Raw genomic sequence first — 53,642 nt, 5'->3', positions numbered from 1 at the left:
GCCACGCAGCCCAGACCGGCCCGTCGTAGAAGGCGGTCAGAGCGTTTTTCCGCGCTTCCATACCGTCGAAGCCGCGCAGCCAGACGAACATATCCGGCCGGTCGAGATCGCGGAACTGGCCGATGATGGTCATCCCCGCGCTTTCCTGGCCCTCGATCAGGTGATTGTCGAAGATGCCGATCAGCGTCTCGCGCCGGCCGGGTTTCAACGTGTATTGCCTGAGTTCGACGACGGGCGAGGCGAGCAGATCGGATTTAGGCGCGGCGTAAGGCAGGTTCATCGCTCGATCTCCAAAACAGGTCAGTCATCCTGTTTTACAAAACAGACCGGTTGTCCTGTTTTGTCAATCTGCTATCGTGTGAAGATGTCAGCAGAGATATCCGCTCGCCCAAGGTCGCGGGCTCAAAAACGCACCAACGACCCCGAAGGCATGCGCAAAAAGGTGCTCGATGTCGCCGAGGAGGCGTTTCAGGCACGCGGCTATCATGCGTCCAGCATGGGCGACCTGATGGCGACGGCGGGCGTCACCGGCGGCGCGCTGCACCACCATTTCGCGACCAAGAAGGCGCTGGCGCTCGCAGTGATCGAGGAGCGGGTCGCCGCCGCCGTAGAAGAGACATGGATCGCGCCGGTGCGGATGGCTCCCTCAGCGCGCGAGGGCGTGCGCTCCGTGTTCGCGGCCGTCGCGGCGGAGCTGGAGCAGCAGGGTTTCGTGCGCGGCTGCCCGCTCAACAACCTGGCGCATGAACTGTCGCTTGCCGATCCGGATTTCCGCATTGCCCTTGCCAGCATTTTTTCTACCTGGCGTCAGGCGATCGCCGACAAGATCAGGGCCGACCAGCAGGCGGGTCGGGAACAGGGCATCGATCCGCAGCGCTTCGCGTCGCTGGCTGTCGCCAGCTATTCCGGCGCCATGTCGATGGCCAAGACCGCGCAGGACGCAAGCGTGCTGCGCGATTGCCTGATGGCATTGGAACAGGGAGTCACGAGGCGACGTCGCAGGATACTGCACAGAGCGCTTTAACGCTGGCAGGACAGAGGCCGCAGTCGCTGATATCGCGACCGAGGCGGGAGGCCGAGCTCTTAATTCGGCAGCGGCTTGATCAGCTCGTAGCCGACCACGCTTTCGGCGCTAGTGCCCTCGTCATAGCGCCTGGCCACAACTGCCTGCAGGTCGGGTGCGTAAAGCGCGGTGAACTCGTCCCGCGTCTCGCCGGCCTCGCTACTGATCGTCTGCCTGACCGCGAGTACGGAGTATTTGCAGTCACCCAGGCTGAACGTCTCCTTGCCCTTGACGTTGATCTCCAGCGTCTCGGTGCCCTTCGGCGGCTTGTTCGGTGCAAGACGGGCAAACACGATCTTGCTCTTGGCACCCGCCTTCAGCGGGAACACCTTCCTGAGATCGGAAAACGGGATCATCGCCAGCTGCCCCGTGCTGCTGTCGCGAAACACCTCGATCAGCCCGCCGAACAGGTACTGCGACTGCGGCGATTGCGACTGGTATTTGTTGGCAACCGCCACCATTCCGCCCGCCGCCGGGCGAAATTCGCTACGGATGCCGGGCCTTTCGAGAATGAAGCCGGCCTTGGCCGATTTGGCGTCGATGCACCCGGCGCCATGCGCTGCGCTCGTCACCGCCAGAATGGCCATTGTCATGCCGATGGATGCAGTTTTCATGGCGTCCTCTCTGCCCGCGCAAGTTGAATGCCGAAAGCAATGCCAGACCTGGGAGAACGTGTCGACATACTTTACGAGCAACTGGACTGCCGGTCCGCGTCGTGCTGAATTTTAGCGCATGATGCATCGCATTTCCGGCCGGCCGGTTTCCCGGCGCAGCTTCCTGATGAAGGCAGCGGCCGTTGCCGCGGCCGGCGCCGTTTCGCGCCCGGCCTTCGGCCAGACTGGGCAGCGCATCCCGCCCATCGACGCCACTTTCCTGTTCATTGCCGACGTCCATGCCTGCCGCATGGCCAGCGGGTTGAGCCCGCATTGCGAGCAGCAAGGCAAGACCGACGACGCCTTGCTGCGCAACGTCGCCGCACTCAATGGCATCGGCGACAGACAATGGCCGGCCGAAGTCGATGGCGTCGCCACCGGCCTGCGCTCAAAAGGCAGAATCGGCACGCCGCTCGGCCTCGTCGTTGGCGGCGACATCACCGATGACGGCGGCGGCCAGATCACCCAGCCCAGCGAGGGCACGCAGCTGCTTCAGTTCAGCCAGCGCTACCAGCAAGGCGTCGGCCCCGACCGCGTGCACATGCCGGTCTATGTCGGCCTCGGCAACCACGACCTCGACCAGAACGGCCCGCGCTCGCATGTCGACTGGTACCGCCGCGAAATGCGCGACTACGTCGAGGTCAACCACCGCCCCGGTGTGTTCTTCAAGCCGCCGGTGCCGGCCACTGCCTTCGATGTCGCGACCGACTGTTATTCGTGGGATTGGGGCGGCCTGCATCTTGTCCAGACGCACCGCTTCGCCGGCGATACTGCCCATGTCTCCGCCAGCAGCCTGCCATGGCTGAAGCAGGATCTGGCGACCTATGCCGGCGATGGGCGCCCTGTCATCCTTTTCCAGCACTATGGCTGGGACGATTTTTCGATCGAAAGATGGAACGCCGGCAAAAGAACGTTCGACGATGGCGGCACGGGTCCACCGCATTGGTGGAGCGAGGCTGACAGGCAGGCGCTGCTGGCTGCGCTGAAGGGCTATAATGTCGTCGGCATTTTTCACGGCCACCAGCACGCGACGCCGATGATCTATCGCCGTGACGGGCTCGATCTGTTCAAGCCGAAGGCGGCCTTCATGGGCGGTTTCGCGCTGGCGCGGGTGACCAGCAATAGTATGGAAGTGGTTCTGGGCGAGGCCACCGGCAACCACGGCGAGGTCACTTTCACCAACGCCTTCATCAAAAGCCTTACATTCTGAAGTTGAGCGAGCCTGAAAAAGGCGGCACCCGCCGCCTTTCTTCGCTGCCCCAACGAGGCAGGATCAGAGCGCCTTCTTCACCTTGTCCTTCACGTCGCCGTAAGCCTTCTGCATCTTGCCGGTCGCCTTGTCGACGTCGCCTTCGGCCTCGGTGCGCCTGTTGCCGGTGGTCTTGCCGGCGGCCTGCTTGACGGCGCCCTTGGCTTGCTTGGCAACGCCGGCAACCTGATCCTTGTTCACCATCTCGCATCTCCTGAACCGTTCGCCTGGAGAAACGGTCGCGGATCGCTTAGGTTCCGGGTTCTGCCCGTCGATTGGGATAGCTTCCGGCCGCGAAGCCGACAGAATAGGGTGCAGCAGAACGCCCGAACAGACAGGGCCGGAGGGACAATGGCTGAATTCACGCTCTTCATCGGCAACAAGTGTTTTTCGTCGTGGTCACTGCGGCCGTGGCTGGCGATGAAGCATCTGGAGATCCCGTTCGAGGAAGGTCTTGTGCGCCTGCGCACGCCCGAGACCGCGGCCAATCTGGCCAGGATATCGCCGACCGGCCAGGTGCCGGTGCTGAACCATCGGCTGCCGAATGGCGAGGTCCGGATCGTCTGGGAAACCCTTGCCATCCTTGAATATCTCGCCGAGCTGTTTCCCGAGAAAAAGCTGTGGCCGGCCGACATCGGCGCCCGCGCGCTGGCCCGCTCGGCGGCGACAGAGATGCATTCCGGCTTTCGCGAGGTCCGCTATGGCTGGCCGATGAATTTGCGCCGGCCGAAAGGCCACAAGCCGCTCGACGCCGAAGGTGAGGCGCAACGGGCGCGCATCGAAGGGCTATGGCGCGAATGCCGCGAAAAATACGGCAAAGGCGGGCCGTTTCTGTTTGGCCGTTTCACCGCGGCCGATGCCATGTACGCGCCGGTCGTCACCCGCTTCGACACCTATGGTGGCACGCTGGCGCCCGACACCCGCGCCTATGTCGACGCCGTGCTTTCGATCCCGGCGATGCGGCACTGGTATGCCGAGGCGGCGAAAGAGCCTTGGCCGGAGCCCGGCCCAGACGAGTAGAGCCGAGCAAAGCCGGTCTTCCACTTCGCGGCCCGCGGCCTATCTGAAGATCGGGCAGGGGCCTTGGAGACTTCACAATGACTTCTGTTTCTTCCGCACTGGCCGGCAAGGTCGCACTCGTCACCGGCGCCTCCTCGGGCATCGGCGAGGCAACGGCTGTGGCGCTCGCAGCCGCCGGGGCCAAGGTGGCGATTGCCGCACGCCGCGCCGATCGTCTCGAAGCGCTGGCCGCACGTATCGAAAAGGCCGGCGGCACGGCGCTCCGCATCGAGGCCGACGTCACCAGCAACGACGATGTCACCGCCATGGTCGACAAGGTTGTCACCGAATGGGGCCGCCTCGACATACTCGTCAACAATGCCGGGGTGATGCTTCTGTCGCCGGCCGCCGAGGCGTTGCTCGACGACTGGCGCCGCATGATCGAGCTCAACCTGCTGGCGCTGATGGGCGTCACCAAGGCGGCGCTGCCGCATCTCAGGGCCGCCAAGGGTCACATCGTCAATGTCTCGTCGATCGCCGGCCGCGTCGCCAATCCCGGCGCCAGCGGCTATGCCGCAACCAAGTTAGGTGTCGTCGGCTTTTCCGAATCGCTGCGCCGCGAAGTCTACGCCGACAAGGTTCGCGTCACCGTCATCGCGCCTGGCCTGGTGCGCACAGAGCTCGGCGACCACATCACCAATCCGGCGTTCAAGGCTGATCTGGATAAGCGGCTTGCCGCCATGGAGGCGCTGACCGCCGAGGACATCGCCGCGGCCATTTTCTACGCCGTGAGCCAGCCGGCACATGTCAACGTCAACGAGATCGTCATCCGCCCGACCGACCAGGAACGGTGAACGGCGTCAGATATTTCGCTACGCTTCGAATCCCGCTCGCAGGAAATCGCCACACTCCTCGACCAGCCGCGACGGGTCCCTCGCGAGATAGAGGCCGAAATCCGCCATCGCCGCCGGCGGCAGGTTGAAGCGTCCGTTGAGGCTTTGGCAGTCGGGCGGCAGTCCTTCCTGCAGCAGAAGCCCGATGCCGAGCCCGGCCCTCAGCGCCGAGATCAGCGTCGCGAAGGTCGACACGCGGCAGCCGATCTTCCAGCCGATCCCGGCCTCGGCGAGCGAGGCCAGCATTCTGTCCTGCCAGGAGCAGGCGCCTTCGAAGATGATCAGCGGAAGCTCGACCTCGTCATCGATCTCGATCATGCGGCTTGCCGCCCAGACCAGCTGTCGTGACACATGGCCTCGCGGCGCCATTGTGAAGCGCGCCGGATCGGCCATGACGATGTCGCATCTTCCTTCGCCCAGCGACTTGCTGAGATCGCTGCTGCTGGCCGACGTCAGCTCGATCTCCACGGAAGGATGCCGGCGGCGGAATTCGGCGATGATCAACGGCAGCCGCGTTATCGCCAAATCCTCGACGATGCCCAGCCGGACACGGCCGACCAGCCTGCGGCCTTCTATCTCGCGCCTGGCATCGTCACCGATCGCGATGGCCTTGCGGGCGAAGGCGAGCAGGATCTCGCCGGCCTCGGTCAGCGTCACGCCGCGCGGCGAGCGGCGCAGCAGCTCGGCGCCGACTTCACCTTCGAGGCGCTGAAGCTGCATGCTCACCGCCGCCTGCGTGCGGGCAAGCCGATCGGCGGCCCGGCTCACCGTTCCCGTATCGGCCACGGTGACGAAGGCGCGCAGCAGCCGGACGTCGATATCTCCGGTCATAAGAATTCCTGATAGCTGTGTCAGCACTATCAGGCTATCCGAAAGCCCGATCTGAATTCAAGGTCCGCTCGCACGAATGAAAACAGGAGCAGCCACCTTGCCCTACAGAAGAAGATTTGAGGAGTTCGGTGTCGCCTGGCCGTCGCTCGATCGGCCTGCTTTGCCGTTCTCGCCGACGGCTCGGGTCGCCGACATCGTCTATGTCTCCGGTCAGATCCCCGAGATCGGGCAGGAGATCGCTGCGATCGGCCAAGTCGGCGCAGAGATCGATCTGCCCGCGGCCCGGAACGCCGCCCGGCTCTGCGCGGCCAACATCGTCTATTGGCTGGACAAGGAACTGGACGGCAATCTCGACCGCGTCGTGAAATTCGCCAAGCTGACCGTCTATGTGAACGCGGCGGCCGGCTTTGCGGCCTATTCGGAGGTCGGCAACGGAGCATCCGAATTTCTGCTCCATGTTTTCGGCGAGCGTGGCGAGCATGCCCGCTGCTCGCTCGGCATGGCCGGCTTGCCGGCCAATGTTCCGGTCGAAGCCGACGCCATTGTGCATGTCCGCTGATGCACGCCCAAAGCATGCACTCGGGCCTGATCCGAGAGTGCGCAGCGAAACCAGGGGAGGCTTGGCTTGATTAGCGCAAATCTTGAGGGGCGGAAGGTGCTTGTCCTCGGCGGAGGCAAGGGCCTCGGTTTCGGCGTTGCCGAAGCGCTCGCGGCGAAAGGCGCCGAGATCATCCTGGTCGGACGCGGGAAGGAGACCCTGGATGCGGCGCGGTGCGCGATCGAGTCCGCCAGCCCCGTCTGCTCGACCTTCAGCGCCGATCTTTCCGACAACGACAGCGTCTCCCGGCTGATCCGTGCCATCGAGGACGAGCATCAGCGGATCGACATCGTCCTGCTCAATGGCGGCGGCCCGCCGCCCTTCGCGGCCAGCGTCTTCGATGCGAGCGTCTGGGAAAAGCAGTTCACCAGCATGGTGCTGAGCCAGATGCGCATCGCCATTTCTTTCCTGCCAGGCATGCGGGCACGGCGCTGGGGACGCATCATCGCCGTTTCCTCCACGTCCGTCCGCGAGCCGATCCCCGGGCTTACCGCTTCGAACGCGCTGCGTGCGTCGCTCGCCGGCTGGGCCAAGACGCTGGCCGGCGAAGTGGCGGCGGACGGCGTCACGGTCAACCTGTTGCTGCCGGGCCGTTTTGCGACGGACCGGACGAAACAGTTCGACGCCATGGACGCCGCCGACAGGGGTGTCGACGCTGCTGTGATCGCCGCCGAGAGTCAGGCCGAAATCCCGGCAAAGCGCTACGGCACGCCCGCTGAATTCGGCGCCGTTGCCGCATTCCTGGCCAGCGCCGCCGCCGCCTATGTCACCGGCGTGGCGTTGCCGGTGGATGGCGGGCTCAGCCGCGGCATGCTGTGAGGAGCAGGGGCAGCGGCGCGAATGGTCGCATCACACAGGAACGCCCCTCGTGCCTTTTATCTGCGCGGGGGGCGTCCTGTTTGTCGTCCGCCTTTTCTCAAGATCGCTCTTTCGAGAACGGCTTTCGACACCGAAGAAAATGCTCCGGCGCCAAAATGGTTCCCGGCTAAGTGGCTTCGGCTCGCCCGGCTTTCGCTCTCCAATATGCCTGCACGGGCAGTCGCGGCGCCCTCGGCGAGTGTGACAAATCGGTAGTGTCTCAGTTTGAATTTTCAGAATTGGGCGGAAGGCTGCCCGACATGTCAAAGGGCATCACTCGTCTGGCAGCCGCTGCGGCCGCACTGGCGCCTCCTTGGATACCCAAACTTGGCTTGGAATAGAATGACCGATCCATTCGCGCCAATGCGAGGCGAGCCACTTGGGCGATATTGCCACTGCCCCTTCTGCCTTCGCTTCTTTTGGCAGGTAAACGAGCACGTGACCTGCGCCATAGCCGCTGCACCGTACAAGACCCAGACCTGATGCCTCAGACGTTTCAAACAGCATGTACTCTCGGATTTCCTCTACTGGAGTTCGAGCGCGGAAGCGGAACACCGCGCCACGGTAGAGGAGATCGTTTTCCCCTAGTGAACTAAGGGTGGTCCAAGTCAGCATCCTGCCCCTAGACTTCGCCGGTGTTCTTCTTGTATGGGCCCGCGCGACCCGGCTTCGGCGCAACGGCGTCCATCTTCTCGCAAAGATCGGCCATTGACCAGAGCGCCTCGGACTGCCGCCATGGCTGGCGACGTCTTATGCGTCTTATAAATGTGAATGAAGTTGATGCGGACTGCATTGCCGATCACGTCGGCCGGGCGCTTCTGGCCTTTAGGTCCGGTCGGCATTGTTCAAGTCCGCCAACTCGGCTTCTGCCTCAGCTAGCTCCGCTTTATATTCGGCGATCTTCTCAGGCGTTGGTTCCCATATTTCCGGGTCACCCATTGTCAGAGCGCGGATCATAGCAGTTGCCGCAGTTACCCGCGCTTCCGCCGCCTGTCGCAGGAGCGAATTCACAAGGTCGTTCGTTTCGTCTGGTTGCTCACTCATACGGCGAGCGTATAGGACAGAGCGTCGCAACGCGACAAGAGAGGCGTCAAATTTCAAACTGCGACACCACCGACAAATCAAAAAAATTGACACAGCGCGCAAAGAAGTCTATAAGAATTTTGTCGATATTTGTTTGACCGACTTTTGTTATCCGCGTGCTTAGGCGCGCCTTTGGCGAACTTCCCCCATCAAAATCGAGACAAACGTTGTTGTGCATCCGCATGACGGCGAACGAATATTTGCCATGGAAAGGGTTCGTTATGAGCACAGGCACAGTTAAATGGTTCAACGCCACCAAGGGTTTTGGTTTTATTCAGCCTGACGACGGTTCTGCCGACGTTTTCGTCCACATCTCAGCCGTCGAGCGCGCCGGAATGCGCGACATCGTCGAGGGCCAGAAGCTTGGCTACGAGATGGTCCGCGACAACAAGTCGGGCAAGATGTCCGCCGACCAGTTGAAGGCGGCCTAAAACGGAATTAAGCCTCACCGGTGACCACGGATGTACTGGCACCGGTGAATGGCAAATTCCAGCGCATGGTGGCGGGGAGGTTAAGTCCCCGCTCATGCGCATGAGAAGAACGTTTCCTTGCGCGTCTCTCGGGATGCGCAGGCGTTCTCATGGGAGGTCAGGCGGTGCCTGGCCTTTTTCATTTTTGCGCTTCGACCGCCGAAAGAGCGCTGCTCGACGGCCCGGACGTGCTAAGAGGCTGTTTCGAAATTCGCTCCGGCGAGTCATATGGTGGTGGTTTCGAGAACCGGAGCGCAGCGGACATTTGGGTCCGTGAGCACCGGAAGCGCAGAAAACCCCATCAGATGGCCGTCAGAGTAGAATTTCCAAACGGTCTCTAAGGACGTTCCAGCAATTTGAAACCGGCTGCCGTATTGCTTTGTGCGGGATCCTGGCCGAAAGACCAGTCTCGCCACTTTTCGGCGGCGTGCTCCGAACCGGGAGAAAGACCTTGACCGCAACTTCAAAAAAACCCCGCGACCAGGCCGAATCCATTTTCAGCAAGACGCGGACCCAGTCGATGTCGCTCGACCGCATCAATTCCGAACGGGATGCCGTCAGCCAGGCCCGCGAAGCCAAGACCGCGCGGCTGCGCGAATTGCGCCTGGAGAAGGAAGCCGACGACATGGCGGCGGCGGTTGCGCTCGCAGCCTCGCCAAAACGCGCAGGCAAACGCTGATGGCCACCAAACGCGTGCCTCAAAAGGCGATCGCCGCCGATTCGACCATCGCCGATGTCGTGGGTGAACTAGACAAGCCGGTCGAATATGTCCGGCGCGTGCTCGAAAAGCTTGAGCGCTGCCGGCGTGTCCACGGCGATGCTCAGGTGCGGCTCGGCGTGCGCGGCCGCGCCGAATGCCCCAATTATCTGATCGAATATGTCCGGGAAAACGCCAAGACGCACGAGCGCGTGACCTATCCGGATGCTGCCTACAGCGGCAGCACGCATCGCGAACTGGCGCCCCGGCACATCGAGGAAGCCAGGAACTGGTCGCCCGAAGAAATGAACATCACGGCCGTTTCGGCGCTCATCGGCCGCCTTCGCAATCCGAATGCGCCATCATCGCGTTTCTCTGACGAGGATTGATATGGCAATCAAGTTTTCCGCCAAGGGCCAGCCGGCAGCGCCTGCTGCCGCCGTGAAGCCGGCCAAGCCGGCGGCCGCGCCAAAAACCGGCGAAGCCGCCGAAGCGGGCACCGATCTGTTCAGGTCGCCGGCGGAAGCACCGCCGCGCAAGCCCAAGAAGAAATAGCGTCCTTGCAGCAAAATGCCGGCCGGAAATCTGCGCCAAGGCTGCTTGCCCTGGCGGTCGCAGAGGAGTTTTCGTCGCCACAAGAGGGCGTCGGTCCGATTGCCTTCGATTGCCAGACCTGTGGCGCCTGCTGCGCCTACTCGTCCAGATGGCCGCGCTTCTCCACCGAGGATGACGCGCAGCTCGACCTTATCCCGCAAAAATACGTGGCTGCCGACGAAGCCGGCATGCGCTGCGACGGCGCGCGCTGTTCGGCACTGTGCGGCGAGGTCGGCAAGTCAACGGCCTGCGGCATCTACGACATCCGCCCCGACGTCTGCCGCGCCTGCATGCCGGGCGATGACGACTGCCTGATCGCGCGTCGGGCTCACGGTCTGCCGACGCTGTAATGACGGCCCTCGGGCTGGCGTCCCAGTTTGAATTTCGTCAATCAGATGCGCGAAAGTCGCTGCGGTAGAGGCCGGGCGATCGTCCGGTCAATCGTTTGAATGCCTGCGAGAACGACGGCACCGATTCATATCCGACGGCGCGCCCGATCTCGCCAATGTTCTGGTTCGTTTCCCGCAGAGCCCTGGCGGCAAGGTTCATCCGCCACCGGGTCACATAGGACAGCGGCGGCTGTCCTACCAGTTGAGCGAAGCGACGCGCGAAGGTGGCCCGCGACTGTGCTGCGCCGCTGGCAAGGGAAGCGATGGTCCAGGGATTGCCCGGCCGCTCGTGGATCAGGCGCAAAGCCTGCGCAATGCCTTTGTCGCGCAAGGCGCCAAACCATCCCCCTGTTCCGAGTGGCTGATGTTCGATCCAGGCACGCAACAAGAAGATCAGCGTGCTGTCGAGAAGGCGTGGGGCGACAATGTCGTGGCCGCCGAGATCGCCTTTCGCTTCGACCTGCAGAAGTTCCAGGGCAAGCCGCAGCGGCTCGCTGGTGCCAATCTGATTTCGGGTCAAATGGATCAGCGGAGGAAGCAGCGAAACCATCGGGTATGGCCCGACGCCGTCGAGTGAATATCTAGCACAAAGAAGAGTTGTCGCGTCGCTCTCGCTTTTCGGTTCCAGTCCGCTCCGATTTGCGGAAAGGACGGCGGATATCGATGCCGTCGGTGCATCCGCCGGATTGCAAAGGGCATGCCCGATACCGCTCGCGACAAGGATGACATCTCCCTCGCCTAAGCGGATCGGCTCTTTTTGACCAGTCAGCCGCAACCAGCATTCGCCGTTCTGTATGACGTGGATGGCGGCATTCCTTGTCGGATCCACCGAAATACCCCATGGCCGATGCAGCGTCGCGCTGCCGATCATGGCGCTGCCAAATCGCAGCGAAGCAAGAACTTCGGACAAGGCGTCCATGAGAACCATCCTCCGACAATGAACCGACGACGATATTAGACGATTGGATAAGAATCCAGGCGAATAGCGTATCGACCATCTCACAAGCGTGGCTGATCATGTTGGCAATATCGGCCTGCGGACGCCCTGTCCACATCGGGCAGAAGCAGGCACCTCACGGAGCAAAAACATGCGTGACGAACCATCAAATCCAGTTCCAGCCAAGATCCATAATTCGCTCGAGACCAACAAAACGATCGTCCTGGACTTCATCGACAAAGCAGTAAACCAGGGCAACATCGAAGCTGCTTCGATGCATTTTGGCGAACGCTACATCCAACACAATCCGAACATTGCGGATGGTGCGGACGGCTTCAAAGCCTATCTGCAGCAGCTCAAACAGTCATTTCCCCTCGTGAAGGGAGAGGTGAAGCGGATTTTTGCCGAAGGGGATTTCGTCATCGTGCACATGCACGCAAAACGCGAACCGGAGGAGGAGGGCCTGGCCATTGTCGACATTTTCAGGCTGAAGGACAGCAAGCTGGTCGAACACTGGGAAGTTCGGCAGCCCGTCGCGGACAGCAAGCTGCACGCCAACAGCATGATCTGAATGCGCATAGGCTCTCAGGCTGGCTTGTGCCCGCACGTTTCGCTTATTACGCTGCCGGCGGCAGGGCCAGCACCGGGAGACCATCCGTGAGCATCGAATTTCTGTTGACGTCGCTGATTGTCGTGGCTTCGCCCGGTACCGGCGTTCTCTATACGCTGAGCGCCGGGCTTTCGCGTGGCGCGCGCGCCAGCATCATTGCCGCTTTCGGCTGCACGCTCGGCATCATTCCGCACATGGCGGCCGCCATCACCGGCCTCGCGGCTCTGCTGCATACCAGTGCCGTCGCCTTCGAGACGCTGAAATATCTCGGCGTCGCCTATCTTCTCTACATGGCCTGGAACACGCTGAAGGAGAAGGGCGGCCTGAGCGTCGACGAAAATGTGGCGCCGCGCTCGGCCGGCAAGGTGATCACTTCGGGCATCCTCATCAACATCCTCAATCCGAAGCTGTCGATCTTCTTCTTTGCCTTCCTGCCGCAATTCGTCAGCACCACCGAACCGCATGCGCTGTCGCAGATGCTGGAGCTCAGCAGCGTCTTCATGCTGCTCACCTTCGTGGTCTTTGTCGGCTACGGCGTTTTCGCGGCGTCAATCCGCAGCCATGTCGTGTCGCGGCCAAAGGTGCTGACCTGGATGCGCCGTACCTTCGCCGGAGCCTTTGTCATGCTCGGCGCCAAACTGGCGCTGGCGGACCGGTAGACAGGAAGGTCGCGGGCAGCGCAAATCTATCCCTTCACATAGCCCATGGCCTCGACAATCTGCCCGTCCGCCACGCGCATCAGGTTGACGCCGCGCAGCGAATTGCCGTCGCCCATCCAGTAGCGCCAGCGGATCGTCGCCCGATCGCCGGCGACGAAAGTTTCTTCGATGTCGAAGCGCGTGCCGGGTCCGGTCGCGATCGCCGACCACAGTTCGACGCAGGCGCCCTTGCCGATGCGGCGGGCGCCGTCGGGGGCCGGCGTGGTGTTCTCGATCACGCAATCTTCCGCCACCAGATCGTCGAGCGCCGACGGGTCGTGGCGCTGGAAGACGTCGTTGTAGCGCCGCATGATCTCGGCCGTTTCGGCGGAGCGTTTGGCCGCGGCGATGTCGATGACGAGTTCCGGTGTCATTGGATATTCCTTCCCTTCAGTGATCGGTAGCGGTTTCGACGAGGCGGGCCTTGAGCGTGATTACGGCGACGCCGGCCAGCGCCCGCGATACCAGGCAGCTCTCCTTGGCGATCTGCGCCAGCCGCTCGAACTCCGCCGCCGCCAGCCCGGCGACGCTTGCCTCAGTCTCCAGCTCGATGCGGGTCAGCGTCGGTCCGGCCGCGGTGGCGCCGAGATGTGCTTTCGCGATCGTGTGGATGCGCGCGGGAGTGTAACCTTCGCGGCCGAGGACGGCGCTCAGCGCCATCGAGAAGCAGCCGGCATGCGCCGCCCCAATCAATTCCTCGGGGTTGGTGCCGGGACCGTTCTCGAAACGCGACGGGAACGAGTAGGCGCCTTCGAAGACGCCGCTGCCGAGCTTCAGCCGGCCCGAACCTTCCTTCAACGATCCCTGCCATTGGGCCTCTGCTTCACGAATGGTCATAATGGTCATTGTGCCTCTCCTTTGATTTGAGGGGTCGATCAGATTTTGGGGCGGACCAGTCAGGCGCTGTCGACGACCACTTTCCCGAAGACGTCGCCTTGCTGGAAATAGCGATAGGCGTCGTTGGCCTCGTCGAAGGCGAACACCTTGTCGATGACAGGCTTAAGCCGATGCACCGAGATGGCGCGCAGCATGGCTTCGAGGTTGGTGCGATTGCCGACGAACAGGCGGCTGATGGTGGCGAGGCTGCGCTGGTAGACCGGGCCGGGGATCTGCACCGTCCCGCCTTTCGCATCCTGTATGGTGAGAAGCACGATGCGCCCGTAAAGCGCGCAGGCGATCATCGACTGCGCGAAGGTCGGCGGGCCGCCGGTCTCGACGACGAGGTCGATGCCGCCGGTCTGCTCTCGTACCGCAGCACCCCATTCCGGCATGTCGGCGGTCGAGACGACGAGGTCGGCGCCCAGCGCCTGCAGCCGGTCCAGCTTCTCGTTGCGCGAGCTGACTGCCACGACACGGCAGCCGAGCAGCTTGGCGAATTGCAGCGCAAATAGCGCGACGCCACCTGAACCGATGACAAGAACCCATTGGCCGGGCTTCGGCATTTCGGCCGCCGTCACGGCATTCCAGGCGGTCAGGCCGGCGCAGGTTAGTGTCGCCGCTTGATGCCAGTCGAGATGATCGGGAAGCCGCACCGCCCATTGCTCGTCGAGCACGGCGTATTCGGCCAGCATCCCGTCCAGCGTGCAGCCAAGCTGGTCGATCAGACCGGCATTGATGCGGCCATCGATCCAGCGCGCAAAATAACTGCCGGTGACGCGGTCACCGACGGCAAAGCGGGTGACGGCCTCGCCGACGGCAACGACTTCGCCGGCGCCGTCGCTCAGCGGGATAACGCCTTGGCGCGGCGCCAGCGGGTAGGTGCCGTTGAGGATCATCGTATCGCGGCGGTTGAGCGCGGTGGCGCGGACACGCACGACGATCTCGTGCGGCTTCGGCGTCGGCTGCGCCTCGTCGCGCATCACCAGGCACTTGGTCCCGCAGGTTCCTTCAAGACGATAGCTGCGCATTTGCCTCTCGATATGTAGACTGATCTACATATTATGTAGACCGATTGTCATATTCGAGGCAAGGTCTATAATGCTCACTCCTGACAGAGGTTGACATGGCGAACGACACCCGTACCCGCATACTCGAGACCACGGGGCGCCTGCTTCGGCAGCGCGGCTATCACGGCACTTCGCTCAACGACATATTGAGCGCCTCAGGCGCGCCGAGAGGCTCGCTCTATTTTCATTTTCCGGGCGGCAAGGACCAGTTGGTCATCGAGGTGACGCGCGACAGCGTCGAGGACGTCTCGAAAAGGCTGGGCGAGGCCCTTGCAGCCGAAAAGGACCCGGCGGTGGCCGTCCACCACATCTACCAGTCGGTCGCGCGCATGCTGGAAGACAATCGGTTCACGCTCGGTTGCCCGATCGCGCCCGTGGTGTTGGACTCGCCGATCGACATGCCGGAACTGGCCGAGTTGTGCCGCTCCGCCTTCGAGCAATGGATAGGCTTGCTCAGGGCGGCCTTCGTCAGGGCAGGGGTGCCCGAGCGCCGCGCGCATGCGCTGGCACTGCTGGTCGAATCATCGCTGGAAGGGCTGATGGTGATCGCACGCGCCACCCACGACCGCGCCCCGGTGCTGGCGGTAGCCGATGAGGTCGCGGCGCTGATTGAGGGCGCTTTGCCGGCCAAGAGTGCCACTGCCGCGGTGCATTGATATCGCCGCTTGAGCCGGGGCAGCCCGCTATGAAGCAAACAAAAAGGGCGGCATCGCTGCCGCCCTTTCCGAAAGCTTGCGAGATTGGCTGGATTAGAAATCCATGCCACCCATGCCGCCCATGCCGCCGCCGCCCATGCCGCCAGGCATGCCGCCGCCAGCCGACTCCTTCTTCGGAGCCTCCGCGATCATGGCTTCGGTGGTGACCAGCAGGCCGGCGACCGAGGCCGCGTCCTGCAGAGCCGTGCGCACAACCTTGACCGGATCGACGATACCCATGGCGATCATGTCGCCATATTCGCCGGTCTGGGCGTTGTAGCCGAAGGTTGCCCCCTTGTTCTCAAGGATCTTGCCGGCAACGATCGATGCTTCCGCACCGGCGTTGGCCGCGATCTGGCGGGCCGGAGCCTGCAGCGCGCGGCGCACGATGTTGATGCCGGCGGCCTGGTCGGAGTTGGCGCCGGTTGCCTTGATGCTCAGCGAAGCGCGCAGCAGTGCGACGCCGCCGCCGGGAACGATGCCTTCTTCGACGGCCGCGCGGGTCGCGTTGAGGGCGTCATCGACGCGGTCCTTCTTTTCCTTGACTTCCACTTCGGTCGCACCGCCGACGCGGATGACGGCAACGCCGCCCGCCAGCTTGGCGAGACGTTCCTGCAGCTTCTCCTTGTCGTAGTCCGAGGTGGTCTCCTCGATCTGCTGCTTGATCTGGGCGACGCGGCCCTGGATCTCGGCCTTCTTGCCGGCGCCGTCGACGATGGTGGTGTTCTCCTTGGAGATCGACACCTTCTTGGCGCGGCCGAGCATGTTCAGGCCGACATTCTCGAGCTTGATGCCGAGGTCTTCGGAAATGACCTGGCCACCGGTGAGGATGGCGATGTCTTCCAGCATGGCCTTGCGGCGATCACCAAAGCCCGGCGCCTTGACGGCGGCGATTTTCAGGCCACCGCGCAGCTTGTTGACGACCAGCGTGGCCAGGGCCTCGCCTTCGACATCTTCCGAGATGATGACCAGCGGCTTCGAGGTCTGCACGACGGCCTCGAGGATCGGCAGCATGGCCTGCAGATTGGAGAGCTTCTTCTCGTGGAGAAGAATGTAGGCGTCTTCCAGATCCGCAACCATCTTCTCGGCGTTGGTGACGAAGTAGGGCGAGAGATAGCCGCGGTCGAACTGCATGCCTTCAACGACTTCAAGCTCGGTCTCGGCGGTCTTGGCTTCCTCGACGGTGATGACGCCCTCATTGCCGACCTTCTGCATCGCTTCCGCGATCATCGAGCCGACCGAAACGTCGCCATTGCCGGCGATGGTGCCGACCTGGGCAACCTCTTCCGAGGTCTTGATCTTCTTGGCGTTCTTGATCAGCGTTGCGACGACGTCGGCGACGGCGAGGTCGATGCCGCGCTTGAGGTCCATCGGGTTCATGCCGGCGGCAACCGCCTTGTGGCCTTCCTGGACGATCGACTGTGCCAGAACGGTCGCGGTCGTAGTGCCGTCGCCGGCGATGTCGTTGGTCTTCGAAGCAACTTCGCGAACCATCTGCGCGCCCATGTTCTCGAACTTGTCTTCAAGCTCGATTTCCTTGGCGACGGTGACGCCGTCCTTGGTGATGCGCGGTGCGCCGAACGACTTGTCGATGACGACGTTGCGGCCCTTGGGGCCGAGCGTGACCTTCACCGCGTCGGCGAGGATGTTGACGCCGCGCAGCATGCGCTCGCGAGCGTCGCGGGAGAATTTTACGTCTTTGGCAGCCATTTTTAGCTCCTGGCAGGGGCTTGGATTGAGCCCGAAGATTTAAATGAGGGTGAGGCCGATATTCAGCCGATGATGCCCATGATGTCGGATTCCTTCATGATCAGAAGGTCTTCGCCATTGAGCTTGACTTCGGTGCCCGACCACTTGCCGAACAGGATGCGGTCACCGGCCTTGACGTCCAGCGGGACGAGCTTGCCGGCTTCGTCGCGGGCGCCGGAACCGACGGCGATGATCTCGCCTTCCTGCGGCTTTTCCTTAGCCGTATCGGGGATGATGATCCCGCCCGCGGTCTTGGATTCGGATTCGACCCGACGAACGACCACGCGGTCATGAAGCGGGCGGAACTTCGACTTTGCCATTTTTTATTCCTCGATGAGAATGGTGAGAACAGTTCCTCCGTCCGGCGGCGCCGGACATGTGGTTAGCACTCATCTTGGGGGAGTGCTAACGTGGCGCTGAAATAGGCTGGCAACTCGCGCGAGTCAAGGCGCCCGCTGGGCATAATCAGGACAATTGCTTCAAACGGATACTTGACCAAGTCAACTAAATCGCTGATTTTGCCGGGAGGAGGATGCCATGACCATTCATCATCACCCAGGCAAGGAGCGGATCGACGCGGTGCGGGCCTTCAACCGCTTCTACACCCGCCAGATCGGGCTGCTCGACGAAGGGCTCCTGAAAAGCACCTTCTCGCTGACCGAGGCGCGGGTGCTCTATGAGCTGGCGCATCGCGATGGCCTGACCGCCACCGACCTTGCGCGCGATCTCGGCCTCGATGCCGGTTATCTCAGCCGGCTGCTGAAGAAGTTCGAGGAGCGTGATCTGGTCGAGCGCGCCACGATCGAGGCGGATGCGCGGCGCTCGTCGATCGCGCTGACCAAGGCCGGGCGGCAGGCCTTCGCGCCGCTGAACCAGGGTTCGCACGACCAGGTCGCGGCATTGCTCGACCGACTTTCGGTTGCCGAACAGGACAGGCTGGTCAGGGCCATGCAGACGGTGCAGCGTCTGCTGGGCGGAAGCACCGAGCCCAAAATTCCCTATATGCTGCGGCCTCTGCAAATCGGCGACATCGGCTGGATTATCCATCGCCAGGGCCTGCTCTACGCGCAGGAATATGGCTGGGACGAAACCTATGAAGCGCTGGTCGCCGAAATCCTCGGCGCATTCGTCAAATCCTTCGATCCGAAATGGGAACGCAGCTGGATCGCCGAGCGGCAAGGCGAGGTCGTCGGCTCGGTCTTCGTCGTGCGCCAGTCGGACGCGGTGGCGAAGTTGCGCCTGCTCTATGTCGAGCCGTCGGCGCGCGGCCTCGGCATCGGCAAGCGGCTGGTCGAGGAATGTATCGGCTTTTGCCGCGCCACGGGTTACACGACACTGACGCTGTGGACCAACGGCGTGCTCGCCGCCGCTCGCCACATCTATGAGGCTGCGGGCTTTAAATTGACCAACGAGGAGCGCCACCATTCCTTCGGCAAGGATCTGGTCGGCCAGAACTGGAATATGGAGCTGTAGCAGCGCCGCAGAATTTCGAGCATCGGCCTGGGGCGGTCGCTCAGGTCGCAGGCTTGATGTTTTGGTTCAAGCGAAAGAAATTGGTGGGATCATACTTGTTCTTTAGTGCGGCCAACCTCGGATAATTCTCGCCGTAAGCCGCCAGAACCCGATCAGTGCCTTCTTCGCCGAGATTATTCGCATAGACGCCGCCGGTCGAGAACGGTCTCATTGCATCCCACAGGTCGCGCGCCCATCGGATGTGCGTTTCGTCGTCAGACGGGTAGTCCCAGATCGTAAAGCGCATCCCGATTGGCGTAGGGCGTTCCGTCCATCGGTACTCGCGAGATGGCGCCGCCAACCTGCTGCAGGACCAGAAGCGATTCGCTGGGTGCAGTCATGTAAGCCGCAAGCATGGTATCGATCGCCTGATCTGTGATTTCGCGCATGAACTGCGCCTTCCAGTAGTAGCGCCGCCCGCGCGGAAAGAGGCTGTCCCCGGCCGATTGGATTTGAAGATAGGGGACAGGAGCAATCCGGCGCTCAACTGGCGTGCCATGAATGATTTGCTGGCCTTCGTCGAGTGGGCCGATGTAGCACGCCGATATGCTGAAGAAGCGTTCGCCCGAGGGCGCCGTCACAAGCGCTGCATCCAGGCTCAGCTCATCCGGGGCGCCGCTCGAGAACCGCATGGCTTCGCGTTACAAGCGCCCGGCGTAATAAATTGCTAACTACGATCGCCCTGCACCAACTGCCATGCACACTCGCCGGCTTCTGGCACAATCCGGCTCCTTGAATTATGAGCACGCTTATTATATATGTCGCTCATGGTTTCCGACGGCATCGACAGATTAGGCTTTTTGATCCACGACGTGCAGCGCCTGATGCGCAAGCGCTTCGAGGCGCGCGCCAGTGGTTTCGGCCTTTCTTCAGCGCAATGGCGGCTTCTGGTACGTGTCGCCAAGGAGGCGGGTGTCGCGCAGGCGCGGCTTGCCGAGCTTCTCGAAATCGAGCCGATCAGCGTCTCGCGTCTTGTCGATCGCATGGAGGAGGGCGGCTGGATCGAGCGCCGTCCCGACGCAACCGACAGGCGAGTGCGCATGATTTTCCCGACCGCCAAGGCAAACGCGGCCTACACCCACGTCAAGAGCCTTGCCGGCGAGGTCTATGAGGAATCGCTCGTTGGCGTTTCGCCGGAAGATCGCCGCGTCCTGGTCAGGGCGCTGGAGACAATGGTGCAGAATCTTGCAGATGGTGAGGCGCCGCCCTCGGAAAAAGTGAAGAATACGGAAGGCACAGCAGCATGAACGCGGTAGCCAAACTAGATGAGAATGCGGCCAAGCTGGAGATGGAAGCTCCCGCGAAGCCGGCGGCAGCTCCGGTAACGGTCGCTCCGCAGATAGCTCCGGCGCCGGTGGCGCCGAAGCAGAAGCGCCGTGCCGGCCGCTTCCTTTTGATGTTTGTGCTGCCCGCTGCGTTGATCGCCGGCGGCAGCTATGTCTGGGTGACCGGCGGCCGCTATCAGGAGACCGAGAACGCCAATCTGCAGCAGGCCAAGGTGTCGATAGCCGCCGATACGGCGGGCCGCATCGTTCAGGTCGACATTTTCGACAACCAGTCTGTCAACCAGGGCGACGTGTTGTTCGCTATCGATCCCGAGCCCTACCGGATCGCATTGGCCCAGGCCGACGCGGCGGTGGCCGGCGCACGGCTCAATGTCGAGCAGTTGCGTGCGGCCTACAGCCAGGCGCTGGCGCAGGAGAAGTCCGACGAAAGCCAGGTCCAGTACGCGCAGTCGCAATATGACCGCGCCGCCGACCTTGCCCAGAAGGGCATCAACGCCAAGTCGTCTCTGGACGAAGCCAAGAACGACCTCGACAAGGCGAAGCAGCAGCTGGCCGTGGCCGAGCAAGGGATCGTCAGCGCCAAGGCGGCACTTGGCGGCAATCCCGACATCGAGACCGACAAGCATCCAACGGTAATGGCGGCGCTCGCCGCACGCGACAAGGCGGCCTACGATCTGGTCCAGACCACGGTCAAGGCACCCGCCGACGGCATCATCAGCCAGGCCGCTTCGTTCAAGGTCGGCCAGTATGTCGGTTCGGGCACGCCGCTGTTTTCGCTGGTCGAGACCGGCGACACCTGGGTCGACGCCAATTTCAAGGAAACCCAGCTCACCAACATGAAACCCGGCCAGAAGGCCGAAATCATGGTCGATACTTATCCGGGCAAGACATTCGAAGCCACCGTCAAGGCGATCGGCGCCGGCACCGGCGCCGAGTTCTCGCTGCTGCCCGCGCAGAACGCTACCGGCAACTGGGTCAAGGTCACGCAGCGCATTCCGGTCCGCCTGGAATTGACCGATGCCGACGCCAAGGCGGCGCTGCGCACCGGCATGAGCGCGACCGTCACGGTGGACACCGGCGTTTCCCGTGGGCTGCCGAGCATTTTCCGCCGCGCCACGGCAGGCGAGGCCAGGTAAAGAGGCCTGGTAGCGGCCGCATAGCAAACAGCGAGATGGATGCAGGATTGGTCCGAGGGAGGCGCGGGAAAAGTTGAATGCGTGGACGGGCTGCGCTGTAGCCTGCCTGAGCAGACAACGCCGCGCAGGATCTTCGGTCCTCAGGTTTCCGGGCGGCAGGCGCCCGCTTTGTCGAGACGCTCAGTCGATGTAACCCCCACATCGATGCTCGCGTCCCACCGCGATGAGGGTCTCTCTACAGCGGGGCCTCGCCGTCCGGAAACCTAATGTACACGTTTTTGTTACCTGCTGGAAGTTTTACGTCATGAGCAGCCCAGAACCCTTTCGCGAAGTACCGCACCGCGGCCTGATCACAGTTGCGCTCATGCTTGCGACGATCATGCAGGCGCTCGACACGACGATCGCCAACGTTGCGCTGCCGACCATGACCGGCGATCTCGGCGCCTCCCCCGACAACATCAACTGGGTGCTAACCTCCTACATCGTTGCCGCGGCGATCATGACGCCGGTGACCGGCTGGCTTGCCGACCGCTTCGGCCGCAAGGAGCTGTTCCTGACGGCCGTGGTCGGTTTCACCGTCTTTTCAATGCTGTGCGGCATCGCCTGGAGCCTTGAGACCATCGTTTTGTTCCGGCTCATGCAAGGCGTGTTCGGCGCGGCCATCGTGCCGCTGTCACAGACCTTCCTGCTCGACATCAACCCTAGGGAACGCCACGGCCAGGCCATGGCCATCTGGGGCGCCGGCATCATGCTGGGACCAATCCTTGGCCCGACGCTGGGTGGCTGGCTGACCGAGAATTTCAATTGGCGCTGGGTGTTCTTCATCAACCTGCCGGTCGGCATCATCGCCTTCCTTGGCATGGCGGCATATCTTCCCAGCGTCCCCCGGCGAGTGCGCAGCTTCGATTTCTTCGGCTTCACCATGCTCTCGCTCGGTGTCGGCGCGCTGCAGCTGATGCTCGATCGCGGCGGCGAGGTCGACTGGTTTTCCTCGATCGAGATATGGATCGAGCTTGGTCTTTCCATCACCGGTTTCTGGGTATTCACCATCCACACGTTGACGGCGGAGCACCCCTTTATCGACCCGAAGATCTTTCTCGATCGCAATTTCGTCACCGGGCTCGCGTTCATCTTTGTCATGGGCGTGCTCATCCTGGCGAGCATGTCGCTGCTGCCGCCAATGCTGTCGACCATCTTCGGTTATCCGACCCTCACCATAGGCATCGTCTTGGGCCCGCGCGGTGTCGGCACGATGATCGCGATGCTGTTCGTCGGGCGGATCATGCACAGGGTCGATGCCAGGATCCTCGTCGTCATCGGCTTCCTGCTGACCGCGCAATCGCTCTACACGATGTCGAGCTTTTCGCCGCAGATGGACAACTGGCTTATCCTCAGTTCCGGCGTCATCCAGGGCCTTGGAATGGGAATGGTGTTCGTGCCGCTGTCCACCGTGGCTTTCGCCACGCTCGACGCACGTTTCCGCACCGATGCAACGGCGCTGTTCAGCCTGGTGCGCAATCTTGGCTCGTCGATCGGCGTATCGGTGGTGACGGTTCTGCTGGTACGCAACACGCAGATCAACCATGCCGAGCTTTCGGCCTACATCAATCCGTTCAATCCCAACCTCTGGGCGGCATCGCCGGCAGCGGCGGGCGGCGATCCGACGGCGCTGTCGCTGATGGATCGCATGGTCAATGTCCAGGCGATGATGATCTCCTACGTCAATGACTTCAAGCTGCTGATGATGATGACGCTGCTTGCTGTCCCGTTTGTTTTCCTGCTGCGCAAGCCAAAGGCTGCGCCGCCCGCCGGTGGGGCGCCTGCCGCGCATATGGACTAAGCCTCAGGGCTTACGGCAACCGCGACCGGCCACGGTTTCCGTTGCCGTGCCGGTCGCGTCGGCGTTGAGCCAGGTTCACCTGCCATTAGTATATCCGGACCAATATGCAGTCGCTTTTGGGTTGAAGGCGAGCCTCCTTTGCTTGCCTCAAGCATCAGCGGGAGGAATTGTGTTTGGCCACGAAGTCATCCAGGCAAACCGCCGACGCGCCCGAATCCGCAAATTTGACGACGCTGGCACAACTGGCGACTGCCTCGTATGAGGCCCTCGAGTGCGAGCTTCGCGCCACGATTGCGGCACTTCAGGACCAGGCACTGCGGTTCCAGACCGCGATAGAGAACATCTCGCAAGGCATCTGTTTCTTTGATGCCGGTGAACGGCTGATCCTGTGCAATCGACGCTACGCGGAAATCTATCGCCTTGCCCCGGAGCAATTGCAGCCGGGTGCGGCGCTGCGCGAAATCGTCGAGCGGCGCGTCGCTGTCGGAACCTCGGCAATGAATGCGGACGCTTATCTGGCGTTGGCCCGGGCAGTCAATTCGGGCACGGCTTCGGGGAACTGGACAGCCGAGCTCGCCGATGGCCGGACAATTCAGGTCTGCCATCAGCCGATGCCTGACGGCGGCTGGGTGGCCACGCATGAGGACATCAGCGAGCTCAGCGCCAACCGCTTGGTCGTCGACGAGCGTATCTCCTTGCAGACGCTCATCGACCTGGTGCCTGACTACATGTGGGTGAAGGACACCGAAAGCCGCTTCGTCGTCGCCAACCGAGCCATTGCGTCCGACAGCGGTCGAGACAGCACGAGCGACATGATCGGTCTGAGCGACTTCGACCTTCACGCGCCGGATCTTGCGCAGAAATTTCGCCTCATCGAGCAGCAACTGATGCGCGACGGACAACCGATGATCGACGAGGAGGAGTTCGTCGTCGATGCGTCAGGCACCGGCAAATGGTTCCTGTCTACGAAACTGCCGTTGCGCAACGTTCAGAACAACATTTTCGGCCTCGTCGGCATTGCCCGCGACATCACTGCGCGCAAGCAGGCCGAAATCCTTCGCGACGGGCAGGCGCATATCCTCGAGATGATCGCAAAGAGCGCTCCCCTCGAAGACGTGCTCGAGCGGCTCATGCGTCTGGTCGAGTCCCAACTGGCGGGGATATTCGGTTCGGTCTTGCTGCTCGACAAGGATGGCAGCCACTTGCGCCACGCCGCCGCGCCGAGCCTGGCGAGAGACTACACCGACGCCGTCGACGGCGCCGCGGTGGGCCCAAGGGCAGGGTCTTGCGGTACCGCAGTCTATCGGCGCGAGCCGGTGATTGTCGCTGATATCATGCAGGATCCGCTTTGGCAGAACTATCGCGAACTCGCGCGGCCACACGGTTTGCGTTCATGCTGGTCGACGCCGATCCTGTCGCATCAGGGCGCCGTGCTCGGCGTCTTTGCGATGTATTCTATGACGGTGCGCGAGCCGACCGAGGCCGAGACCCGCCTCATCGATTTCACCACGCGCATCGCCGGGATCGCCATCGAACGCAAACAGGCCGAAGACCGGATCCACTTCATGGCCAATCATGACGTGCTGACCGGGCTTCCCAATCGCGCCTTGTTGGAGGACCGGCTTTCACAGGCGGTCTTGTACGCCCAGCGATACGATCGCTGGGTGACAGTGGTGTTCATTGATCTAGACAATTTCAAATTCGTCAACGACACGCTCGGCCACAATGCCGGCGACGAGCTTCTGAAGACCGTCGCAAGTCGCATGGTCGACTGCGTCCGGGCGACCGATACCGTCGTGCGGCTTGGCGGCGACGAATTCGTCGTCGTGCTTTTCGACCAGCCGGCGAACGTCGATCTCGTTTCCGAGACCTTGCAAAAGCTCAGGGCTGCTCTCGCCGAGCCGGTTCGGCTCGGAGCGCATCTTGTGCGGGCGACGGCCAGCATCGGCATTGCCAACTATCCCAAGGATGGGACGGATCCCGATACGCTGCTGGCAAATGCCGACGCGGCCATGTATCGCGCCAAGGAGTTCGGCCGCGATAATTTCCAGTTTTACGCTCCGGAGTTCAACACCAGGGCGCATGAAAAATTCGTGCTTCAGGAAGAGTTGCGAAACGCCTTGGCGCGTTCGGAATTCACGCTGCTCTACCAACCGCAGGTGGACCTTCGGTCAGGTCGGGTTTTTGCCGTCGAGGCGCTGATACGCTGGAACCACCCAACGCTTGGCACGGTAATGCCGACGATGTTCATCCCGACCGCCGAGGAGACAGGTCTGATCGTACCGATCGGCGACTGGGTTCTGCATGAGGCGTGCCGGCAGAACAAAGCCTGGCAAGACGCGGGGCTGCCGCCCTTGACCGTTTGCGTGAATGTGTCGGCGCGGCAATTCAGGGAGCGCAACCTGATCGATCGCATCGTCAGCGCGCTGAAGGACAGCGGCCTGGAGGCCAGGTATCTCGAGCTGGAGGTGACCGAGAGCCTTATCATGCAGGATATCGAGCTGGCGGTCGCCACCATGAACGCCCTGCAAAGCCTGGGTGTCCAGATCTCGATCGATGATTTCGGCACCGGCTATTCCAGCCTCAGCGCACTCAAGACCTTTCCCGTGGCGCGGCTAAAGATCGACAAGTCCTTCATCAAGGATCTCGCCGCCGACGAGAACGATCAGGCTGTGGCCAGCGCGGTGATTTCATTGGGGCAAAATCTCAACCTGAGGGTCATCGCCGAGGGCGTTGAGACAGATGATCAGGTTGCTTTCCTGCGCAGGAACAATTGCGACGAAATGCAGGGCTATCATTTCAGCAGGCCGGTTTGTGCGCAGGACATCGAGGAATTGCTCGGCGGCGGCCGCAAAGACTGACGGATCGGTCGCCAGCAGGCTTCCGCCGTCCAAATGGTGGAAGTTATCTGCCGAGCACAAGGCACCAGTAGCGAAGCGTGCTGTCGCGGCCATCGCGCACATAGGCGAGGCCGAAGCGGGTGAAGCGCGGGTCGAGCATGTTGCGGCGGTGGCCTGGCGAATGCACCCAGATATCGAACAGCTTCTGCTGGTCGAAGCGGCCTTCGGCAATATTTTCGGCGGCAGCGCCGGCAATGCCATTGTCTTTGACGCGCGAGGCAAAGTCCTTGCCCCAGCCGGTGGTGTGATTCATTCGGCCGCCGCGTGCCATATATCCGGCCTGCTGGAGCGCCGCCTGCTCGAGCCGGGCATCGGGGGCGAGCGGCCCCAGACCCGCCGAAGCGCGGATGCCGGCCAGCGTGCCGGCGGCGGAAGCAGAGACACCGGCGCTTTCACCGGTAGGCAGCACGGCGGTTGCGCAGGCGGTGAGCCCGGCAAGGGCGCCAAGGCCGGCAGCTCTGAGCAGCACGCGCCTGCTTAGGCTTGGTTGGGCCTGATAATTTTCGATTTTCGTAACGGTCATGCCCGCCTGACATAACCGCGATCATGGCTTTTGCCGGGCAGGGCGGTGAAAATGCGTGATGAATGGTTTTGACGCGATGGCACTGTGTCAGATTGATTTCACCGCTCAATCGAAACAGGCCTGCTCGGATGGCAGCATTCGCCCAGACGGCTGTTCGGGCTCGACACTCCCAGGAGCTCGATACCCAGTCAGGCCTTCACGGACAGAGAGTTTCTTTTGCCCTACCTTTGCGGCTTCACGAGCGCTGGCGAGGTATCCTCGGTTGCAAATTTTTGCTGGGGGATATCGCTTGCAGTGACGACCGGAGCGATTCGTACGCCTGAGCACCAAGCAGCCTTCGGTATTGGTCTTCGAGACGCTGATTGAAATCGTGGACGGTCCGGATCACCGCAAGCGCCGCGTCAGTTGCAACGATTAATTTGGCCCGTCGGTCGTTCGGATCATGCGAACGCCGAACATAACCAAGGCGCTCCAGTTCATCGATCAACTCACCCATCGATGCTTTGCCAATGCCAGCACGCTCTGCGAGGACGCTGGATCGGGTTCCTTCCGCGTCGATGTTGGCGAATACAGCGCCGTGTTTGGGCTTGATTGCCGAATGGCCGCTCTCCCGGAGAACCTGGACCAAAGCGCTCGCCGACGATTGATAAGCATAGAGAAGCAGAGACTGCGTGTATGGCTGATTATCCATCTTTCCAAACTTATATGGTGCCCATATAGTATGGCAACCGAACTATATGACAGGAGGTCAGCATGGCTACCGGCAACATCCGAACTGAAGGGGTGGAAAGTGTCGCGCACAGGCTGATCGAAGCTTGGAATCGTCACGATGCTCGCGCCTTTGCCGCCGTATTCGCGGCAGATGCCGAGTTTACAAACGTCTTCGGTATGCAGGCGACTGGACGTGACAAGATCGAGCAGTTCCATGCCCCAATTTTTGAGAAGATGTTCAAGCACAGCCATCTATCCGCCGAAAGCGTGCGGAACAGGCTTGTTCGCCCTGATGTTGCCACGCTCGACCTGCGGTGGTCTATGACTGGCGCGCTCGATCCGATGGGAAACGAATGGCCGCGTCGGCGCGGATTAATCAGCGTAGTGGCGACGCGGGATCATGATGAATGGTTGATTGCAACGATGCACAATATGGAACTTGGGGACGATCAAATGGCAAAGTCTCAGGAGAAACTTCAAGAGGATAAGTAGGCTCTTCGTTCACGTCAGGATCGAAAGCGACAGCCAGCCAGCATGGTCAAGCCGATCTGATCGGGCAACGAGATCGAACGGCGGATCAGGTGATCAGGATTGGCGAGCTATGCTACAGGAGTTGGTGTGCCGGATGGCGGTGCCTTGTCCCGGTTTGGCTGGCCACAATGGCGCGCCCCATAGCCGGCCGCCTTGGTCTTGCGGAATCTAATGTATGAACGGCTTGGAGCGCTCTGGGCTCTCGCCGGCAGTTCTTTGCGGCGGTGATCGCCGGTCGGCTATTCCGCCGCCACGAGTTTGGTTTCCGGCGTCGATGTAGCCCGGTCGGCCCGATCGTCCTCGGTATCTTCCCACCAATCGCCCAGGGCGTCGATGAGCGGCACAAGCTTGATCCCGGGCTCCGTGAGGTCGTAATCCACGCGTAGCGGATAGCCGGTACGCGCCGTTCGCCGCACGATCCCGGCTTCCTCCAGCTTGCGCAGTTCCAGCGCCAGAATGCGGTGCGAAACTGTCGGGTTGTCACGCCTCAAATCGCTGAAGCGCTTGGTCCCGTCCTTGAGGTAGTAGAGCAGCAAGGTGGGCCAGCGACCGCTGAGCACACGCATAGTCTCCTCGATCGGGCAGCGTGAGACGACATCTTTCATGGCGGGGACCTGGTTACAGAATAGTGCGTAATTTACATGGGGCGACCAGCGTTTAGGGTCAAGTTTCGCTGCGCAGCGTAATCCCTAAATCATGGAAGAGACAAAGAAATGGAACCTGTTCTCCTTTACGGCTTCCCGCTGGGAAGTTCGATGGGGCTTGTCGCTGCATTTGAACGCGTCGGACAACCCTACCGCCTGTGTCGCGTCGATATGCTCACTGAGATGAAGAACGACGCCTATGCCAGCATCAACGGCCGTCAGGAAACGCCGGTGTTGATCACCGACGAAGGCAGGGTGCTCACCGAGACCATGGCGATTGCCGCCTGGCTCGAAGCCCGCGACACGCAACGCCGTATCAGCTTCGATCCTCGCTCGCCGGAGGGCGACCGGATGCATCAGCTGATGGCTTTCGTGAACACCGGTTTCACCGCCGCTTTCACCCCGCTCTGGGCGGCTTATGAAATGGAATCGGCCGAACCGGTGCTGCTGGCGACCTTGCGTGATTTCGGCCGCAAGGTCGTTACCAACCGCCATGACCAGCTCGAGGCGATGATCCTCGACACGGATTTCCTGGTCGGCGACCGGCCGACGCTTGCCGATACCACGCTGATCGGCGTAGCGCGCTGGGCGGAGTTCCACCAGGCGGTCGACGGCGCCGCTTATCCCAGGCTGGCGGCGCTACGCCGCCGCATCGAAGCCGATCCGGCCGTGCGATACGCGCTCGCTGTCGAGGCTGGCGAAAAGCCCGCCGGGTCCGGCGCTTGCCTCGGTCACGTGCCGCTGGCCGAGGTGATCGATCGCTTCGCGGTGTAAACTGTTCGTTCAGCGCCCGGTGCCCCGGCGCCGGGCGGTGGCGACAAGCACGCCGAGATCGGCTATCATACGGGCGTTGTTGAAGTGGCAGCTGCGGGCGGCCATCCTGGCGGTGACCGCTCCGACACACGGGAGAAAGGTTATGGCCGGCTTTCATGTCATGGCGGACGCACGTGGAATGCATGTACAGCCCACGGTGCGCCGCATCAGCACCGAGGATCTGATCGATGCGCTCCGTCTCGGCGTAGAGGATTTCTGGGCCAAGCCGTCGCATTATGTGTTCCTGTGCCTGATCTATCCGGTGGTCGGCCTGATCCTGACGCAGTGGACCTCGGGCTCGAACGCCATCCAGCTCATCTATCCGCTGATGTCCGGCTTCGCTTTGGTCGGCCCGTTCGCCGCAATCGGCCTTTACGAAATCAGCCGCCGGCGCGAGTTCGGCATGGATACATCCTGGTGGCATGCGCTCGACGTGCGCCACTCGCCGGCGCTGCCCGCGATTGCAGTCATCGGTATCATGCTGGTGGTACTGTTCCTGCTCTGGCTGTTCACCGCGCAATCGATCTACACCAGCCTGTACGGCAATCAGCCTCCGGCCTCTATTGTCGGCTTTATTCGCGAAGTGCTGACGACCAGCAAGGGCTGGACACTGATCCTGCTCGGCAACCTGGCCGGGTTCGCCTTTGCCGCGATCGTGCTGGCGACGACCGTCGTCGCCTTTCCGCTGCTGCTCGACCGCGATGTCGGCGCGGTCTCGGCAATCGAGACGTCGGCAAGGGCAGTTCTGACAAACCCGCTGCAGATGGCGCTGTGGGGCCTGATGGTCGCCGTGCTGCTGGTCATCGGCTCGATCCCGCTATTTGCCGGGCTTGCCGTCGTCATGCCTATCCTTGGCCACGCGACCTGGCATCTTTATCGCAGGGTGGTCGAACCGGAGCGGGCACAGCCGAACCGGCGGCCGATGTAGGACCGATCAGCGTTGCGCGTCGGTTGCCATCTTGACGGCCAGCGCGGTCAGCACCGTGCCCATCATCCAGCGCTGGATCACCAGCCATAGCGGCCGCCCGGCGAGGAAGAGGGCGATCGAGCCGGCCGTCACCGCGATGATGGCGTTGACGGTCAGGCTGATCGCGACCTGTGTGGCACCGAGCACCAGAAGCTGCGACAGCACGTGGCCCTTGCCGGGGCTGATGAATTGCGGCAGCAGCGACAGATAGAGCGCTGCCACCTTCGGGTTGAGCAGGTTGGTCATCAGGCCCATGGCGAACAGCTTGCGCGGCCTGTCTCTCGGCAGTTCGCGGATCTGGAAGGGCGAGCGCCCGCCGGGCTTCACCGCTTGCCAGGCGAGCCACAGCAAATAGAGCGCGCCGGCAAGGCGCAGCACATCATAGGCAAAGGGCACGGCGAGCAGCAACGCGGTGATGCCGAACGACGCCGACAGCACGTAGAACAAAAAACCGAGCGCCACGCCGCCCAGCGAGATCAGTCCGGCCTTCGGCCCTTGCGACAGCGAGCGCGAGATCAGATAGATCATGTTCGGGCCGGGCGTCAGCACCATGCCGAGGCAGACCAGCGCAAAGGCAAGGTGGTTGGCGGGTTCAGGCAAGAGCGCATCTCCGGATGAGGACACTCACCACATGCTTCCATCACCCGCAAGGGCATGAGGGCAGGAGCCTTTGCGCCAGTGCGCCGGGGCCCCTGCCTTAGTCGCCAATCCCATCGCCTTCAGCCGACGATGCGCAGGTTCGACAATTCGTTGGCGATTTCCTTGAAATTGTCGGACAGCGTCGCGCCCGTCGCATTCCAGAACAGCTTGGCCGGCTTGCTCGGGTCGGCCGAATCCTTGCGGAAGCGCGAATCCGACGAACACGCCTTCAGCGCATCGATTGCCTTCTTGTCGCTGGCATCTGTGGGCGACAGGTCGAGCGCCACCGTCATCACCAGAATGTTCGAATTCTTTGCATTGGCGCAGAGCGTTTTCATCTGCTCGTCGAGTGCTGCCGTGTAGTTGGCACCGGTATAGGTGGTCTTGCCGATATCGGTGCTGGTATTCATGAACAGGCGGGTTACGCTTCCAGATCCCGGATAGGTCAGCCCAGTGTAGCCGTAGGCGGCGTAGGTCGACCTGTTGTTGGCGTAGCTGCCGTCGCTGACGGCACTATAAGTATTGGCTCCGTCGGTCAGCACCACGACCACCTTGTCGTTGCCCCTCTCGCTGTTCGGCCGACCATCGGTGAACGGTGGGTTGCTCGATACAGTTCGCCAGCCCCAGGCAAGGCCCTCCGGCACGTTGGTGTTGCCGTTCGGCGCCATGGCGTCGATGGCGTCCTTGATCTCCTGCTTCTCTGCGTCCTGGCTGACGTCCTTCAACGGCGTGATCGGGTTGGTGGTGCAGGAGGAATTCGGCCCATCGCCTGCGGCTGCGGATTGCGAACCGTATGGTTTTACAAGGAAATATTTGCGCATGTCAGACTGGCGCTGGGAAGCGGTAGGACCGGCGACATAGGGCCAATCGGCCCACCAGTTGTTGCCGTAATTGTAGGACGTGCCGATGACGTCGTTGATGCCGTCACGGTTGAAATCGAGCCACAGAGTGCCAGCCTCATCCGGGGCGAACATCGGCACGAAAAGCGTGGCCGGCGCGGTTGTATCGGGCGTGGTGTCGCTGACATTGTAGGGATATGGCCGTGCTTCGACGCAACCTTGCCAGCTCGCATAGCGGCTTGTGGTGTAGATATATTCCGGTGCGCTCCAATGGCCGTACTGGCAGGTGCCGTTCTTCTTGTATGTGTCGCAGACATATTGCTTCGAATTGGGTACCTCTTCGCGGCCCGATTCGACCGTCATGTCGGCGTAGAGGCTGAAACGGGTCAGCGGCTGGTCCTTGGTCTCGCCCCAGCCGGTGCCGCGCTTGTACCAGACGCCGTTGAGCTTCTCGGCATATTTGTCCGGATTGTTGGCGGCACTCATCGTCGTCCAGTCGAAATCCTCGTGCTGGATCGGGGACATGCCGTCCTGATCCATCCAGCCGTCCTGGTCGTGGGTAGGACCGACATTGACCGAGGCCGCAAACGGCACGAGAGAAAACTGCACCGGTTTGGTAATCTGCTTCATCTGCTGCGCCTGAAGCGCCAGCGTATCGACAAGCTGCTTGGCGGCCGACTTCAGCAGGTTTATTCGCTTCTCGCCGGTGCCGGAGCCGAGATCGCTCATCGAGCCGGAATTATCCAGCACAAGCGCGACTTCGAGGGTGTTCTTGAGGCGGAGTTCCGAACATTCGGTGAAGGTCGTGTCGCTTGCCGTGCCGCCGATCAGCAGGCTGGCGGCCGGTAGAAAATAGGGATGGAAGGTGAGGCTGGCGCAGAGCTTCAGGGTGCCGCCGCCGGCATTGTTGTTGGGCAGCGTGACGGTCAGCGCTGTATTCGCCGGGTCGATACGTGCGAGATTGGTTTCGAAAAATGTCTTGGCGTAGGCCTTGACGTCGTTGTCGCTGGCGCCGGCAACGATCTGCTGGGCGGCGGCGAGGCCGGCCGCATCAAGGGCGTTCAGCGTTTCGTGCTTTTGGCGCAGCAACTCCCCGTAATCGACACTGAGCGCCAGACCGGCCATCAGTGGCACAATGGTGATTGCAGTCATTAACGAGTAGTTGCCACGTCTGTCGTGTCGGAATTCTCCGACTATTGCCTTCAGCATTCCCGCCCGCCCCATTTTTCCCGGACGATGCCACGCATTTTTAAATTTCCGATTGCTGAAATACGTTCAAGGCCGGTACGGGTTTTCAATCCCTGTTAACCACGCATCCGCAATCGGCAATGCTGCTTCGAGCTTCCCGCGGCAAAGCCTCTAAAAAAGGGGATAAGGCGCTGGAAAAGAAAAGCTTTCACCTCGCGTCCTCGCCGGCGTCCCCGTGCCACAATCTTGCGGCGCTATGAAAGCTGGTGACAGGGTGAAGCGCTTCGGTTAATCCCAACCGGTCGCGGCGGACCGTCGGTCGCGGCGCTTGCAAGCATCATGGTACAGGGACAACGGCATGGCGGATTCGCCCGACATCATCGGTTCGCTCGCAGACTTGTCGGGAGCCTATTCAGCCATCCTGTGCGACGTCTGGGGCGTGGTGCACAACGGCGAATGGCATTTCCCGGCGGCGGCTGCCGCGCTGATCGCTGCTCGCGCGGCGAAAATACCTGTCGTGCTGATCACCAATTCGCCGCGTCGCAGCGCCGACGTGGTGGCGCAGATGAACGCCATCGGCGTTCCTCCCGCCGCCTACGACCGTGTCGTGACGTCCGGCGACGTTACCCGCGACCTGATCGCGGAAGGGCCGCGAAAGATCTTCCACATAGGCGCCGATCGGGATTTCACGCTCTATGAGGGCCTCGACGTCGAACTCGTCGAGGAGTTCGAAGCATCCGGCGTGGTCTGCACTGGCCTGTTCGATGACGAGGTGGAGAAGCCGGAGGATTATGCCGATCTTCTGCTGCGGCTGCGTGCCAGGAACCTGCCCTTCATTTGCGCCAATCCCGACATCGTCGTCGAGCGCGGCGAACGCATGATCTGGTGCGCGGGCGCTTTGGCCCGCGAATACGCACAGCTTGGCGGACGCACGCTGATCGCCGGCAAACCCTACGCGCCGGTCTATGATGTCGCCATGAAGGAGATCGCCGTCATTCTCGGCCGCCCGGTCGAGCGTTCGCAAGTTCTGGCCATCGGCGACGGCATGATGACCGACATCAAGGGCGCGGCCGACAATGGCTTCGACGTGCTCTACGTATCGGGCGGCATCCATGCCCGTGATTACGGTGAGACGCTGCAGCCGGATCCGGCCAGGCTCGCGGCCTTCCTGGAAAAATATGGCTACAGGCCGGTCGCGGTGATTCCCAGGCTGCAATAGGTTCAAGCCATGACGGCCATGTTCGAACGCATTTCCGCAACCGCACCGCTGCCGGCCCATCTGCGCGGCGGCGTGGTGGCTATCGGCAATTTCGACGGCGTCCACCGCGGCCACCAGGCGGTGCTCGAACGCGCGCGCGCCGAAGCGGAGCGTCGCGGCGTACCCGCCCTGGTGCTGACCTTCGTACCGCATCCGCGAAAGGTGTTCAGGCCGGACATGCCGTTGTTCGTGCTGACGCCGCCGCCGATGAAGGCGCGGCTGTTGTCGCATCTGGGCTTTGCGGCGCTGGTCGAGCAGCCGTTCACACGCGAGTTCGCCGCCTTGTCGGCGGAGGCTTTCGTCACCGGCGTGCTCGAGCGCAACCTCGGCATAAGCCACGCCGTCACCGGCTTCGATTTCCATTTCGGCAAGGACCGCCAGGGCGGCCCGGCCTATCTGATGGCTGCCGGCGAGCGCCACGGCTTCGGCGTCACGCTGGTGGATGCGTTTCGCGACGAAAGCGCCGAGGTGGTGTCGTCGAGCCGCATACGCACGCTGCTGTGCGAGGGCAATGTGGCCGAGGCCGCCGGTTTGCTCGGCTACCGTTTCACCGTCGAGGCGGAGGTGATCGGCGGCCAGCAGCTCGGCCGGACACTCGGCTTTCCGACCGCAAACATGAGGCTTTCGCCGGAAGCCACCCTCAAGGAAGGGATTTATGCCGTCCGCTTCCGCCGCGCCGACGGTTCGCTTCACGATGGCGTTGCCAGCTTCGGCCGCCGGCCGACGGTCGACGACAATGGCGCGCCATTGCTGGAGACCTTCGTCTTCGACTTTTCCGGCGACCTCTACGGCGAGATTTGTGCCGTGTCCTTCTTCGGCTACCTGCGCTCGGAGGTGAGATTCGACGGGCTTGACGCGCTGGTCGCCCAGATGAAGCGTGACGAGGCCGAGGCGAAGGCACTGCTCGCCGGCGTCAGGCCGCTTTCCGGGCTGGACGCGGCCATAGCTTTTTAGAGCATGGTCCCGAACCGAAGGTCAGCGAAGGAAAAAAAGTGGGAACCGGTTTTCCGATTAAGATCATGCTCAACCAGAATTTATCTCTTCAGCGCCAAGCCAAGAGCGATGAAGCTCCAACCCTGGAAGATCAGGTCGACGGCCAGGAACAAGCCCAGCACCCACACGCTGTTGACCGGCCAGCCCATGGCGATGACCAGTCCCGCCAGCGCGCTGATGACGCCGGCCGCGACCACCCAGCCCCAGCCGGGCTGTGGCCGGTGGCTGTAGCCGACCCAGGCCCTGAGCACGCCTGAGGCAAGAAGCGCGACCGCCAGGAGGAAGGTCAGCACCGTCGAGGCGAGGACCGGATTGTCGAACGCGAAGAAGCCGGCGACGGCGTAGAGGAGGCCGCTGAGCAGCCAATAGAAGAAGCGGCCCCATGTCTTCACGCCGAAGGCATGGATGATCTCGACAATGCCGGCCATCAGCATCAGCCAGCCCACGACAAAGACCGAGGCGACGGTTGCGATGAACAGATTGCCGAAGGCAATGCCGCCGAAGACAAGCAGCAGCACCCCGAGCGCGACGAACCATCCCCATTTCGCCCGCGTCTGGCTGATCGCATCTTTCAAGGCATCGCCGTGCAGTGTCATCGCCCTCTCCCTCAAGACTACTTGGCCTTTTTTGTCGGCTTTGAAGGTAACGCCGATGTGCCTTCTCGTAAAGCGAGCAGGCAGTGAGGGTCACACCCAGGCTCGGGCGGTACGCCTGCTTTTGGCAAGAGCAGCCGCTGCGAGTTTATTTCCGTGAAACGTGGGCTTGCGCCCTCAGGCCAAACCGTGGCCACGCCGAGGTTTAGTTGGAGAATAGCTCCTGTCCGCAAAGCGGCCGCAACGTCGAGCTTTGATACCGAGCCAGACCTCCAAACGCCGCGCAACGCCGGTCGCATCCGCATGTCACAACCTTGCGTCGAGGTCTCAGTAATCGCCGCCCTCGCGATGCAGGGTCGCGAGGATTAGCCCGAGCGCGTTGGGCAAGAAGTAGATTGTTCCGCCGAGCTGGTTCGAAAGCGGCATGGTCTTGGCTTCCCATGACAGGAAATAGTCGCCGGCGATCACCGTGAAGCCGATGCCCCACACCAGGATTGCGCACAGGCAGCCCAGCATCATCCATGCCTTGCCATGAGCGAAATCGGCGCTGCTGCCAACCACCTTGCGCAGCATAAGCACAAGCCCGATCAGTCCAAATATCCCCGCCAGGGTCTCGACGGCCATGATGCCGACGAGTGCCACAGGGGCAGCCCATGACATGGTGATGGCACGCCATTGCTGCCATGGGTTGCCGTAGGTGTTGGTCATTTCGATCATCGGCTTCACGGCATTCACCAGAGTGTCTTTGAAGTCGGTTGCATCGTTCAACAGACCGAGAAAACCCCACAGGGTGGGGAACAGCGCCATCACGATCAGCCCCAATCGTCCTACGCTGCGCGGATTGACAAGCCGCTCGGCAGTGGTTCCGGCATACGAATTGTCCGACATCGGAATTCCCCCTCTTTTGAACCTTGCACCGTCGAGCAATCGAAAATTGGCTCACACGGCAGCGCACCGCCAATATGGCACGGACGTCGGACGATTTCTCGCTGATGTTGATCGGACTGATCGCAAGATGATCGTGGCGCTGGTTCGTCGCTATATTTGCAAGCAGGCAATCGGTATCTTGTCGATGACGTTTGGCTGTTCGCCTTTCTCGGCGCTTGGCAAGACTGGGGAAGCAAAATGAGCGATGTGGACGAACACCTCGATCTGACAGAGATCAACGCCGTCCGCAGGCTGTTGACGTCAAAACCACGAACGGTCCGCTGGGACGAACGCCGGGCGCGGCTCGACGAAGTCGGTTCGGTCTGGCCGGTCGCGGAGGACATCCGATGCGAGCGCGTGGTTTTCGATGGCCTTGAGGGAGAGTGGTCCCTGGCGCCTGGGAGTGACAGGGATAAGGTTCTGCTCTTTTTCCACGGTGGTGGCTACTGCTCCGGCTCCCTTAAAAGTCATCGTCGAATGGTTACCGAGGCAGGTCGGGTAATGGGAATACGCACCCTCGCGATCGACTATCGCCGCGCACCGGAACATCCTTTCCCTGCGCAACATGAAGACGCACTCACCGCATGGCGCTTTCTGAGCCGGCAAGGCATCGCGTCGGACCGCATCGTGGTTGGCGGAGACAGTGCGGGCGGCAACCTCACTCTGTGCCTGGTCAGTATATTGCGCACGTCAGGCGAGCCGTTGCCGCAATGTCTTTGGCTGGTTTCGCCCTGGACGGACCTTTCGATGTCCGGCGCGACACTATCAACCAAGGACGCAATCGACCCTATCATCCACCGGGCGTATTTGGAGGAACTGGCAACGGCCTATGTTCCCAATGGCGTTGGTCGGCGCGATCCGCTGATCTCGCCCTTGTTCGCCGATCTGAGCGGATTTCCCCCAATGCTGATACAAGCCGGTTCGGCCGAGACGCTGTTGTCGGACGCAACTCGGCTCGCCGAAGCCGCTGGCGCGGCTGACGTTAAAGTAGGTCTCGAAATTTGGCCGCATATGATTCACGCTTGGCCGGTTTGGAATGCGGGGTTGAGCGCCGGTCGCCGTGCTCTTCACAGCGCAGGCATGTTTGTCCGCGAATGTTTGTAACCCCTGCCGAGGCAACTGCTATCGTATTCCAAACACTTGATCTGGAATCTTGGTGCGCCAAACAATCGACTGCAACGCGGAACAGGCCCCAACGCGGCCAATGTTGCGGATATTAAGTCAAATTTTACCGAACTGGCGCCATGGCTTCAGTCAAGGCTGGTTGTATCGGCCAATGCGTTCGACGTATGGAGTAACGATGCGGTCTGTCCCGACGATCTTGGCCGCATTCATGCTCGGCACCTGCGGCGTTGCCAAGGCCGGCGAGGGCACCTTCGGCTGGCTGTCCGGAGACTGGTACCTGACGGTCGGCGCCACCGGCATGGTTGCCCCGAATTTCGAGGGCGGCAAGAAGTACCTGCTCAGTGCCTCGCCGATCATCTCGCTCGGCAAGGCTGGCCCCGCGGCGCGCTTCACCTCGCGCAACGACAATATTTCATTGGCATTGATCGACGATGGCGGCGTCCGCGCCGGCCTGACAGGCAAGTTCCTGTTTTCCCGCGACGGTGGTGACGCCGACGAATTGAAGGGTCTCGACCCGGTGCGCTGGGGCGGCGAGGCCGGCGGCTTCTTCGAATTCTATCCTTTGGATTGGCTGCGTGCCCGCGCCGAAATGCGGCACGGCATTCGCGCCCATAACGGTTTTGTCGCCGACATCGCCGCCGACGCCTTTTACGATGTGACGCCCGACGTCAGGATTTCGGCCGGACCGCGCGTTTCGTTCGCCTCATCGGACTATTTCGACACCTATTACGGCGTTGATGCCAAGGAGTCCCTGGCCTCGGGACTTAGCGAATATCATCCCGGCGGCTGGGTGAAGTCGGCGGGCCTGGGCGGCGCAGTGACCTGGAAGGTGACCGAGCCGATGACGGCCAGTCTGTTCGGCGAATATTCCCGCCTGATGGGCCCGGCCGCCGATTCCAGCCTGGTCAAGGAGCGCGGCTCCAGGGATCAGTTCATGATCGGCGTGTCGACGACCTATCGCTTCGATTTCTCGATGTGAGCGGGCGGGCGTCGGCTCATTTGATCAAACGGCTGTCGAACGGATAATGGTATAGGCCCGCAATCGTAATGCGTGACGCATCGTCATGGGTCGGGTTGAGCAGATAGTTGTTTGCCTTGTGCATTATGATCGAAGGAATTTTCATGAGCGCGTAACGATTGGCGGAGAGAAAGTCCGTGCCCTGTCGCCGTGTTGATTCCATGTCCTTGTCCCAGCCGTCATGGATAACCGGTTCGATCATTTCTATTCCGTCCGGAACGTCGATTTCGATAAGCTGGTAGGTTTCCGGAACGGTTTCGCGCGTCGCATGCACCAGTATCTCCAGCAGTGCCGTCGAAGGGTGGTCGGTGCAATAGACGATGGGCATTCCGCGCCTGTTCCATCTTCCATCAACGAGCGTTCCGCCACGACCCGAGAGATCCGCGAAATTGGAGATGCGCCAGATGCGCATCGTCAGGCAAGCATGCCAAAGTCGATACGGATAAGCTCTTCGGAAACGACGTGGGCGCCGGTCTCTGTCTCAAGGAGATCGATCGGCCTTGCACCATCCAATGTTATGATCTCGCTTCTCAGCCAACGCTGGGCTTTCTCATGGCTACCGAATACCCGATCCGCCTGCTCGGCGATGCGTTCAAGGCGCAGGGCGCGGTCGGATTCAGCTGGCGAAAGCGGCTCGGCATGTTCCTTGCGACGCGCCAGCGTGCGGCGGGGGGCAACGATACGATAGAGTTCTTCGCTACTGAAACCCAGACTGCGCAGATGATCGATCTTGTCCGTAGGGACGGAAAAGTCGTGTGTTGCGCGAATTGCCCTTGCTGCGACCGACATGAATTGTTTCCTTGGCGCTGCAGGCCATTCTGCTTGCCATTTGCCTACAAGTGTATGCGCAATTGGCACCTAACGCAAGGAAGCATCAGAGTTCGGGCTTTTCAATATCGCCTGTCTCGGTTAAAAGCCCAGCCATGACGAGCTTTTCGCGCCTTCTCGCGCCTGCGATACGAATTACAGGCCCGGTGCTCCGGGCGGCCTGACCGCCGCCGGAGCCGCCGGGAATCTTGCGCGCGGCCTCTCGCGCTTTTTCCAGATCATGATAGTTCAACGCCCGGGCTCTTTTGCCGCCGGCAACGCATATGGCAGACGAATGACTGATACCGAGACCGCCGAGACGATCGATTATTCCAAAACGCTCTACCTGCCGCAGACGGATTTCCCGATGCGCGCCGGGTTGCCGGAAAAGGAACCGCTGCTGGTCAAGCGCTGGCAGGACATGGACCTTTACCGCAAGTTGCGCGAAGACGCAGTCGGCCGCGAAAAATACGTGCTGCACGACGGCCCGCCCTACGCCAATGGCAACATCCATATCGGCCACGCGCTGAACAAGATCCTCAAGGACGTCATCACCCGCTCGTTCCAGATGCGCGGCAATGACTCGAACTATGTACCAGGCTGGGATTGCCACGGCCTGCCGATCGAATGGAAGATCGAGGAGCAGTACCGCGCCAAGGGCAAGAACAAGGACGAGGTGCCGGTCAACGAGTTCCGGCAGGAATGCCGTGAGTTTGCGGCGCACTGGATCAAGGTGCAGGGTTCCGAATTCCAGCGGCTCGGCGTCGTCGGCGACTTCGACAATCCCTATACGACGATGGCTTTCCATGCCGAGGCGCGGATCGCCGGCGAGCTGCTGAAATTCGCCATGTCCGGCCAGCTCTATCGCGGCTCCAAGCCGGTGATGTGGAGCGTGGTCGAGCGCACCGCGCTGGCCGAGGCGGAGGTCGAATACCAGGACTATGAGTCGGACACGATCTGGGCGAAGTTTCCGGTCGTCAGCCTCGCTCGCCAGGTCATCAACATCGAGGATGGGCAGCCAGCCCTGGACCCCAAGCTGACGCAGACGTCGCTAGATCTGCTTGATGCCAACGTCGTCATCTGGACGACGACGCCGTGGACGATCCCCGGCAACCGCGCCGTCAACTACTCGCCGCGCATCAACTATGGTCTCTACGAGGTTACGGCGGCCGAGAACGCCTTTGGTCCTCAGCCCGGCGAAAAGCTGATCTTTGCCGAGAAGCTTGCGGACGACGCTGCCGCGAAGGCCAAGGTCACTCTGAATCGGCTTCGCAGCGTTGGCGCCGAAGAGATTGAAAACCTTACGCTTGCCCATCCCCTCAAAGCTCTGGGTGGCGGCTACGATTTCCCCGTGCCGATGCTCGCCGGCGATCACGTCACCGACGATGCCGGCACCGGTTTCGTCCACACCGCGCCGGGACATGGCCGCGAAGACTTCGACGCCTGGATGGATGCTGCCTCTGATCTTCGCCAGCGTGGCATCGACACCGCGATCCCCTTCACCGTCGACGATGCCGGCTTCTTCACCAAGGACGCGCCGGGCTTCGGCCCGGACCGCGAGGGTGGAGCGGCGCGCGTCATCGACGACAATGGCAAGAAGGGCAACGCCAACCAGGCTGTCATCGACGAGCTGATCAAGCGCAACGCGCTGTTCGCGCGCGGCCGCCTGAAGCACTCCTATCCGCATTCCTGGCGCTCGAAGAAGCCGATCATCTTCCGCAACACGCCGCAATGGTTCGTCTATATGGACAAGGAGCTCGGCGACGGCACGACGCTGCGCAGCCGCGCCCTGAAAGCCATCGACGATACCCGCTTCGTGCCCGCCGCCGGCCAGAACCGCATCCGCGCCATGATCGAGGAGCGCCCCGACTGGGTGCTGTCGCGCCAGCGCGCCTGGGGCGTGCCGATCGCCGTCTTTGCCGATGCCGACGGCAATGTGCTGCGCGACGAGGCAGTCAACCGGCGCATCATGGACGCCTTCGAGAAAGAAGGCGCCGATGCCTGGTTCGCCGCCGGCGCCAAGGAGCGGTTCCTCGGCAATCACGATGCTTCGAAATGGCAGCAGGTCATGGACATCCTCGATGTCTGGTTCGATTCAGGCTCGACGCATGCCTTCACGCTTGAGGACCGGCCCGACCTGAAATGGCCGGCCGACGTCTATCTGGAAGGCTCCGATCAGCATCGCGGCTGGTTCCACTCCTCGCTGCTCGAAAGCTGCGGCACCAGGGGCAGGGCGCCCTACGACACCGTCGTCACCCATGGCTTCACCATGGATGAGGAGGGGCGGAAAATGTCGAAGTCGCTCGGCAACACCGTCGTGCCGCAGGACGTCATCAGGCAGTCCGGCGCCGACATCTTGCGGCTGTGGGTGGTGACGACCGATTATTGGGAAGACCAGCGGCTCGGCAAGAACGTGCTGCAGACCAATATCGACGCCTACCGCAAGCTGCGCAACACCATCCGCTGGATGCTGGGCACGCTCGCCCACGACGATGGCGAGGAGGTGCCGCTGGATAAGATGCCTGAACTGGAGCGGCTGATGCTGCACCGGCTCGCTGAACTCGATGAGGTCGTACGCTCGGGCTACGACGCGTTCGAATTCAAGCGCATCACCCGCGCGCTGCTCGACTTCATGGTGGTAGAGCTGTCGGCCTTCTATTTCGACATCCGCAAGGACGCGCTTTACTGCGAAGCGCCTTCCAGCGTGAAGCGCAAGGCTTCCGTGCAGGTGGTGCGCCATCTCTTCGACTGCCTGGTGAAATGGCTGGCGCCGATGCTGCCCTTCACCATGGAAGAGGCTTGGCTCGACCGTCATCCGGATGCGGTCTCCGTGCATCTCGACCAGTTCCCGGAAATCCCGGCGGACTGGAGGAACGAAGCGCTGGCGGAGAAGTGGCGCAAGGTTCGGCAGGTTCGCCGTGTCGTCACCGGGGCGCTGGAAATTGCCCGCGCGCAGAAGGTCATCGGCTCTTCGCTGGAAGCGGTGCCGGTCGTTACCCTCGACGATGCCGTGCTCGAAGCGGCGATCGCCGATGTCGATATGGCCGAGATGGCGATCACCAGCGATCTGGTAATCGTGCACGGCAAGGCGTCGGCGGGCAGCTTTACCCTCGACGACGTCAAGGGCGTCGCCGTGGTCGTCGAGAAGGCGGAGGACCGTGGCCTGGTGAAGTGCGCGCGCTCCTGGCGCTACACCGCCGATGTCGGCTCAGATCCGGAATTCCCGGATGTTTCGGCCCGTGACGCCGCTGTTCTGCATGAGCTGAAGGCTTTGAGCCGTCTTTAAGGCGGTGCACAAATGCCACGGCGGGCGGCCGATCGGCCCCCGCGCGTTGCCCTTAACGAGTGGTTGAGGTAAACACGCGAAACTCCGGACGACAAATTGTCGCCGGAATTCCGTCGGAAGAGCATAGGCGATGGGGACCGGACCTTTCTTTGGCCGGCGGCAATCGAGAGGCTGTCTACAGTGGGACTTTTTGGCATGACCGAGAGAACTTACGCGCGCGTTGCGCTGCTGGCGCCGCTTGTCGTATCGGGCCTCGCTTTGTCCGGCTGCATGGGCTCGCCCACTTACGGGACAGACAAGACCGCGGGCGCGCAGCTTGCCGGCGACCTCACCGGGGCTTTTTCCTTCGCACCCAAGCGCAAGGATAGTATCGACTACAAGCCGCGCCCCACACTGGTGAAGCCAGGGCCGGGGCAGAAGGAAGTCTTGCCGCCGCCGCAGGAAAGCATCGAGACGGCGAGTGCCGAATGGCCCGAATCGCCGGAGCAGCGCCGTGCCCGCCTGCGCGCCGATGCCACCCTGCATCAGGACGACCCGGCCTACCAGGCGCAGGTCATCGATGACGTGCAGACGGATCCGGCGTCGGTCAAGGCCGCGCTGAAGCTGTCGGGCTCGAGCCACCCGCCAGCCTGGACTCCCGCCGATTCGGACAAGAGCCGCGCCGCGGAAATCATGCGCCGCCGGGCTGAAGGCAAACAGGGCGACCCGACCACCCGCAGATATCTGAGCGAGCCACCGGTGCAATACCGCGCTGCCGCCGCCACCGCGCCGCAGGGTGACCTCGGCGAGGACGAGTACAAGAAGGAACGCCGCCTCAAGAGGGAGGCGGCTGCCAAGAGTAAGAGCGGCGGCATGTTCGACTGGCTGCCCTGGTAGGCTGACGGCGCCAGAGACGTTCTTGCCCTGGATTGGCTGGCTGGATTGGCTGACTTGGATGGACCGTCTGCCGGACCAGAAAATCAGGCTCCGCGTCGCTCGCGAAAAAAGTCCTTCAGCAATGCTGCTGCTGCGTTCTCGGCCATGCCCGGATAGATGTCGGGCACATGGTGGCAGGTCGGTGACGTGAAGAAGCGAACGCCGTTGACCACTGCGCCGCCCTTCTCGTCCGCAGCGCCGAAATAAAGCCGGCGCAGCCTGGCGAAGGAGATGGCGCCGGCACACATGGCGCACGGCTCCAGCGTCACATAGAGATCGTGGCCGCTGAGCCGCTCGCTGGAAAGCTTGCGGCAGGCCTCGCGGATCGCCAGCATCTCGGCATGGGCGGTGGGATCGGCAAACTCGCGGGTGCGGTTGCCGGCACTCGCAACGACCGTATCGCCGCCGACGACGACCGCGCCAACCGGCACCTCGCCACGCTGGGCGGCGGCTTCGGCTTCTTTAAGCGCCAGCGCCATGAAATCCTGCCGCTTCACGCGGTTTCCATTCCGATTATCTCCTCGCCACTAGAGCGCGATCCTGTTACTACCCGCGCAAACGAGCAAAGGCCACATGGACGACAAAAACAAGAAATTCCCGCGCAAGGCCGGCCCGAAGCCGGCAGGGTCGCGTGGTCGCGATAGCGCTCCCGGCAAGGGCGGCAAGCCGCCCTTCGGCGCCAAAAAACCCTACACTCCGCGCGGCGACCGGACGGCGGCCGCCGAAGGCGAACGGCCGAAGCGCGACTTCAAAGGCGGCGATCGGCCATTCAGCAAAGGGCCGCGTCCGGAAGGCAAGCCTTATGAACAGCGCGAGGGTCCACGCAAGCCTTATGCGCCGCGCGGCGACCGGCCGGCAGCTGCCGAAGGCGAGCGGCCGAAGCGCGACTTCAAAGGCGGCGACAGGCCGTTCAGCAAAGGGCCGCGTCCGGAGGGCACGCCTTATGAAAAGCGCGAAGGTCCGCGCAAGCCTTACACTCCGCGCGGCGACCGGCCGGCAGCTGCCGAAAGCGAGCGCGGCGAGAGGCGCTTCGACCGTCCCAAGCGTGATTTTGGCGATCGTCCCAAGCGTGATTTTGGCGGCGATCGACCGCAAGGGGCACAAAGGGCACAGGTGGCATCGGAAGGCGGCTTCAAGCCGCGCCCGCGTCGCGTCGAGGCAACGGAAGAAGCCGGCGAACGCATTGCCAAGCGGCTGGCGCGTGCCGGCCTGGCCTCGCGCCGCGACGCCGAGGAACTGATTGCGGCCGGCCGCGTCAAGGTCAATGGCAAGGTGTTGTCCTCGCCGGCCTTCAACGTCATGCCCGGCGACATCATCCATCTCGACGGCATGGAGATCCCGCCGATCGAGCGCACCAGGCTGTTCCTGTTCCACAAGCCGGCCGGCGTGGTCACGACAAACCGCGATCCCGAAGGCCGCAAGACCGTCTTCGATGTGCTGCCGCCCGGGCTGCCGCGGCTGATGACCATCGGCCGGCTCGACATCAACACCGAAGGCCTGCTGCTGCTCACCAATGATGGCGGCCTGTCGCGCGTGCTCGAACTGCCGGCGACCGGCTGGTTGCGACGCTACCGCGTGCGCGTCCACGGCAAGGTCGAGGAAAGCGCGCTTGCCGGCCTGCGCGAAGGCATTGCCGTCGACGGCGTCTTTTACGGCGCCATCGAAGCGACCCTCGACCGCGAGCAGGGTTCGAACGCCTGGCTGACACTCGGCCTGCGCGAAGGCAAGAACCGCGAGGTCAGGAACATCCTGGGCGCGCTCGGTCTCGACGTGACGCGGCTGATCCGCATTTCCTACGGGCCGTTCCAGCTCGACGATTTGCCGGAAGGCCATGTGCTGGAGATCAAGGGCCGCGTGCTGCGCGACCAGCTCGGCGAGCGCCTGGTCGAAGAGTCCGGCGCCAATTTCGATGCCGATATCGCCAAGCCGTTTTCCAACAAGCCGGTCAGGCGTGAGCGCGAGGAGGAGCCCGAGCGGCCGAAATTCACCCGCGACGGCGAACGCCGGCCGATCGGCGAGGGCGGCCTGATCAAGAACCGCAAGCGGCGCGAAGGCAGCCGCGACGAAGCGCTCGGCAAGCTGTCGACAAGCCCTGACAGGAGCTTTGGGCCAAAAAAGAGCTTTGGCGAGCGTGGCCCCAGACCTGAACGCAGCGACTTCGGGGACAAACCCCGTGGCGACAAGCCTCGTGGCGGCTTCGGTGGGAAAAAATCCGAACGCGAGCAGCGGCCGATCGAGCCGCCGGGCCAGCGCAAGGCCAATGTCTGGATGGCGCCGGGCGCACGGCCGATCGGCAAGGGCAGGGCGGAGGCAGACGCCGCCAAGGCGGCAGAAAACAAGGCGCGCAAGGCATCGTTCAAGCCGTCTTACGGCAAGCCCGACAGCAAGCCGCAAGGCGGCGGTGCAAAGCCGTTCGGCAAACCGCGCGGCGAGCGCCCGGATGGCGGTGGCGACCGGCCGCGCGGCGGCCCGAAGGGAAGCAATGCGGATCGTCGGCGGTGAGTTTCGCGGGCGTCCGCTGGCGACGCCCCGCACCTTTGCCATCCGCCCGACCACCGACCGCACGCGTGAGGCGGTCTTCAACGTGCTGGCGCATCGCTTTCCCGAAAAACTGGACGGCGCGCGCGTGCTCGACCTGTTCGCCGGCACCGGCGCGCTCGGCCTCGAAGCGCTTTCGCGCGGCGCCTCCTACGCTGTCTTCATCGAAGAATCCGCCGAAGGGCGCGGCCTGATCCGCACCAATGTCGAGGCCTTCGGCCTCACCGGCCGCACCAAGATATTCCGCCGCGACGCGACGGGCTTGGGCGAGGCAGGCACCATCACCGCATTCGGCCTTGTCTTCGCCGATCCGCCCTATGGCAAAGGCCTTGGCGAACGTGCGTTGCGCTCGGCCAAGGCCGGTGGTTGGCTCGCCCCTGGCGCGCTCTGCGTCGTCGAGGAAGCGGCGGCGGCGCCGTTCGAGGCAGGGCCGGGCTTTTCGGTTGTCGACGAGCGCAACTATGGCGAGACGGTCATCCGGTTCATCGAGGCCGCCTGAGTTCGGCTTCCACGGTGGCGCCTTCAAAATGACGAACAATTCGCTTTGCCTCGACCAGCAACCCCGCCTATCGTCCCACCACAAACCGGAGCCATCTATGACATTTCAGGCTGAATGGCTGCGCGGAACGCTCTTGGGACTGGCTCTGGTGATGGCCGCGCCGGCTCTGGCGGATAACAATCCTGACGACGGCGTAGTGACCGATTTCCTGCTCGACAACGGCATGGAGGTCGTCGTCGTCCCCGATCACCGCGCCCCCATCGTCACCCATATGGTCTGGTACAAGATCGGCAGCGCCGACGAGCCGCCGGGCAAGTCCGGCATTGCCCATTTCTTCGAGCATCTGATGTTCAAGGCGACCAGCAACCATGCGGCGGGCGAGCTCGACCGTGCCGTCGCCGCCATCGGCGGCTCGGACAACGCCTTCACCTCCTACGACTACACCGCCTTTCACGAGACGGTGGTGCCGCAGGCGCTCGGTGAGATGATGGGCTTCGAGGCCGACCGCATGCGCAATCTCATCCTCAACGACGATGTCATCAAAACCGAGCGCGACGTCATCCTCGAGGAGCGCCGCTCGCGCATCGATAGCAATCCGCAGGCAGTACTCGACGAGGAAATCGACGCCACGCTGTGGCAGAACCAGCCGTACCGCATTCCGGTCATCGGCTGGATGCAGGAGATGGAGAAGCTGAACCGCACCGACGCGATGGCCTTCTACAACAAATATTATACACCCAATAACGCCGTGCTGGTGGTGGCCGGCGATGTCGAACCGGAAACGGTCAAGGCGCTGGCCGAAAAGACCTATGGCAAGATCGCGCGCGGCCCGGATCTGCCGCCGCGCATCCGCCCGGTTGAGCCCGAGCAGAACACCAGGCGCACGGTGACGCTGACCGACGGGCGCGTCAGCGTGCCGAGCTTTACCACGCAATGGGTGGTCCCGTCCTATCACACGGCAAAGCCCGGCGAAGCCGAAGCGCTCGACGTGCTGTCCGAAATCCTCGGCGGCGGCAACCGCAGCCGGCTCTACCAGGAGCTTGTCGTCAGGCAAGGCATCGCCGCCGAAGCCGGCGCCTTCTTCCAGGGCACCATGCTCGACGACACCAATTTCACCGTCTATGGCGCGCCGCGCGGCGATGCCAAGCTTGCCGACATCGAGGCCGCGGTCAACGCCGAGATCGCCCGCATCGCGAAAGACGGCGTCACCAGCGACGAGCTGGAAAAATCCAAGGACCGTTTCGTACGTTCGATGATCTTTGCCCGCGACAAGCAGGAGGACATGGCCAACATCTACGGCTCGACGCTCGCCACAGGCGGTAACGTCCAGGACGTCCAGCAATGGCCGGACCGCATCCGCAAGGTCACCGCCGACCAGGTCAAGGAAGTCGCTGCCCGCTATCTCAATCTCGACCACGCAACGACCGGCTATCTTCTGCCGCAAACCCAGGCTGGGAATTGATTTGATGATGAGTTTGAGCGTCGGCGCCGCCCCTCACCCGCCTGCCGGCATCCTCTCCCCGTATAGGGACGGGGAGAGGGGCGCCGTCATCGACGGTTTCGCCAATCTTCAGCGTTTGCAGAGCGAGCGCCGGGACAGCGGCCAGCCCCTTCTCCCCGTCACTATACGGGGAGAAGTGCCCGGCAGGGCGATGAGGGGCGGCGCCGACCTTGGCAATTGGCGCGCCGGCCCTCTTCTGGCCACCCTCATTCTCTCCCTCGTCTTTCTCTTCCTGCCGGCGCTTTCCGCTCGCGCCGCCATGAACATCCAGGAGGTGACCTCGTCGAAGGGCATCACCGCCTGGCTGGTGGAGGATTATTCGGTGCCGATCGTCGCTATCCGCTTCGTTTTGGATGGCGGCGCGACGCAGGACCCGCCCGGCAAGGAAGGGCTTGCCAATCTGATGAGCGGCCTGTTCGACGAAGGTGCCGGCAACCTCGACAGCGAGGCCTTCCAGATCAAGCTCGACGACGTCGGTGCAGAGATGAGCTTCGAGGCGCAGCGCGACGGCATCTACGGCTCGATGCGCATGCTGGCCGACCAGCGCGACGGCGCCTTCGACCTGTTGCGGGTGGCGGTCAACCAGCCGCGCTTCGACCAGGTGCCGATCGACCGCATCCGCGCGCAGATCCTGTCCGGCATCATCGCCAACGAGCGCGATCCCGATACGCTCGCCCAACGCAAATGGCTGGAAGCAATCTACGGCAGGCATCCCTATTCGCGGCCCGACCAGGGCACCAGGCAAAGCATCGCGACGATCACGCCGGCCGATCTCGCCGCCTTCCACAAGGCGAATTTCGCCCGCGACGGCCTGCATGTCGCGGTGGTCGGCGCCATCGACGCCGAGACGCTGAAGCAGAAGCTCGAACTGGTGTTCGGCAGCCTGCCGGAAAAGCAGGCGCTTACGCCCGTTCCCGACATCGAGCTGAAGCTCGGCCAGCACCTCGAGGTCGTTTACGACCAGCCGCAGGCTTCGCTGCAACTCGCCTATCCCGGCGTGAAGCGGAATGCGCCGGATTTTTTCGCCGCGGTGCTGATGAACGAGATCCTCGGCGGCGGCACCTTCACCTCGCGGCTGTTCGACGAGGTGCGCGAGAAGCGCGGTCTGGCCTACAGCGTCAGCTCCGACCTCGTCGACCACCAGCATTCCGAGGCGCTGTCCATCACCACCTCGACCCGCGCCGACAGGGCGGCCGAGACGCTGGCCGTGGTGCGCGACGTGGTCAAGCGCATGGCCGAGGAGGGGCCGACCGAAGCCGAGCTGGCGGCGACCAAGAAATACATGATCGGCGCATATGCCATAAACAATCTGAATTCCTCCGGCGCGATCGCCTCAACGCTGGTCGAGATCCAGCTCGGCAAGCTCGGCATCGACTACATGCAGCGCCGCGCCGCCCTGATAAACGCGGTGACGCTGGACCAGGTGAAAGCGGTGGCGAAAAAGCTGCTCTCCGCCGAGCCGGCCGTCATGGTGGTCGGGCCGAAGCTCGGCGCGGCCAACAAGGGATGAGCCCTAGCTTCGGCATCGCCTTTGGCGGCGGCGGGGCGCGTGGGCTGGCGCATATCCATGTCATCGAGGCGCTGGACGAGCTGGGCATAAGGCCGGCGGCAATCGCCGGCTCGTCGATCGGCGCCATCATGGGCGCCGGCATGGCCTCGGGCATGACCGGCAAGGACATCCACGACTATACGCGCTCGATCCTCGGCCGCCGCGCCGAAGTGGCGACGCGCATGTGGCGGGCGCGGCCCGGCACTTTTGCCGAGGCAATGCAGGGCGGCCTACGGGTCAGCCAGTTCAATGTCGAGCGCATCCTCAAGGCGTTCCTGCCCGACGCCATTCCCGAGACCTTCGCCGAATTGAAGATACCGCTGAAGGTGACCGCAACGGACTTTTATGGCCACAAGCTCGCCGTGTTCGACGAAGGCGAGCTGCATTCGGCGCTGGCCGCCTCGGCGGCGATCCCGGCGGTGTTCCGCCCGGTGATGCGCGACGGCAGGCTGCTGATCGACGGCGGCATCTACAATCCCGTGCCGTTCGACCTGATCGAGCTCGACGCCGACATCATCATCGCCGTCGACGTGGTCGGCGCGCCGACCGAGGCCGGTCGCAAATTCCCGACCTCCGTCGACCTGATGTTCGGCGCCACGCAGCTGATGATGCAGTCGATCATCGCCAGCAAGCTGAACCAGAGCCGGCCCGACATTCTGATCAGGCCGGCCGTGTCGAAATACCGGGTGCTCGATTTCATGAAGGTCGAGGCGCTGATGGCCGAGACGGTGGCGATCAAGGACGAGCTGAAGCGCGAGATCGAGAAGGCACTGAAGGCGCGGGAAGACGCTGCGGTCGAGGGCAGGCAGCGGACGGTGTAGGGGCGCTGCCAATCTCCCCCCTTGAGGGGGAGATGTCGCCGAAGGCGACAGAGGGGGTCGTCTCGCGTAATGCGCCAACCCCCCACTGCCGCAAGAGAGGAGCCGAGCCCGGTCGAACCGCCCCCCTCTGCCCTGCCGGGCATCTCCCCCTCAAGGGGGGAGATTGGCTCATCACGACTTCCCAGCCGCATACTCCAGCGCCACCACGCCGTTGCTGAATTGCGTGGCCGAGATCAGCTCGAGCGGCAATTGCGCGCCGGGCGGGAACAGCAGCTTGCCCTGGCCGACGGCACCGGGATAGCTGAGCAGGCGGATGCGGTCGACCAGGCCATGGCGCAGCAATTCCTGCGCGACGCTGAGGCTGCCATGCACATAGATGTTGCCGCCGCTGCCTTGCTTCAGCCCTCTGACCGCTTCCGGCAAGGCGCCCTGCAGCAGCTCGGCCGGCTGCCAGTCGAGCGCCTGCAAGCTGGTCGAGGCGATATATTTCGGCAGCGCGTTGAACCGGTCGGCGAAATCTCCGGTCTCCTTGGGCCACGAGCCGGCAAAAATCTCATAGGTCGTGCGCCCCAACAGCATGGCGCCACTGTCGGCAAGCTCGTCGTCCTTGAATTTCTGCATCTCATCGTTCCAGGCCACGCTCGGCAGCTTCTCGACCTCGGCAATGCCATCGACGCTGATGAATTCGGTGACGATGAGTTTTCTCATAGCGGGTTCCTTTCTGGCAGGGCGGGCCTTATGCGAACTGCACCGTCAACTAGCGCGGCGCTTTTTCAGGGGGAGGGTTTTCCCTGTTCGCTTCCAAAGACCGATACCGTGGGAAAAGCTTCTCCGACCTGCCCGTCGTTCGGTCATGCCACAAGGTCCGCATCGGGAGCCGGCCTTATTTGCCGATTGGATCTGGGTCGTAGTCACCGGCTGGCTACAGGTTGGCAATACCGGCTTTCAGCAGTCCTTCGCGGACGTGCTGCACATCAGACTCCTGGGCAAAGTGCAGGGTGGCGATGAATGAATCGAGGTCGAATTGGGGATCGAGCGTTCTGATCTTGCCTAGATGCGCCGCGGCCGCGATTTCGTCGCCGAGCCAGCCGTAGCAGGCAGCGGCGAAAGCGTGCTGAGCCGCGTCCATGGTTGACAGATGCATGAAAGCTTCGATCGCCTCGCCATACTGGCGCGCGGCGAAATGCGCCTTTCCCAGATGGCTCCAGAACCTCTCCGGGTGGTGCGGGTTCAACTGCATTGCCTTGCGGATCCATTCAATTCCCTCTTCCGGCCTCCCCAGCCACGTCAATAACTCGCCTTGCTGCACCACCACGAGGTCGTAATTGGGATTGAGGGCCAGCGCCCGCTCTTGATGGTAGCGCGCAGTGGTCAGCTCATTGTTGTTCACGTTCACTGCCGCGAGAATGCGGTGGACATCGGCATCGTTGTTGTCCAGCGCCAGCGCCCTGTCCAGCGCCGCCATGATGTTGTTCCAGACGGCATCCCTGTCTTCGCACCAGTTATGGACCCAGGCCTGGCCAAGAATGCAGGCCCGCCAGGCATGGGCATGGGCATAATCGGGGTCGAGCGCGACGGCCCTTTCTATCAAGGTTCGCGCGCGTTCATTATCCGCAATCGTGCTTCGGTGATGCAGCACCTTGGCAGCAAGCACACATTCATACGCGGCCATGTTTGCAGGTTTCGCCCGCGCGAGCTGGTCCCGCTGAGCCGCCTCGACACGACCGGGCAGCGTGGCTGCGATCGCCGCGGTCACCTCATCCTGAATCGCGAATATGTCGTCCAGCTTCCGGTCATACTTGTCTGCCCAAATATGAGCGTCGTTCGCCGTGTCGATGAGCTGAACCGTCACGCGCACCCTGTCGCCGATCTTGCGGACGCTTCCCTCCACCAGGTATTGGACGGTGAGTTTCTCAGCCACCTCGCGCACATTCACGGCGCGGTTCTTGTAGACGAAGCTGGAATTCCGCGAGATGACGAACAGCTCATGGTGGCGGGACAGTTCGGTGATGATGTCCTCGGTCAGTCCGTCCGCGAAAAATTCCTGCTCGGGGTCGCCGCTCATGTTGGTGAATGGCAGCACCACTATCGAAGGTTTCGAGATGGATCGCTTTGCCTCGACTTCTGGCAGGACAGAACTGTCAAACCCAACGCGATAGAGGCGAACCGGGCGGCTGATGTTCTTTAACGTCTTCTCGCCCAGGTCCTCCATGGCAATTTCGAGACGGTCGGCAATTTGGGTCGCCACCGCTGCGGTCACGCAGATACCGCCGACGTCGGCGAGTTGCTCGATGCGCGAGGCAATATTGACGCCGTCGCCGAAAATATCCTCATCGTCGAAAATGATGTCGCCGAGATTTATGCCGATCCTGAATTCGATACGCCGTTCTTGCGGCACATCCGAATTGCGCCGTTTCATGCGCTGTTGGATTTCCACGGCGCATTTCACGGCATCGGTCACGCTCTGGAACTCAACGAGCATGCCGTCTCCGGTGGTTTTGATGATCCGGCCCTTGTTCTTCGCGATGGCGGGATCGACCAGTTCTATGCGATGGGTCCGAAGACGTGCGAGCGTGCCGGATTCGTCGGCCTCCATTAGCCGACTGTAGCCCGCCATATCGGCAGCCAGAATTGCGGCTAGTCTCTGTTCCATCGCTTGAACCAAAAACCAAGCCTATCCTTCCTAGGCTGCCAAATCCAGCAATTTGGGCTTGTGGCTGAATCAGGACGTCTTCTACGCAGCAGCAAGAAAGGGCGGATCAGAACTTTCCGCCAGGTGGCTGCGAACTCGCATCAATCGCGGGAGGGATCCGCGCGGCGTCAAGCTCGTCGAGGCGATATATTTCGGCAGCGCGTTGAATCGGTCGGCGAAGTCTCCGGTTTCCTTGGCCACGAGCCGGCAAAGATCTCATAGGTCGTGCGCCCCAAAGCATCGCGCCGCTGTCGGCAAGCTCGTCCTCCTTGAATTTTTGCGTCTCATCGTTCCAGGTCACGCCCGGCAGCTTCTCGACCTCGGCAATGCCATCGACGCTGATGAATTCGGTGACGATGAGTTTTGGCAGGGCGGGGTCCTTTCTGGCGGAAGGACGGATGGCGCTGGGCTGATGCGACCGCTCTGGGAAAAATGGCGCGGCGCTTGTGATTTTAGCCGATGGCAGACGCAAGCGTCAGCGGCAGCTTATGACCGATAGTGTTGAAGAAGTCGGCGATGAAGCCGTGGATCCACTCGCACCGAAGCGTCTTGATTAAGGTCGACGCGACCTCCTCGCCT

At 62.4% G+C, this 53,642-nt stretch carries 61 protein-coding genes (1 of these 61 running past the window's edge); 34 read left to right on the top strand and 27 right to left on the bottom strand.

The features are described 5' to 3' along the window. Window positions 1-280, bottom strand: partial view of an NIPSNAP family protein gene (locus NKH04_RS17530; RefSeq protein ID WP_353044664.1) — the start only. Its footprint begins 512 nt before the window's first position; 280 of the gene's 792 nt are visible here — the first part of the coding sequence; its start codon is at window positions 278-280; its stop codon lies off the left edge, out of view. Window positions 281-430: 150 nt separating this feature from the next. Between NKH04_RS17530 and NKH04_RS17525 the strand changes: the two genes are divergently transcribed. Beyond that, on the top strand, window positions 431-1,024 hold the full coding sequence (locus NKH04_RS17525; protein WP_353044663.1) for a TetR/AcrR family transcriptional regulator: 594 nt from the start codon (window positions 431-433) through the stop codon (window positions 1,022-1,024). 59 nt (window positions 1,025-1,083) lie between these two features. On the opposite strand, the gene NKH04_RS17520 is transcribed toward NKH04_RS17525, so the two are convergent. Continuing rightward, complete coding sequence (locus NKH04_RS17520; protein ID WP_353044662.1) at window positions 1,084-1,677, bottom strand: hypothetical protein; 594 nt, start codon at window positions 1,675-1,677, stop codon at window positions 1,084-1,086. Window positions 1,678-1,795: 118 nt separating this feature from the next. On the opposite strand from NKH04_RS17520, the gene NKH04_RS17515 reads away from it, so the two are divergent. After that, the gene (locus NKH04_RS17515) at window positions 1,796-2,926 is read left to right on the top strand and encodes a metallophosphoesterase (protein ID WP_353044661.1); all 1,131 of its coding nucleotides are present in this window, start codon (window positions 1,796-1,798) and stop codon (window positions 2,924-2,926) included. Window positions 2,927-2,989: 63 nt separating this feature from the next. On the opposite strand, the gene NKH04_RS17510 is transcribed toward NKH04_RS17515, so the two are convergent. Beyond that, a complete protein-coding gene (locus NKH04_RS17510; RefSeq protein WP_353044660.1) occupies window positions 2,990-3,169 on the bottom strand; it encodes a CsbD family protein in 180 nt (59 codons plus the stop codon). Window positions 3,170-3,316: 147 nt separating this feature from the next. Between NKH04_RS17510 and NKH04_RS17505 the strand changes: the two genes are divergently transcribed. Both NKH04_RS17505 and NKH04_RS17500 read left to right on the top strand, forming a co-directional pair. Continuing rightward, window positions 3,317-3,985, top strand: a complete 669-nt coding sequence (locus tag NKH04_RS17505; RefSeq protein ID WP_352541615.1) for a glutathione S-transferase family protein — start codon at window positions 3,317-3,319, stop codon at window positions 3,983-3,985. 77 nt (window positions 3,986-4,062) lie between these two features. Next, window positions 4,063-4,818 (top strand): SDR family NAD(P)-dependent oxidoreductase, encoded by a 756-nt coding sequence (locus tag NKH04_RS17500; RefSeq protein WP_353044659.1) that lies wholly within the window; start codon window positions 4,063-4,065, stop codon window positions 4,816-4,818. Window positions 4,819-4,836: 18 nt separating this feature from the next. Here NKH04_RS17500 and NKH04_RS17495 read toward each other — a convergent pair whose 3' ends face one another. Continuing rightward, window positions 4,837-5,688 (bottom strand): LysR family transcriptional regulator, encoded by an 852-nt coding sequence (locus NKH04_RS17495; RefSeq protein WP_352817494.1) that lies wholly within the window; start codon window positions 5,686-5,688, stop codon window positions 4,837-4,839. A 76-nt stretch (window positions 5,689-5,764) separates the two neighbouring features. On the opposite strand from NKH04_RS17495, the gene NKH04_RS17490 reads away from it, so the two are divergent. Further along, a complete protein-coding gene (locus NKH04_RS17490; protein ID WP_353013366.1) occupies window positions 5,765-6,247 on the top strand; it encodes a RidA family protein in 483 nt (160 codons plus the stop codon). A gap of 66 nt (window positions 6,248-6,313) precedes the next feature. After that, window positions 6,314-7,105: an SDR family oxidoreductase gene (locus NKH04_RS17485; RefSeq protein WP_353044658.1), complete on the top strand. Its 792-nt coding sequence runs from the start codon at window positions 6,314-6,316 to the stop codon at window positions 7,103-7,105. A 312-nt stretch (window positions 7,106-7,417) separates the two neighbouring features. Here the strand turns inward: NKH04_RS17485 and imm45 are convergent, their stop codons facing one another. Then, window positions 7,418-7,759 (bottom strand): Imm45 family immunity protein, encoded by a 342-nt coding sequence (gene imm45 / locus NKH04_RS17480; protein WP_353044657.1) that lies wholly within the window; start codon window positions 7,757-7,759, stop codon window positions 7,418-7,420. 689 nt (window positions 7,760-8,448) lie between these two features. On the opposite strand from imm45, the gene NKH04_RS17475 reads away from it, so the two are divergent. The 5 genes from NKH04_RS17475 to NKH04_RS17455 all read left to right on the top strand — a co-directional run bounded on the left by NKH04_RS17475 (window position 8,449) and on the right by NKH04_RS17455 (window position 10,338). Beyond that, window positions 8,449-8,658: a cold-shock protein gene (locus NKH04_RS17475; RefSeq protein ID WP_010915421.1), complete on the top strand. Its 210-nt coding sequence runs from the start codon at window positions 8,449-8,451 to the stop codon at window positions 8,656-8,658. Window positions 8,659-9,148: 490 nt separating this feature from the next. Then, window positions 9,149-9,376, top strand: coding sequence for a hypothetical protein (locus NKH04_RS17470; protein WP_023677608.1), 228 nt, complete (start codon window positions 9,149-9,151; stop codon window positions 9,374-9,376). Next, window positions 9,376-9,783, top strand: a complete 408-nt coding sequence (locus tag NKH04_RS17465) for a hypothetical protein (RefSeq protein WP_352472663.1) — start codon at window positions 9,376-9,378, stop codon at window positions 9,781-9,783. The genes NKH04_RS17470 and NKH04_RS17465 overlap by 1 nt, the downstream gene beginning before the upstream one ends. A 1-nt stretch (window position 9,784) precedes the next feature. Continuing rightward, a complete protein-coding gene (locus tag NKH04_RS17460; RefSeq protein ID WP_023722752.1) occupies window positions 9,785-9,949 on the top strand; it encodes a hypothetical protein in 165 nt (54 codons plus the stop codon). Between the two features lie 50 nt (window positions 9,950-9,999). Next, window positions 10,000-10,338, top strand: coding sequence for a YkgJ family cysteine cluster protein (locus NKH04_RS17455; RefSeq protein WP_352615803.1), 339 nt, complete (start codon window positions 10,000-10,002; stop codon window positions 10,336-10,338). 37 nt (window positions 10,339-10,375) lie between these two features. Here NKH04_RS17455 and NKH04_RS17450 read toward each other — a convergent pair whose 3' ends face one another. Beyond that, window positions 10,376-11,380 (bottom strand): AraC family transcriptional regulator, encoded by a 1,005-nt coding sequence (locus NKH04_RS17450; protein ID WP_353044656.1) that lies wholly within the window; start codon window positions 11,378-11,380, stop codon window positions 10,376-10,378. Window positions 11,381-11,465: 85 nt separating this feature from the next. Between NKH04_RS17450 and NKH04_RS17445 the strand changes: the two genes are divergently transcribed. Continuing rightward, a complete protein-coding gene (locus NKH04_RS17445) occupies window positions 11,466-11,885 on the top strand; it encodes a nuclear transport factor 2 family protein (RefSeq protein ID WP_352541609.1) in 420 nt (139 codons plus the stop codon). 86 nt (window positions 11,886-11,971) lie between these two features. Further along, on the top strand, window positions 11,972-12,583 hold the full coding sequence (locus tag NKH04_RS17440; RefSeq protein ID WP_352472666.1) for a LysE family translocator: 612 nt from the start codon (window positions 11,972-11,974) through the stop codon (window positions 12,581-12,583). A 26-nt stretch (window positions 12,584-12,609) separates the two neighbouring features. Here the strand turns inward: NKH04_RS17440 and NKH04_RS17435 are convergent, their stop codons facing one another. The 3 genes from NKH04_RS17435 to NKH04_RS17425 are packed head-to-tail and all read right to left on the bottom strand — an operon-like array spanning window position 12,610 to window position 14,529. Next, window positions 12,610-12,996: a nuclear transport factor 2 family protein gene (locus NKH04_RS17435; protein ID WP_352615766.1), complete on the bottom strand. Its 387-nt coding sequence runs from the start codon at window positions 12,994-12,996 to the stop codon at window positions 12,610-12,612. Window positions 12,997-13,012: 16 nt separating this feature from the next. Beyond that, a complete protein-coding gene (locus NKH04_RS17430; RefSeq protein ID WP_352615807.1) occupies window positions 13,013-13,459 on the bottom strand; it encodes an OsmC family protein in 447 nt (148 codons plus the stop codon). Between the two features lie 59 nt (window positions 13,460-13,518). Further along, window positions 13,519-14,529, bottom strand: coding sequence for a zinc-dependent alcohol dehydrogenase family protein (locus tag NKH04_RS17425; protein WP_352817479.1), 1,011 nt, complete (start codon window positions 14,527-14,529; stop codon window positions 13,519-13,521). 95 nt (window positions 14,530-14,624) lie between these two features. Here NKH04_RS17425 and NKH04_RS17420 point away from each other — a divergent pair, with 95 nt between their 5' ends. After that, a complete protein-coding gene (locus NKH04_RS17420; RefSeq protein WP_352684914.1) occupies window positions 14,625-15,224 on the top strand; it encodes a TetR/AcrR family transcriptional regulator in 600 nt (199 codons plus the stop codon). A 93-nt stretch (window positions 15,225-15,317) separates the two neighbouring features. Here NKH04_RS17420 and groL read toward each other — a convergent pair whose 3' ends face one another. Further along, on the bottom strand, window positions 15,318-16,973 hold the full coding sequence (gene groL, locus NKH04_RS17415; protein WP_352817476.1) for a chaperonin GroEL: 1,656 nt from the start codon (window positions 16,971-16,973) through the stop codon (window positions 15,318-15,320). Between the two features lie 62 nt (window positions 16,974-17,035). Continuing rightward, the gene (gene groES, locus NKH04_RS17410; protein ID WP_006203049.1) at window positions 17,036-17,332 is read right to left on the bottom strand and encodes a co-chaperone GroES; all 297 of its coding nucleotides are present in this window, start codon (window positions 17,330-17,332) and stop codon (window positions 17,036-17,038) included. 217 nt (window positions 17,333-17,549) lie between these two features. On the opposite strand from groES, the gene NKH04_RS17405 reads away from it, so the two are divergent. Further along, the gene (locus tag NKH04_RS17405) at window positions 17,550-18,485 is read left to right on the top strand and encodes a bifunctional helix-turn-helix transcriptional regulator/GNAT family N-acetyltransferase (protein ID WP_353023978.1); all 936 of its coding nucleotides are present in this window, start codon (window positions 17,550-17,552) and stop codon (window positions 18,483-18,485) included. 40 nt (window positions 18,486-18,525) lie between these two features. Here the strand turns inward: NKH04_RS17405 and NKH04_RS17400 are convergent, their stop codons facing one another. Both NKH04_RS17400 and NKH04_RS17395 read right to left on the bottom strand, forming a co-directional pair. Then, entirely contained in the window at window positions 18,526-18,771 is a 246-nt protein-coding gene (locus NKH04_RS17400) for a BBE domain-containing protein (protein ID WP_352474504.1), read from the bottom strand. Beyond that, window positions 18,740-19,156: a hypothetical protein gene (locus NKH04_RS17395; RefSeq protein ID WP_353044655.1), complete on the bottom strand. Its 417-nt coding sequence runs from the start codon at window positions 19,154-19,156 to the stop codon at window positions 18,740-18,742. Before NKH04_RS17395 ends, NKH04_RS17400 begins: the two co-directional genes overlap by 32 nt. A gap of 135 nt (window positions 19,157-19,291) precedes the next feature. Between NKH04_RS17395 and NKH04_RS17390 the strand changes: the two genes are divergently transcribed. The 4 genes from NKH04_RS17390 (at window position 19,292) to NKH04_RS17375 (ending at window position 25,647) form a co-directional block, all read left to right on the top strand. Continuing rightward, complete coding sequence (locus tag NKH04_RS17390; protein ID WP_352474535.1) at window positions 19,292-19,771, top strand: MarR family winged helix-turn-helix transcriptional regulator; 480 nt, start codon at window positions 19,292-19,294, stop codon at window positions 19,769-19,771. Further along, window positions 19,768-20,946, top strand: coding sequence for an HlyD family secretion protein (locus NKH04_RS17385; RefSeq protein ID WP_353044654.1), 1,179 nt, complete (start codon window positions 19,768-19,770; stop codon window positions 20,944-20,946). Before NKH04_RS17390 ends, NKH04_RS17385 begins: the two co-directional genes overlap by 4 nt. Before the next feature lie 304 nt (window positions 20,947-21,250). Beyond that, window positions 21,251-22,786, top strand: coding sequence for a DHA2 family efflux MFS transporter permease subunit (locus NKH04_RS17380; protein WP_353044653.1), 1,536 nt, complete (start codon window positions 21,251-21,253; stop codon window positions 22,784-22,786). 224 nt (window positions 22,787-23,010) lie between these two features. Next, window positions 23,011-25,647: an EAL domain-containing protein gene (locus NKH04_RS17375; protein ID WP_353044652.1), complete on the top strand. Its 2,637-nt coding sequence runs from the start codon at window positions 23,011-23,013 to the stop codon at window positions 25,645-25,647. Between the two features lie 43 nt (window positions 25,648-25,690). On the opposite strand, the gene NKH04_RS17370 is transcribed toward NKH04_RS17375, so the two are convergent. Continuing rightward, window positions 25,691-26,209, bottom strand: coding sequence for a CAP domain-containing protein (locus NKH04_RS17370; RefSeq protein ID WP_352503378.1), 519 nt, complete (start codon window positions 26,207-26,209; stop codon window positions 25,691-25,693). A gap of 235 nt (window positions 26,210-26,444) precedes the next feature. After that, window positions 26,445-26,900 (bottom strand): MarR family winged helix-turn-helix transcriptional regulator, encoded by a 456-nt coding sequence (locus NKH04_RS17365; RefSeq protein ID WP_352685527.1) that lies wholly within the window; start codon window positions 26,898-26,900, stop codon window positions 26,445-26,447. Between the two features lie 62 nt (window positions 26,901-26,962). Between NKH04_RS17365 and NKH04_RS17360 the strand changes: the two genes are divergently transcribed. Then, window positions 26,963-27,412, top strand: coding sequence for an SgcJ/EcaC family oxidoreductase (locus NKH04_RS17360; RefSeq protein WP_352921023.1), 450 nt, complete (start codon window positions 26,963-26,965; stop codon window positions 27,410-27,412). 278 nt (window positions 27,413-27,690) lie between these two features. On the opposite strand, the gene NKH04_RS17355 is transcribed toward NKH04_RS17360, so the two are convergent. Then, window positions 27,691-28,056: a winged helix-turn-helix transcriptional regulator gene (locus NKH04_RS17355; protein ID WP_353044651.1), complete on the bottom strand. Its 366-nt coding sequence runs from the start codon at window positions 28,054-28,056 to the stop codon at window positions 27,691-27,693. 108 nt (window positions 28,057-28,164) lie between these two features. Here NKH04_RS17355 and NKH04_RS17350 point away from each other — a divergent pair, with 108 nt between their 5' ends. Both NKH04_RS17350 and NKH04_RS17345 read left to right on the top strand, forming a co-directional pair. Continuing rightward, a complete protein-coding gene (locus NKH04_RS17350) occupies window positions 28,165-28,869 on the top strand; it encodes a glutathione S-transferase family protein (protein ID WP_352685525.1) in 705 nt (234 codons plus the stop codon). Between the two features lie 142 nt (window positions 28,870-29,011). Beyond that, window positions 29,012-29,836, top strand: coding sequence for a DUF2189 domain-containing protein (locus tag NKH04_RS17345; protein WP_353044650.1), 825 nt, complete (start codon window positions 29,012-29,014; stop codon window positions 29,834-29,836). Window positions 29,837-29,842: 6 nt separating this feature from the next. Here NKH04_RS17345 and NKH04_RS17340 read toward each other — a convergent pair whose 3' ends face one another. Both NKH04_RS17340 and NKH04_RS17335 read right to left on the bottom strand, forming a co-directional pair. Continuing rightward, window positions 29,843-30,475 (bottom strand): LysE family translocator, encoded by a 633-nt coding sequence (locus tag NKH04_RS17340; protein ID WP_353044649.1) that lies wholly within the window; start codon window positions 30,473-30,475, stop codon window positions 29,843-29,845. Window positions 30,476-30,594: 119 nt separating this feature from the next. Then, entirely contained in the window at window positions 30,595-32,562 is a 1,968-nt protein-coding gene (locus NKH04_RS17335; RefSeq protein WP_502913406.1) for a pilus assembly protein TadG-related protein, read from the bottom strand. Window positions 32,563-32,899: 337 nt separating this feature from the next. Here NKH04_RS17335 and NKH04_RS17330 point away from each other — a divergent pair, with 337 nt between their 5' ends. Both NKH04_RS17330 and NKH04_RS17325 read left to right on the top strand, forming a co-directional pair. Further along, on the top strand, window positions 32,900-33,760 hold the full coding sequence (locus NKH04_RS17330; protein ID WP_352503369.1) for a TIGR01459 family HAD-type hydrolase: 861 nt from the start codon (window positions 32,900-32,902) through the stop codon (window positions 33,758-33,760). A gap of 9 nt (window positions 33,761-33,769) precedes the next feature. After that, window positions 33,770-34,753 carry a bifunctional riboflavin kinase/FAD synthetase gene (locus NKH04_RS17325; RefSeq protein WP_352541594.1) on the top strand — a complete coding sequence of 328 codons (984 nt, stop codon included), beginning with the start codon at window positions 33,770-33,772 and terminating at the stop codon, window positions 34,751-34,753. A gap of 80 nt (window positions 34,754-34,833) precedes the next feature. On the opposite strand, the gene NKH04_RS17320 is transcribed toward NKH04_RS17325, so the two are convergent. Together NKH04_RS17320 and NKH04_RS17315 are read right to left on the bottom strand one after the other, a co-directional pair. Beyond that, a complete protein-coding gene (locus tag NKH04_RS17320; RefSeq protein ID WP_352474525.1) occupies window positions 34,834-35,388 on the bottom strand; it encodes an HdeD family acid-resistance protein in 555 nt (184 codons plus the stop codon). A gap of 324 nt (window positions 35,389-35,712) precedes the next feature. After that, window positions 35,713-36,273, bottom strand: a complete 561-nt coding sequence (locus tag NKH04_RS17315) for a DUF2165 family protein (protein ID WP_353013385.1) — start codon at window positions 36,271-36,273, stop codon at window positions 35,713-35,715. On the opposite strand from NKH04_RS17315, the gene NKH04_RS17310 reads away from it, so the two are divergent. The 3 genes from NKH04_RS17310 (at window position 36,263) to NKH04_RS17300 (ending at window position 38,416) form a co-directional block, all read left to right on the top strand. After that, window positions 36,263-36,514 carry a hypothetical protein gene (locus tag NKH04_RS17310; RefSeq protein WP_352503367.1) on the top strand — a complete coding sequence of 84 codons (252 nt, stop codon included), beginning with the start codon at window positions 36,263-36,265 and terminating at the stop codon, window positions 36,512-36,514. The genes NKH04_RS17315 and NKH04_RS17310 overlap by 11 nt on opposite strands. After that, window positions 36,511-37,416 (top strand): alpha/beta hydrolase, encoded by a 906-nt coding sequence (locus NKH04_RS17305; RefSeq protein WP_352977788.1) that lies wholly within the window; start codon window positions 36,511-36,513, stop codon window positions 37,414-37,416. Before NKH04_RS17310 ends, NKH04_RS17305 begins: the two co-directional genes overlap by 4 nt. Before the next feature lie 196 nt (window positions 37,417-37,612). Further along, window positions 37,613-38,416 (top strand): MipA/OmpV family protein, encoded by an 804-nt coding sequence (locus tag NKH04_RS17300; RefSeq protein ID WP_352977790.1) that lies wholly within the window; start codon window positions 37,613-37,615, stop codon window positions 38,414-38,416. Window positions 38,417-38,432: 16 nt separating this feature from the next. On the opposite strand, the gene NKH04_RS17295 is transcribed toward NKH04_RS17300, so the two are convergent. The 3 genes from NKH04_RS17295 to NKH04_RS17285 all read right to left on the bottom strand — a co-directional run bounded on the left by NKH04_RS17295 (window position 38,433) and on the right by NKH04_RS17285 (window position 39,515). Then, a complete protein-coding gene (locus NKH04_RS17295; protein WP_352977792.1) occupies window positions 38,433-38,867 on the bottom strand; it encodes an RES family NAD+ phosphorylase in 435 nt (144 codons plus the stop codon). A gap of 2 nt (window positions 38,868-38,869) precedes the next feature. Continuing rightward, window positions 38,870-39,244 carry an Xre family toxin-antitoxin system antitoxin gene (locus NKH04_RS17290; RefSeq protein WP_352977795.1) on the bottom strand — a complete coding sequence of 125 codons (375 nt, stop codon included), beginning with the start codon at window positions 39,242-39,244 and terminating at the stop codon, window positions 38,870-38,872. An 85-nt stretch (window positions 39,245-39,329) separates the two neighbouring features. After that, a complete protein-coding gene (locus NKH04_RS17285) occupies window positions 39,330-39,515 on the bottom strand; it encodes a hypothetical protein (RefSeq protein ID WP_352474531.1) in 186 nt (61 codons plus the stop codon). A gap of 42 nt (window positions 39,516-39,557) precedes the next feature. Between NKH04_RS17285 and ileS the strand changes: the two genes are divergently transcribed. Together ileS and NKH04_RS17275 are read left to right on the top strand one after the other, a co-directional pair. Continuing rightward, window positions 39,558-42,548, top strand: coding sequence for an isoleucine--tRNA ligase (gene ileS / locus NKH04_RS17280; RefSeq protein ID WP_353044647.1), 2,991 nt, complete (start codon window positions 39,558-39,560; stop codon window positions 42,546-42,548). 195 nt (window positions 42,549-42,743) lie between these two features. Next, entirely contained in the window at window positions 42,744-43,424 is a 681-nt protein-coding gene (locus NKH04_RS17275; protein ID WP_352453465.1) for a hypothetical protein, read from the top strand. Between the two features lie 83 nt (window positions 43,425-43,507). On the opposite strand, the gene NKH04_RS17270 is transcribed toward NKH04_RS17275, so the two are convergent. Further along, window positions 43,508-43,960: a nucleoside deaminase gene (locus tag NKH04_RS17270; protein WP_352474534.1), complete on the bottom strand. Its 453-nt coding sequence runs from the start codon at window positions 43,958-43,960 to the stop codon at window positions 43,508-43,510. A gap of 76 nt (window positions 43,961-44,036) precedes the next feature. On the opposite strand from NKH04_RS17270, the gene NKH04_RS17265 reads away from it, so the two are divergent. The 5 genes from NKH04_RS17265 (at window position 44,037) to NKH04_RS17245 (ending at window position 50,371) form a co-directional block, all read left to right on the top strand. Then, complete coding sequence (locus NKH04_RS17265) at window positions 44,037-45,965, top strand: pseudouridine synthase (RefSeq protein WP_353044646.1); 1,929 nt, start codon at window positions 44,037-44,039, stop codon at window positions 45,963-45,965. Continuing rightward, window positions 45,946-46,500 carry a 16S rRNA (guanine(966)-N(2))-methyltransferase RsmD gene (rsmD, locus tag NKH04_RS17260; protein WP_353044645.1) on the top strand — a complete coding sequence of 185 codons (555 nt, stop codon included), beginning with the start codon at window positions 45,946-45,948 and terminating at the stop codon, window positions 46,498-46,500. Before NKH04_RS17265 ends, rsmD begins: the two co-directional genes overlap by 20 nt. A 97-nt stretch (window positions 46,501-46,597) precedes the next feature. Further along, window positions 46,598-47,962, top strand: coding sequence for a M16 family metallopeptidase (locus tag NKH04_RS17255; protein ID WP_353044644.1), 1,365 nt, complete (start codon window positions 46,598-46,600; stop codon window positions 47,960-47,962). 190 nt (window positions 47,963-48,152) lie between these two features. Continuing rightward, complete coding sequence (locus tag NKH04_RS17250) at window positions 48,153-49,511, top strand: M16 family metallopeptidase (RefSeq protein ID WP_353044693.1); 1,359 nt, start codon at window positions 48,153-48,155, stop codon at window positions 49,509-49,511. Continuing rightward, window positions 49,508-50,371, top strand: a complete 864-nt coding sequence (locus tag NKH04_RS17245) for a patatin-like phospholipase family protein (RefSeq protein ID WP_352541582.1) — start codon at window positions 49,508-49,510, stop codon at window positions 50,369-50,371. Before NKH04_RS17250 ends, NKH04_RS17245 begins: the two co-directional genes overlap by 4 nt. A 171-nt stretch (window positions 50,372-50,542) precedes the next feature. Here the strand turns inward: NKH04_RS17245 and NKH04_RS17240 are convergent, their stop codons facing one another. The 3 genes from NKH04_RS17240 to NKH04_RS17230 all read right to left on the bottom strand — a co-directional run bounded on the left by NKH04_RS17240 (window position 50,543) and on the right by NKH04_RS17230 (window position 53,535). Next, window positions 50,543-51,079, bottom strand: coding sequence for a dihydrofolate reductase family protein (locus NKH04_RS17240; protein WP_352746954.1), 537 nt, complete (start codon window positions 51,077-51,079; stop codon window positions 50,543-50,545). Window positions 51,080-51,293: 214 nt separating this feature from the next. After that, window positions 51,294-53,024, bottom strand: coding sequence for an adenylate/guanylate cyclase domain-containing protein (locus tag NKH04_RS17235; RefSeq protein WP_353044643.1), 1,731 nt, complete (start codon window positions 53,022-53,024; stop codon window positions 51,294-51,296). Window positions 53,025-53,130: 106 nt separating this feature from the next. After that, window positions 53,131-53,535: a hypothetical protein gene (locus tag NKH04_RS17230; protein ID WP_353044642.1), complete on the bottom strand. Its 405-nt coding sequence runs from the start codon at window positions 53,533-53,535 to the stop codon at window positions 53,131-53,133. Window positions 53,536-53,642 lie beyond the last annotated feature (107 nt).

The sequence above is a fragment of the Mesorhizobium sp. M1365 genome, from assembly GCF_040317865.1.
Taxonomy (GTDB): domain Bacteria; phylum Pseudomonadota; class Alphaproteobacteria; order Rhizobiales; family Rhizobiaceae; genus Mesorhizobium.
This window is presented reverse-complemented; position numbering and strand designations above follow the sequence as displayed.

Coding starts and splice junctions, on each gene's coding strand:
- NKH04_RS17525 (WP_353044663.1), top strand. CDS start 431: ATGCGCAAAAAGGTGCTCGATGTCGCCGAGGAGGCGTTTCAGGCACGC.
- NKH04_RS17520 (WP_353044662.1), bottom strand. CDS start 1,677: ATGAAAACTGCATCCATCGGCATGACAATGGCCATTCTGGCGGTGACG.
- NKH04_RS17515 (WP_353044661.1), top strand. CDS start 1,796: ATGATGCATCGCATTTCCGGCCGGCCGGTTTCCCGGCGCAGCTTCCTG.
- NKH04_RS17510 (WP_353044660.1), bottom strand. CDS start 3,169: ATGGTGAACAAGGATCAGGTTGCCGGCGTTGCCAAGCAAGCCAAGGGC.
- NKH04_RS17505 (WP_352541615.1), top strand. CDS start 3,317: ATGGCTGAATTCACGCTCTTCATCGGCAACAAGTGTTTTTCGTCGTGG.
- NKH04_RS17500 (WP_353044659.1), top strand. CDS start 4,063: ATGACTTCTGTTTCTTCCGCACTGGCCGGCAAGGTCGCACTCGTCACC.
- NKH04_RS17495 (WP_352817494.1), bottom strand. CDS start 5,688: ATGACCGGAGATATCGACGTCCGGCTGCTGCGCGCCTTCGTCACCGTG.
- NKH04_RS17490 (WP_353013366.1), top strand. CDS start 5,765: ATGAAAACAGGAGCAGCCACCTTGCCCTACAGAAGAAGATTTGAGGAG.
- imm45 (WP_353044657.1), bottom strand. CDS start 7,759: ATGCTGACTTGGACCACCCTTAGTTCACTAGGGGAAAACGATCTCCTC.
- NKH04_RS17475 (WP_010915421.1), top strand. CDS start 8,449: ATGAGCACAGGCACAGTTAAATGGTTCAACGCCACCAAGGGTTTTGGT.
- NKH04_RS17465 (WP_352472663.1), top strand. CDS start 9,376: ATGGCCACCAAACGCGTGCCTCAAAAGGCGATCGCCGCCGATTCGACC.
- NKH04_RS17460 (WP_023722752.1), top strand. CDS start 9,785: ATGGCAATCAAGTTTTCCGCCAAGGGCCAGCCGGCAGCGCCTGCTGCC.
- NKH04_RS17445 (WP_352541609.1), top strand. CDS start 11,466: ATGCGTGACGAACCATCAAATCCAGTTCCAGCCAAGATCCATAATTCG.
- NKH04_RS17435 (WP_352615766.1), bottom strand. CDS start 12,996: ATGACACCGGAACTCGTCATCGACATCGCCGCGGCCAAACGCTCCGCC.
- NKH04_RS17430 (WP_352615807.1), bottom strand. CDS start 13,459: ATGACCATTCGTGAAGCAGAGGCCCAATGGCAGGGATCGTTGAAGGAA.
- NKH04_RS17425 (WP_352817479.1), bottom strand. CDS start 14,529: ATGCGCAGCTATCGTCTTGAAGGAACCTGCGGGACCAAGTGCCTGGTG.
- NKH04_RS17420 (WP_352684914.1), top strand. CDS start 14,625: ATGGCGAACGACACCCGTACCCGCATACTCGAGACCACGGGGCGCCTG.
- groL (WP_352817476.1), bottom strand. CDS start 16,973: ATGGCTGCCAAAGACGTAAAATTCTCCCGCGACGCTCGCGAGCGCATG.
- groES (WP_006203049.1), bottom strand. CDS start 17,332: ATGGCAAAGTCGAAGTTCCGCCCGCTTCATGACCGCGTGGTCGTTCGT.
- NKH04_RS17405 (WP_353023978.1), top strand. CDS start 17,550: ATGACCATTCATCATCACCCAGGCAAGGAGCGGATCGACGCGGTGCGG.
- NKH04_RS17400 (WP_352474504.1), bottom strand. CDS start 18,771: ATGCGCTTTACGATCTGGGACTACCCGTCTGACGACGAAACGCACATC.
- NKH04_RS17395 (WP_353044655.1), bottom strand. CDS start 19,156: ATGCGGTTCTCGAGCGGCGCCCCGGATGAGCTGAGCCTGGATGCAGCG.
- NKH04_RS17390 (WP_352474535.1), top strand. CDS start 19,292: ATGGTTTCCGACGGCATCGACAGATTAGGCTTTTTGATCCACGACGTG.
- NKH04_RS17385 (WP_353044654.1), top strand. CDS start 19,768: ATGAACGCGGTAGCCAAACTAGATGAGAATGCGGCCAAGCTGGAGATG.
- NKH04_RS17380 (WP_353044653.1), top strand. CDS start 21,251: ATGAGCAGCCCAGAACCCTTTCGCGAAGTACCGCACCGCGGCCTGATC.
- NKH04_RS17370 (WP_352503378.1), bottom strand. CDS start 26,209: ATGACCGTTACGAAAATCGAAAATTATCAGGCCCAACCAAGCCTAAGC.
- NKH04_RS17365 (WP_352685527.1), bottom strand. CDS start 26,900: ATGGATAATCAGCCATACACGCAGTCTCTGCTTCTCTATGCTTATCAA.
- NKH04_RS17360 (WP_352921023.1), top strand. CDS start 26,963: ATGGCTACCGGCAACATCCGAACTGAAGGGGTGGAAAGTGTCGCGCAC.
- NKH04_RS17355 (WP_353044651.1), bottom strand. CDS start 28,056: ATGAAAGATGTCGTCTCACGCTGCCCGATCGAGGAGACTATGCGTGTG.
- NKH04_RS17350 (WP_352685525.1), top strand. CDS start 28,165: ATGGAACCTGTTCTCCTTTACGGCTTCCCGCTGGGAAGTTCGATGGGG.
- NKH04_RS17345 (WP_353044650.1), top strand. CDS start 29,012: ATGGCCGGCTTTCATGTCATGGCGGACGCACGTGGAATGCATGTACAG.
- NKH04_RS17335 (WP_502913406.1), bottom strand. CDS start 32,562: ATGCTGAAGGCAATAGTCGGAGAATTCCGACACGACAGACGTGGCAAC.
- NKH04_RS17330 (WP_352503369.1), top strand. CDS start 32,900: ATGGCGGATTCGCCCGACATCATCGGTTCGCTCGCAGACTTGTCGGGA.
- NKH04_RS17325 (WP_352541594.1), top strand. CDS start 33,770: ATGACGGCCATGTTCGAACGCATTTCCGCAACCGCACCGCTGCCGGCC.
- NKH04_RS17320 (WP_352474525.1), bottom strand. CDS start 35,388: ATGACACTGCACGGCGATGCCTTGAAAGATGCGATCAGCCAGACGCGG.
- NKH04_RS17315 (WP_353013385.1), bottom strand. CDS start 36,273: ATGTCGGACAATTCGTATGCCGGAACCACTGCCGAGCGGCTTGTCAAT.
- NKH04_RS17305 (WP_352977788.1), top strand. CDS start 36,511: ATGAGCGATGTGGACGAACACCTCGATCTGACAGAGATCAACGCCGTC.
- NKH04_RS17300 (WP_352977790.1), top strand. CDS start 37,613: ATGCGGTCTGTCCCGACGATCTTGGCCGCATTCATGCTCGGCACCTGC.
- NKH04_RS17295 (WP_352977792.1), bottom strand. CDS start 38,867: ATGCGCATCTGGCGCATCTCCAATTTCGCGGATCTCTCGGGTCGTGGC.
- NKH04_RS17290 (WP_352977795.1), bottom strand. CDS start 39,244: ATGTCGGTCGCAGCAAGGGCAATTCGCGCAACACACGACTTTTCCGTC.
- ileS (WP_353044647.1), top strand. CDS start 39,558: ATGACTGATACCGAGACCGCCGAGACGATCGATTATTCCAAAACGCTC.
- NKH04_RS17275 (WP_352453465.1), top strand. CDS start 42,744: ATGACCGAGAGAACTTACGCGCGCGTTGCGCTGCTGGCGCCGCTTGTC.
- NKH04_RS17265 (WP_353044646.1), top strand. CDS start 44,037: ATGGACGACAAAAACAAGAAATTCCCGCGCAAGGCCGGCCCGAAGCCG.
- rsmD (WP_353044645.1), top strand. CDS start 45,946: ATGCGGATCGTCGGCGGTGAGTTTCGCGGGCGTCCGCTGGCGACGCCC.
- NKH04_RS17255 (WP_353044644.1), top strand. CDS start 46,598: ATGACATTTCAGGCTGAATGGCTGCGCGGAACGCTCTTGGGACTGGCT.
- NKH04_RS17250 (WP_353044693.1), top strand. CDS start 48,153: ATGAGGGGCGGCGCCGACCTTGGCAATTGGCGCGCCGGCCCTCTTCTG.
- NKH04_RS17245 (WP_352541582.1), top strand. CDS start 49,508: ATGAGCCCTAGCTTCGGCATCGCCTTTGGCGGCGGCGGGGCGCGTGGG.
- NKH04_RS17240 (WP_352746954.1), bottom strand. CDS start 51,079: ATGAGAAAACTCATCGTCACCGAATTCATCAGCGTCGATGGCATTGCC.
- NKH04_RS17235 (WP_353044643.1), bottom strand. CDS start 53,024: ATGGAACAGAGACTAGCCGCAATTCTGGCTGCCGATATGGCGGGCTAC.